This is a genomic window from Paenibacillus whitsoniae, from assembly GCF_003955665.1.
Taxonomy (GTDB): domain Bacteria; phylum Bacillota; class Bacilli; order Paenibacillales; family NBRC-103111; genus Paenibacillus_E; species Paenibacillus_E whitsoniae.
Window position 1 is genome coordinate 1 of sequence record NZ_RXHU01000054.1, and the last position, 57,671, is coordinate 57,671.

Here is a 57,671-nt window from a genome sequence, read left to right on the forward strand (position 1 = left end):
CAGTGGGATCGAGGGCTCGGAAGATTTGCCCCTCTATGCCAGCAGCCTCATTCGGATCGTGACGCCATGGGGGGATGAGACGCGGGTCATGGATCCGCAGAAATTCGGCTTTCGCAGCGAGCCGCTGCCAGCGCTGAGCCGGGATGAGCAGATTGAACTGATCCGTCGCATCATCGCGGGTGATGAGAGCAGCGAGGTGAAGCGCGAACGGGATCATGTCATTTTCAATGCCGGACTCCGGTTTATGTGGTTTGAGAAAGTCGGCAGCTATGAAGAAGGATTTCAGCTGGCGGAGGCGCTGTTGAAGCGGAAGGAAGCGAATAAAGTGATGCAGCGCTGGGTGGATCGAAGCCAGCATTATGCACGGCAGCAGCAGCCTCCGGATGGCGGAGATGCGTCGGCCAAAATCGGATAAAGATCTTCCTGAACGTCTGCCGAAAGCGGGCTGGGGAAGATCTTTTTTGTTGCTGGATTACTGTTCTAACGCCATTCTGGGCGCTTGTTCAAATCTTGCATATGCCGGAAAGAAACGGCACATAGACACGCTACGCCGCCCTCCCCTACACTTTGAGGTGAGTTTACGATCATGATGCCTCATGGAACGGGGGAGGCGGTCATCGCGACGCATCATTTTGAAAGCGCTTGTCTAAAGCAAGAATCTTGAACACAGAATGGAGGATCCTGATGAAAGCTTCGTGGAAAGTATGGATAGCCTGTTGGATGAGTGTGGTGCTGGCTGTTACCGGTTTATTTCCTGGCTTGGGCAGGCTGCCGGCGGTCAAAGCGGCTTCGAACGTGTATGTCCAAATTAATTACGATGAAAGCGCCATTGCGAAGAATAGCAAGCTGTACAACGGTACGACCTACACAGGGACGATTGGCGGGGCATGGGGCATTTATTCATCGGCTGCAAATACGGATTATGTCATGATGGAAAATGCGCCGGGCCGCAGCGATTACAGCCTCAAAATCGTCTCGAATACAACGAATATCAATACGGGCCGCAACAACCTCGGGGGAAACACGGCGGGCAATACCGGGGTTGGCGGCAAGCTGGTTTTCGAAACGACGGTGTATATGAACAGTACGCAGCATAGGAGGGATATTCAGTTTCGGAGCCTGAATGCGCCTGTTCCCGCTACGGCGACGACCAACGTGTCGGTCATTTCTTTTGACAACGCGGGGAAGATCAAAGATGCAGGCAACCAAACGATCGGGACGTATGAAGCGAATGCTTGGTACCGGTTAAAATTGTTTGTCGATAACGATGCTAGAACCGTCACGTATTTCATCAATGGCGTTTATGCGGGAGAGGCTGCGCTGCCTGCCGCCTGGCTGAATGTACGCCATATTTATTTGTACGAGTACTACAAATCAGGCGTTCAAGGGGAGTGGTATGTCGACGATCTGAAGCTGACGGATTATGTCCCCGTCACAGGTCTTGCGGTTTCGCCGGCAACGCTTTCGCTCGCGGAAACCGAGCAGACGACGATTGCCGCTTCCCCGCTGCCGGACAATGCTTCGGAGGCCCGCTTGACTTGGAGCATTGACGATCCAACGGTCGCGAGTGTCGTCTATGGCGTCGTTCATGCCCTGAAAGCCGGCACAGCGACCGTCACGGTTTCTACATACGGTGGCGGGTATACGCAGAGCGTGCCGCTTACTGTTGTGGCGCCAATCCCGCTGAGCGCCATCACGCTGCCGGGCGAAGTTTCACTGCCGGCGACGACGACGCGTACGCTTCAACCTGCGTTCGTGCCGGTGAATGCGACAAATCGGAAGGTGAACTGGCAATCTTCCAATCCGGCGATTGCGACAGTGGATGCAAACGGTGTAATTACCGGAGTTGCCGCAGGCAGTGCCGACATCACGGCCATCTCCGAAGCGAATCCGGCAATCACCGGCGTGACGAAAGTTACCGTTACGCCTTACATTGATGTCGAGCGAGTCACGATTGAGAATGCCCCGGCACAGCTCATGAAATACGAGACTTTCACGCTTGCGGCAGTGTTGTCGCCTTCTGGGGCTACCGCGCCTGAGCTAACGTGGCAATCCGATCATCCGGGCGTGCTGGCGGTTGACGGCAACGGACGATTGACGGCCGTAGGCGTCGGAACGGCGGCCGTGACAGCCCGCGCGTCAAATGGCCAATCGGACACCGTTACGATTCAGGTGACGACGCCGCAGCCGCAGGATCCACAGGAGTACGACAAGCTGAGAATCCGGTGGGAGCAGACTTTTACGGGAATGGACGCTTTGGATGTCGGCAATGCGGAAGTGAAAGCGATCGTGGATGCTAGCGCCGCACAGGCGCAGTCCTATTGGGATACGCTGCAGCTAAGCGGCAGCGGGGGCACGCTATGGCCCGATTTGCCGGCTTCGACGACGGATTCCACTTTCATTACCGACCACTACACGCGGTTGAAAGCGATGGCCAAATCGTATGCGCTGAGAGGAACTGCGCTCTATCGCAACGCTGCGCTCAAAGCCGACATTATCCAAGCGATGGATTGGATGCTGGCGCATCTGTATACCCCGACCGGCGCAGAATTCGGCAATTGGTGGAACTGGGACATCGGCGCGCCGACGCGTCTCGCGGACATCCTAGTTTTCATGTATGACGATTTGACGCCGCAGCAAATTGCCGCTAACGCGCTCAGCATCGATCATTATATCGGGGATGTGGCTGCGCCTTCTTTTACCCAAGCGGGGGCGAACCGCTCTGACATTATGATGATTGAGACGAGACTGGGCATTGTCGAAAAAAATTACGATCGCCTCATCAAAGCGCGCGACGGTTTGACGCCGCTGTTCGATTACGTCACCTCCGGGGACGGCTTCTATGAAGACGGCTCCTACATTCAACATAACAATATCGCCTATTCCGGAAGTTACGGCGAAGTGTTGATGCAAGGGATGGGCAACCTGCTCCTACTGCTCAATGGCAGCACGTGGCAGCCGGTTGTGCCTGGCGTTGACAATGTATATCGCTGGATCAAGGAAGGCTTTGCGCCGATCTTGTACAAAGGGCAGGCGCTGGATATGACGCGCGGTCGAGCGATTGTACGCGGCAATGCATCGGACGGTTACGCTTCGGCCAAAAGCATTCTGATCGGCATGGCGCGTGTTGCGCAAACGGCACCTCCGGATAAGGCGGAAGCGCTGAAGCGTTTTATCAAGTTTCATATCCCTTATTTGCTCGAACGCGGTATGACCTACTATCAGTTCCCGCTGGACTTGGCCGATATGATCAAAGGCTGGATGGCAGACCCCTCGATTGTGCCGTCGGAACAGCTGCCACAGCATGTTGAGATGAACGCGATGGCACGCAGCATCCATGTTGGCGACGACTATTTGTTCGGTATCAGCAAAAGCTCCAAGCGAATCGCCACCTATGAACTGACGAATGGTGAAAATCCAAAGGGCTGGTATACCGGAGATGGCATGACTTACTTGTATAACAACGATTTGCGTCAGTATACGGATAACTATTGGCAAACGGTGGATTGGTATAAACTGCCGGGAACGACGGTTGTCGACCGTCCGCGCAGCTCGGATCAATACCAATACGGCGATGGCGAAATGGCGCCTTCGAACGCCTGGGCCGGCGGCGCGTCGCTGGGCAGCTACGGTGTTTCCGGCATGAATCTGAAACAAATCGGGACGCAGATGAGCGCGAATAAATCGTGGTTCATGTTCGACGACGAGATCGTAGCTCTGGGATCGGGCATTACAAGCACGGATCATCTTCCGGTGGAAAGCATCGTGGAACAGCGGAAGCTGAAAGCGGACAATTCGAACGCTTTCATCGTGGATGGCGAGGCGAAGAGCGGGGAAATTGCCGAACAAGCGGTAGCGCATCCAAGCTGGATGTATTTGGAAGGCAACGTCCAGGGAGCGGGGATCGGTTATACGTTCCCGGATCATCAAGCGGTTACGATTGCCCGCAAACGGCAGGAAGGCCGGCTCTCCGATGTGGAGCTGAGCGATCCGCCGTCCTCGACACCGCAAACCGATTTACTGAGCAATTATTTTGTGACGATGTGGATCAATCATGGCGCGGATCCGGTGAATCAAAGCTATGCTTATGCGATTTTGCCGAATGCGACTCAGACCAAGACGGCGGCTTACTCCGCTTCGCCGGACTATGACATTGTCTTGAATTCGTCGGATGCGCAGGCGGTGAGGGAGCGCAAATTAGGGGTTACAGGCTACAACTTCTGGAGAGATCAATTGACAACAGCAGGGGACGTTACCTCGAATCGTCAAGCTTCCGTGATGGTAAAGGAAGATCCGTCTGCCGGCCGCTACGAGCTGGCGGTCGCCGATCCGACGCTGGAGAACAGCGGAACGATTGAGCTAGAACTGAACAGATCCGCTGTGGGTGTCATTGCGAAGGATGATGCGATTCAGGTGACACAGCTTGCGCCGACCGTGCGTATTCGAGCGAATGTTAAGGGGACACTGGGCAAATCGCTGCGGCTCACGTTGCAAACGACGCCGGTGCTACCAGAGCAGCCAGAGCAGCCTCAGCTGCCTCAGGGTGTCGAAGAGGACACAAGCGGGGGCGGAAGCACCCCTGTGAGTTCGTCGAGCGTTCCTTATCTGGTGGAAGACGGGAAAGCGTCCATTCGCCTTGGACAGGGTGAAAACACTGCGTCTGTCGCGCTTTCGGAGCTCCCTTCCGTGCCGCTTGAAGTGAGTGTGGACGGCATCTCGGTGACGCTGCCTGCGGCTTCGGTTCAGGCAATCAAGCAAGCGGCAGCAGAGAGCACCAAGCTGAAGCTGGATATCGACGTACGTCAGGCAGCAGATGCTGCTCTATTGTCAGCGCCCGCAGCAGATTCGTCTGCAGTGCTTACGCCCAGTGGGCCGGGTGTAACCGTGGGGCTTCAACTGCGTGCGGAGAATGGCACAGCTTTAGAAGGGGCGGCATGGCCTAACGCTGCGAACGTGACGATTCCCGTAACCGAAGCCAGCTTGGATGCTGAACTGCTGGGCGTGTATCGTTACGATGAGGCAGCGGGGCAGTGGGTGTTTGCCGGCGATGAGGTGGAAATAGCGAATGGCCGAGCGGCCTTTGCGATAGATCGGCCAGGCACTTATGCCGTCATGGCCTATGACAAGTCGTTTGTTGATGTGCCGAGCGGCCATTGGGCGCATCGCGCCTTGCAAGTGCTGGCCGCCAAGCACATCGTAGATGGTGTATCGCAGATGGCGTTCGATCCATCGGGCACATCGACGCGGGCGCAATTTACGGCGATGCTCGTTCGCGCCCTTCATTTGCCAGAGCCGCAGGCGGGAGCGGGCTTTGTCGATGTATCTGCAGAGGCTTGGTATGCTTCTGCTGTTGCGGCCGCTTCCCTCGCCGGGCTTATTTCCGGTGTGACCGAGCAGGCTTTTGCGCCTGATGCGCTGATCACGCGAGAACAGATGGCCGTGCTGCTCGTCAGAGCGTACGCTTATCATGGCGGAAGCGTTCCGGCGGGGCTGGCGGAGAGAAGCGGATACACGGACCGTGCGGACATGTCCGACTGGGCGCAGGAAGCGATTGACGGGGCTTCAGCGCTAGGCCTGCTTTCCGGAACGGCAGCCGATACCTTCTCCCCAAAAGAGGCGCTCGACCGCATTCAAAGCGTTCAGGCCATTTATAACTTGCTGCAGGTGAGCGGAAAGTAGAAGCAAAATTTTAATAGAAAGATTGGCCCTGTTTCGCGGTTAGTCCCCGTGCTGAAGCCGAATTGGCAGAACTTACAGCTAAAACTTAACCACTGGATATGATACCATTTACTAGAATCATGGTTAAGGACATAGACGAAAAAATGGATTGGAGGCCAACATGATGAAGAAACAACTACTTACTTTTGCGCTCATCCCTTCGCTTCTTTTCGGAGCTGTTACCCTACCCCTGCCTCAGTCGGCTTCAGCGGCCACGACAGGTAAAATTGTAAGCAGTGTCAGTTTTCGGACGGCGCCAAGCACCGACGCCTCACGTATTCGCTATTTGAGCAAGGGCGAGCCGTTCGTTCTTTTGGAAAAAGTGAACAGCTACTGGTACCGAGTTCAGGTGACCAATGGACAAATCGGATATATCTCAACGAGTGACCAATACACCAAGCTGGACGCACAGGCTGCCCCTACACCATCGTCAGGGACGGGAACGATCGTCGCCAGCGTCTCCTTCAGAACGGGAACAAATACGGACGCTAGCCGCATTCGATATTTAAAAGCCGGCGAAACGGTAAGAATTCTCGAGAAGGTGAACAGCTATTGGTATAAAGTGCAGGCGTCTGACGGGAAAATCGGCTATGTCAGCACAAGCGAAAAATACATAAAAGTCTCGGGAGGCTCCTCCTCCGGCGGTTCGGGCAGCTCGGGCGGTTCCGGAGGCAGCAATACAGGCGGTAATCCCTCCGCTTCCGAACAAATTCAGAAAGTCATCGCCGCAGGTAAAAAATATTTGGGCACGCCGTACGAATACGGCTCTTCCCGTGATAATACGAGCACGTTCGATTGCTCCGATTTTGTAAGACAAGCGTTCCTTGACGGTATCGGGCTCAAGCTGCCCAGCGATTCGAGAGGGCAGGGCGCGTATGTGAAGTCGCTCGGCCACAACGTGACGACAGACTGGCACAACCTGAAAGTTGGCGACCTTATGTTCTTCATGGACTATAAAGGAACGGCCAAATCGAACTACGCAGGCATCAACAAATCCACAGCGACGATCACGCATGTCGCCATTTATCTCGGAAACGGTCAAATCCTATCGACCTATTCCAAAGAAAGCGGCGGCGTCCGCATCGATTCTATCGAAGGCCGCCATTGGGAGTACCGCTTCTTATACGGCGGCAGCGCGATTTAAGCGCGGACAAGCGAAAGAGCAGAACCCGATCATGGGATTCTGCTCTTTTTTTGCACCGATCCAACACTTAGATTGGCTAGTGCTAAGTGGGGCCGCCTTGTTCGATTGGACTACCGGATAACATTGGGGAGGCAGGTCGGGGCTGGGCGACAGTTGCTTATATAGTTGTTTCCTCTTATACCCGCAGCGGATCCAGCAAAGGATGCCAATGAATCGTCGGTTCACCCGTATCCTCGTCGAAGCCCGCCGAGCCGACCCAAGGATGCGGTGTATCGCCGACGTCGAAATAATGCTGCAGCAAGCTGCGAAAAATAAAAGGAATCTCACGCTCCAGCACCTGCTCGCGCGGTATCCAATAAAGGTCGCCCTCTGAGGTGACGACCCGCGGGTTGACACGGGTGCGCCCGATATAGAAAAATTGCTGGCGAATTTCTTGCCCGTTGAGACGCAGCAGCACATACTGCATGCGCAGCCCCTCGATTTCATCGGCTTCAATGCCCGTTTCCTCATAAATTTCCCTCAGGCAAGCTGTGCGAGGCTGACGGATCTCATTCGGCTCCAAATGCCCGCCGACAGCGGCCCAGAGGCCGGGAGACAAGGTGCGGTGCAAGGACCGCTTCATCATCAGAAGCTCGTCCCGCTCATTCATCAACAAAGCCGTGGACATCATGCGCAGGGTGATCATAGTCGGTTCCTTTCGGGATGTATTCGTTTTCATAGGAATTGTTCATCTCTCAGCTTATCACAACCCTCGAAAGACAGGCAAAGGCGGACAACCTTAAAGCAATTTGCCTATTGCTTCGCAAGGCATGTTTCGATATAATGTCCACTATAGTGAAACAACAGTCTTTTTGGAGAGGACGGTCGTGGAGTGCCGGATAGCAAAGAACTTTACCATTCGATGAAGCACTTCGGTCCTGAACGTTACTACTTAGTCCGTGAGGATATTTTGCCGGAAGGGGTACTCAAAACGGTGCAGGCGAAAGAGCTGCTTGCCCGCGGCGAGGTGAAGACGATTCATGAAGCCGTTGAGCAAGTCGGGCTGAGTCGGAGCGCCTTCTACAAATACAAGGATGGCATCCATCCGCTAAGCAGATTGGAACGAGAACGAATTATTACGATTTCGATGGATTTGGAGCATCGGGCGGGCATTCTGTCCCGGGTGCTGGCGCTGATCGCCAATCTCGAGGGCAATGTGCTGACGATTCACCAGACGATTCCTCTTCAAGGCATGGCGAACGTCGTCATATCCGTTGAAATTTCATCCATGGGCGAAGAGATTCGCCAGTTTTTAGAGCAGCTGCAGTCGCAAGACGGAGTTAAGCGAGCCATGGTCATCGGCCAAGGCAGTTAACGAATACGATCATTCGGGAGGATAAGAACAATGAAGCCAATTAAAGTAGGATTACTCGGACTTGGTACTGTAGGAACAGGCGTCGTCCGCATCGTGGAAGGACATCAGGAGGACTTGCAGCGTCAAACCGGGTCTGCCATTGAAATTGCGAAAATTGTGGTTCAGGATAAAAACAAGTCGCGCAACATCTCTGTTGATCCGGAAAAGCTGACAGAGAACGTCTGGGACGTGATCGGCGATAAAGAGATCGACGTTGTCGTAGAAGTCATGGGTGGCGTGGACGCGACCAAAGGACATATTTTGACAGCGCTGGAGAACGGCAAGCACGTTGTCACCGCGAATAAAGATTTGATGGCGATGCACGGTGCCGAGATTTTGGCCAAGGCCGCTGAAAATAACTGCGACGTTTTCTACGAAGCGAGCGTGGCGGGCGGCATTCCGATCATTCGCACCTTAGTCGAAGGATTTTCTTCGGATCGCATCACGAAGATCATGGGAATCGTTAACGGAACGACTAACTACATTTTGACGAAAATGAGCCAGGAAGGCGCCGCTTATGCGGACGTCCTCAAAGAAGCGCAAGCGCTCGGCTATGCCGAAGCGGACCCGACGTCCGACGTCGAAGGGCTTGATGCAGCGCGTAAAATGACGATTTTGTCCACCCTCGGCTTCCACGCTAACGTTGCGCTGAGCGATGTCGAGGTGAAGGGGATCTCCAAAGTCTCCAAAGAAGATATTCAATATGGGAAAAAACTGGGTTATGAAGTGAAGCTGCTCGGGATCGCCGAAAATCACGACGGCCATATCTCCGTCAGCGTACAACCGACGATGGTGAAAAACTCGCACCCGCTCGCTTCCGTCAACGGCGTGTTCAATGCCGTGTACGTGACCGGTGAAGCGGTCGGTGAGACGATGTTCTACGGCGCAGGCGCAGGCGAGCTGCCGACAGCCACGTCGGTCGTTGCGGATCTTGTTGCCGTTGTCCGCAACTCCAAGCTGGGCGTCAACGGACGCACAGTGCAAGCGCCTTATAAAGAGAAGAAACTCAAATCCGACGAGCAGATTGCGTCGAAAAACTTCATTCTCCTGCACGTAGAGGACAAAGCGGGCGTGCTGGCGCAAATCACACAAATATTTGCGGAGCACGAAGTGAGCTTGGAATCCGTCTTCCAACATCCGAACGCGCACAATCCGAAGGCGGAAATCATTATTATCACGCATGATGCCAACCAAGCGAGCATGAAAAAGGTACTCAAACAATTTGAGTCGATGGACGTTATTCATGCGATTAAAAGCGTATACCGAGTAGAAGGCTAATGCCTTCTCGCGGCCCCGCTTACTTCCAGTGAAATGAGGGCAGTTTCGAAATGAGCGACAGGACAGTACAAAAAGTAAGAGTAAAGGTACCGGCCAGCACGGCGAACTTGGGTCCTGGATTTGACTCGCTGGGGATGGCCTTGAACTTATATGCATGGATCGATATGGCGGTTGCCGACCGCACAACAGTTGAACTCATCGGCGATCAGATGAACGGCATTCCGACGGACAAATCCAACTTGATTTATAAAGTCGCGCAAATGGTATTTGCGGAAGCGGGCGTCTCCATTCCCGAACTTTCCATCTCCATGTACAGTGAAATTCCGCTGACGCGCGGGCTCGGCAGCAGCGCTTCCGCCATCGTGGGCGCGCTGGCTGCGGCCAATGCGCTGATCGGCAGCCGTTTTTCGACGTACGAGCTGTTTCAGATGGCATCGCGTCTGGAAAAGCATCCCGACAACGTCGGAGCGAGCCTGTACGGCGGCATCGTCGTCGCATTCTGGGACGATGAGCGGGCGGAGTCAATCCGGCTTGAACCTGACGGCCGTCTTGACGTGTTGGTCGCCATTCCGGAATTCCAGCTTTCGACGGAGAAAGCGCGCGCTGTGATGCCAACGCAGGTGGCAATGAAGGATGCGGTGTACAATCTCAGCCATTCCTCGCTGCTCGTAGCGGCGCTGGCCACGGGCAAACTGGGTATGATTCGCCATGCGATGAAGGACCGCCTGCATCAACCGTATCGGGCGTCGCTCATCCCCGGTATGCAGACACTGCTGGATGAGAGCGGGAACTACGGCGCACTCGGTGTTGCACTGAGCGGAGCAGGACCGACGATGCTCGCGTTAGTGGATGCGGAAAGCGACCGTAAAACAGAGCTGGAATCGTTCCTGCGAGGTACGTTGGCGAAGGAAGGCATTTCCGCGAAACTGCTTTGGCTGAAGCCGTGTGACGGCGTGACAGCGACCCTCCTTGCTGAGGGGGACGAAGGACTCCGCAGGTTGGTGGAGAAAGAGGTGCTCGCATGAAGCGGATTGCCATTCTCGGGCCCAGCACGTTCTCGGAAGAAGCGACGCGCCACTTTCTTGGCGATGACAAGTTCACGTACGTTTCGTACAAATTGATTTCCGAAGTGTTCAACGCAACGGCTTCGGGAGAAACCGATCTCGGTGTCATCCCGATCGAAAATACGCTGGAAGGCTCCGTGCACCTGCACGTGGATTGGCTTGTGCATGAAGTGGATCTGCCGATTCGCGCGGAATGGGTTTTTCCGATTGATATGAATCTGATCGGATTTCCGCATCCAGAAGGGCAGATTGACGCGGACAATCCGTACAAGCACATCCGAAAGGTGCTTTCCCACCACGTTGTGCCTGCGCAATGCAACCGGTTTATGAAGCGGTATTTGCGGGATGCGGAGTTTGAGCAGGTGAGTTCGACGGCGGAGGGCGTGCGCATCGTATCCCAGATGAAGGATCCTTCGGTTGCGGCCATAGGGACGGCCATTGCGTCCGCCAATTATGGCGTCCCCATGTTGCAGCGGGAAATTCAGGACCATAAAGATAACATGACGCGTTTTCTTTTGGTTGGGAAAGAGGCTTCCGAGCTGGCTTCGTCGGAGCAGATGAAAACGACGATTCTCGTGACCCTGCCGGAAGACTACCCGGGCGCTCTGCACCAAGTGCTGTCGGCTTTCGCCTGGCGGCGGATCAATTTGTCCAAAATTGAGTCGAAACCGACCAAGAAGAAGCTAGGCAATTATTATTTTTACATGGATATTGTCGGAACCCTCGATTCCGTGCTGCTGCCGGCCGCCATTCAAGAAATTGAAGCGATCGGCTGCCAGGTGCGCATATTGGGCTGCTATCCGAGCTATAGCTATCACAGTGAGTAACCACGAATCCCTTCGCTTAGGCGCGAGGGATTTTTTTTATGCGAGAGGGGCAAAAGCCCAGACTTCCGCATAGACTGTACTATCATTGTGTTTAAGCGAATGCTTATGCGGCCACTTCGCTTTCAGATGTTAAAGAGAAGCGATAAAGGAGGTAGGGTTTTGAAAATTCATATTGTCAAAAAAGGCGATACCCTGTATGAGCTCGCAAACAAATACGGAACGACGCTGGAACAGATCATTGCGCTGAATCCGCAAATTGCCGACCCGAATGTGATTGATGTCGGGATGAAAGTGAAGATTCCTTCGGGCCATAAGAAGCCGGAGCCCCCAGCATCGGACTATGTCTACAAGCATGTCGTCCAGCAGGGAGATACCCTGTGGAAGCTCGGAAAAGCTTGGGATGTGCCGCTTGCCGCGATGATCCAAGCCAACAGTCACCTCAAAAACCCGAATGTTCTGATGACGGGGGACGTCGTGTATGTGCCGAAGGCGCACCATGGGCACGGGCATGGACACGGGCAAGGGTCTCACAGCCAAGTACCCGGTCCCGGCTATCACAAGCCGTCGACGGAGCCGTTTCCGCAGGCGCCGGTTCAGCAACAGCCCGAACAAGTGCAGCCTGTCGAGCCGATGCCTGCGGTGCAGGAACCTGCAGTACAGGAACCTGCAGTACAGGAACCTGCAGTGCCTGCGCCTTCGCTAGGCGAATTGAGCGTGCAGCCGGCGATTCCGATGCCGCTGCCAACGATGCCTGCGCAGCCGACGATGCCGCTGCCACCGATGCCGGCCATGCCAGCACCCAACATGGGGATGGCGCCATCCGGCGATGCCACGCTGCAGGAGCCGTATCCGCAAGCCCAGCATCCGTTTGCGCAGTTCCATATTCAAGCGACGGAGGTATTCGCTTATCCAAGTGAAGAGCAGCCGGAGCCGGTTGCCTATCCGGCGTATTCGCCTTATCAGGAATCGCCGTGCGAGCCGATGCCGGTGATGCCAGCAATGCCGGCGATGACGGCCCCAACGGCCATTAAGAATGACTGCGGCTGCGGTGGCCCATCCACGTACGACATGCCTTGGATGAACGTGCCAAGCGGCTATCCGAGCGGCCAACTGAACCAGCCATGGCAAGGCGCGGCGCCGATGATGGCGGACGGACAGGGCATGGCGTCGATGCCGGGGCTGCCGGGCTTTTATCCGCCGGTGATGCCGTACGATCGGCCGCAGTCACCATTCCCTTTTGCCTATCAGAATGATCCTTACGGTATTCCATATGCCGGCGCTAATTATCAGGCGCCTTATGAGTCCGCAATTCTCCCGCAAGTGCATACACACGAACTGACGGAGTCGACGGATACGGATGAAGAACTGGAAATCGACATTCGCAAAGGGAAAAAGGCGTCCGCTAACGCTCGCTCCGCGAAGAAAGCAAGATCGGCCAGCGAATCGCCGCTTGAAGCTTTTCTGCGGCGCCAGCAGCGCATCCCCGAAAAACCGGCGCAAACAAAGCAGGCGATGCCCTGGATCAATGTATAAATAAAAGAGGCTTACCTTGAGGTCATTTGCGATGACTCAGGGTAAGCCTTTTGGTTATATAGCCGATTAGGCAATCATGCCGAGCGTGAAGAACGTCATGAGGCCGATCAGGAAATGCATGCCCCATTTTTTACGGAGAAGTTCGCGGCCCCGGTGCAGCCTTGTCTTGACTGTCGTGATCGGAAGGTTCAGCTTCTCGCTGATTTCTTGTAAGGACAGCTCTTCCATGTAGTAAAGCGTGATGATCGATTTATATTTATCGCCTAATTTATTAATGGCAGTTTGCATATGCTCTTGAACCTCGGTTTGCAGCACCGCGTTCTCCGGCGACTGGTCGGGACTGGCCAGCTTGCTGTAGTAGCTGTAGTCATCGTCCATGTCGTTAAGCTCAGCGTCGAGGGATTGGACAGGCTTCTTCTTGCGAAGCAGGTCGATCGCGACGTTTTTGCCGATGCGGTAAATCCACGTCGAGAAATTTTGCGTCTCGTCAAAATGATTCAGATTCAAATACACGCGAATGAACGTTTCCTGGACAATATCTTCGGAATCAGGCCGATTGTGGAGCATGCGGAAAGCAAGCTTTTGAATTTTACTGCGGTATAACTCGACCAGCTCCACGAAAGCGTTCCGGTCACCTCGTCTGGATAATTGAATTAATTGAAGCTCTGCTACATTCATGCTGTTTCCCTCCTTATAGTCGTCGTTTATCACTCGTAAACAAATGCTTGTAGAGGTTGTTTAAAAAGTCGGTCTTTTGATCACGAAGCGAACATCTTCGTCGGCAAGATTTGGTTTGTCTATCTTTGACTATATCATTTCTGCGGCTACAGTCAAATTCAAATGTAAAGGAGTGTTTATTTTTAACCAATTGTTACCGAAAAGATGGATATTTCGTGACGCTGTCTAGGTAGAAGACGGATTAGTACGGAAAGAAGTTTGGCCAATTGAATGATTTATTTGCAGTTTATGAACTTCATTCCAAATGGCGACACTGCTCCATAATAAAATCACACCGATAATCAGAAGCGTGGTGCGTTTGATCCGTTTCTTTCTGTTCATGCTGTTCCACCGCCGATTCAGGTAGGTTGTCTAACTATCTCATCTCTATGGTAAATCATGTATAGGGTTTTGCGCAATTGGAAACAATATCGAAAAAACCAAGTGAGAAGGGATTACCGTGATTGTACAAAGGTTCTTGAAGCATCTAAAGAAAAGACTGCGTTGGAAACGCAGCTGGTTAGCCCTAGGCATGTTCGTTCTGCTCGGTACGGCATTCTGGATCGGGTATGAGTCACGAGGTGCAGCCCCATTCAATCCGCTGGATCATGCGAAAAAAGCAGTAGCAACCCTTGCTCATATCTCTTCCGCCGAGGATGTACGGCTGGAGAAGGCGATTGAAACGCTTCGGGCCATTCAAGACCAAAGAGAAAGCTATTTGCTCAAATCCTACGTTTGCGGTGAGGAACGCAGTCCGCTCGGCCTTCTGGCCTCACAACCGCTGATCGAGCTTCAAAAGAAACATCCGGATTGGGAGCTCGCGATCGGTCCGAATGGTGACGTAACGTTTATGGAACACATCGAGGACTTGTCACCCGCCTGCAAAGAAAAAGCGGTGTTTGGCATTGACGGTTCCTCCAATTTGTCGCTGTTTAATGGAACGCCGGGACCTGACAATGTCATTCGCACCTTTTTCCAGCTCAATATTCAGCAGCTCGAAACCAGTCTCCCGCCTGAGACGGTCGAACATCTTCGCAAAGGGATTCGAGTCACTGATTTGGAGGAGTATAATAGCGTATTATCGACATTCAGTGATTATGCCATAGAAATAACGGAACGTGCAATGACAATGCCATAAGTCAGGCCAGCTGGAAGAGATAGGTTCGGTTCATCCCGAGTCTATCTCTTTTTTTGCGTTTCTGCTATAATGGGAAATGACTACATATGTTCGCTTTTTTGTGAGAAGATGGGAGAGTTTATAGGTGCGTATTCTAGGGATTGATCCGGGGATCGCGATTGTGGGCTTCGGTTTTATTGATAAAATCGGCTCCAAGCTGGTTCCTGTGCAATACGGCTCGATTCAGACGGAGGCGCATACGGACCCAGGCATACGCCTTAAGGATGTCTATGACGCGACGACGCAATTAATAGAGAAGTATAAGCCGGATGCGCTGGCGATCGAGAAGCTGTTCTTTAACCGCAACGTGACGACAGCGTTCACGGTCGGGCAGGCGCGAGGCGTGATGGTGCTTGCCGGTGTGCAGGCCGGGCTGCCGATTGCGGAATATACCCCGCTGCAGGTGAAGCAATCCGTAGTGGGTTATGGCAAAGCGGAGAAAGCGCAAGTGCAGGAAATGGTCAAAATATTGCTCAAGCTTTCGCAGGTGCCGAAGCCTGACGACGTGGCGGATGCGCTGGCGATTGCGATTTGCCATGCGCATTCCTCGTCCTTGCAAGACAGATTGAACGGGGGATGGAAACGATGATCGATTTTGTAAGAGGTTCGGTTGCGCTGCGCGAGAGCGAATATGTGGTGCTGGATGTAAATGGCGTGGGGTACCGCGTCTTTTGCCCGAACCCGTATGCGCTGGGGCTGAGAGACAACGAGCCGGTTACGCTCTTTACGCATTATCATGTGCGCGAGGATGCGCATTTGTTGTTCGGATTTACGTCCCGGGATGAGCAGGCGTTATTTCGCCTGCTGCTCGATGTGAGCGGTATCGGGCCGAAGGTGGCGCTTGGCATTTTGGCTGCGGGCGGGCGTCCTGACGCTGTTATTCTAGCCATCTCGCAGGAGAATCTATCGTTTTTGACGAAGCTGCCCGGGATCGGCAAGAAAACGGCGCAGCGTATTATTCTGGATCTCAAGGACAAGCTCGGCTCCGTCACCTTCTCGAGTCCGGAAGCCGCTGTCGCGCTAAGCGTCGTTGGCTCCGCACAGCTCACCGAGGGCGGCGAGGGCTGGAGCGAGGCGAAGGAAGCGCTCATGACGCTCGGTTACACCGAGGCGGAGGTCGACCGCGCTTGGCTGCAGGTGAAGGAGAAGGCGAATACATACGATTCCGTGGATGTGCTGATGAAGCACGCGTTGAAGGTTTTATATACGATGTAGGGTGAGGGGGAACACCATGATGGATAATGACCGGATTATCTCGGCTAATCTCATGATGGAGGACAGCGCGGTCGAGTACAGCCTTCGCCCTCGCTATTTAGCTGAATATATCGGGCAGAAGCAGGCGAAGGAGAACCTCAAGATTTATATTGAAGCCGCCAAGCAGCGGAAGGAAGCGCTGGATCACGTGCTGCTGTACGGCCCTCCGGGGCTCGGCAAAACGACCTTATCCAACATTATCGCCAATGAGCTTGGCGTTAATATTCGCACGACGTCCGGCCCTGCGATTGAGCGGCCCGGTGATCTTGCAGCGATTTTGACGAATCTGCAGGAAGGCGATGTGCTGTTCATCGATGAGATTCACCGGCTCCACCGCACGGTGGAAGAAGTGCTGTATCCGGCGATGGAAGATTACGCGCTCGATATTATTATCGGCAAAGGGCCGAGCGCACGCTCGGTGCGGCTTGATTTGCCGGCGTTTACGCTGATTGGCGCCACGACGCGCGTAGGGCTGCTCTCAGCGCCGCTGCGCGATCGGTTCGGCGTCGTCAGCCGGCTTGAGTTTTACACCGTCGATGAGCTTTCCTATATCGTCAGCCGCACGGCGGATATTTTGCAGGTCGGCATCGTCGGCGAAGCGGCCCGCGAGATCGGGATGCGCTCGCGGGGAACCCCGCGTATCGCGAATCGGCTGCTCAAGCGGGTGCGCGATTTTGCCCAGGTGAAAGGCGACGGCATCATCACGATGGAACTCGCGCGGGAATCCCTGCGCCTGCTGCAGGTGGACGATTTGGGTCTCGACGAGATCGATCATAAAATGCTTCGCGCAATTATTTTGAGCTTCCAGGGCGGCCCGGTCGGCCTGGAGACGATTGCGGCGACGATCGGTGAGGAAAGCCAGACGATCGAGGACGTGTACGAGCCGTATTTGCTGCAGATCGGTTTCATGCAGCGTACGCCGAGAGGCCGTATGGTGACACCTCAGGCGTATCACCACCTGGGGCTGCCGCTGCCGGAGCCGAAGTAGGGACGACGTGCAGAAAGAATAACATGTCCAAATTGAAGTAGATATTCGCGCCCCTTCCCTGTTGAGGAGAGGGCGTATTTTGCGTTGACGCATAATTTTATATAAAAGGACACTAAATCTGTTCCTTATTTGACTCCCGGTACGATGGTATGATAAGTGAAATGTAAGGGGAATAAGTTAATCATCTGACATTGTTACATTTGTATCATTTATTATGAAATATGTTCCTTATCTATTCAAAGGCATAGATGGTACTATGAAGCTAGATTATGCTAGTAATTGCCTTAGCCAAGGAGGGTGCGAAATGAAGGGATGGGTATCGGCTTGGTATCCGCAGAAAATCAAATACCGTTTCTTCGTTTCATTTTTATTCTTTATTTTGTTGCCTGCCGCAACCTTCGTCATGTATTACTTCAGGGAGCTTGAAACGACTCTGAAAGATAAGATAAACGCCCAAAGCGCAGCACAGTTGGGCTATGTAAAAGAAAGTATGGAAAATGTCCGAGTCTCGCTTTTTAGAGAGTCTTTGGTATTAAGCAATGATAAAGCACTTCTAGCGGTACTCCGGGATGATTCAAAGGACCCGGATTCACGTCGGTTATTTGTAATGGATAAGTTGCAGGAAGATCGGTTACTTGAGGGGAGGCCCCCTTTACCCACCAATTTGTATTATTCACTGATCGATTATCGTCATCAGGAAGTCAATTCTACGTTTGGAAGCAATATCAGTTATTACGATCTTACAAGCGAAGATTGGTGGAAAAATTCAGAAGGATTAGGAAAGCAGTATGATCAAGTATCAAGAAAAAATCTAAGGGATATGTATACGCTGTCGGTTAATATGATTGGACCGGATGGCAGCATGGATGGTCAAATATTGATTAGTTTTGACTATATAGAGTGGCTAAAAGCCATGTACCGTTTTTTTACAATCAGACAGGATTATTTCATCATGGATCAAACGGGCAACATGATTACCAAGACTAGTCCTGATGAAACTATTTCTATCCCGTCTGTTGAAGTTGTTCGGAGGCAAACGGCAACGGGCAGTTTTTGGACGAATGGTCAGGAACAGATGAGCGCAGTCTATTTGCCTTCCTATCAGTGGTATGTGATTAACAGTTTTCCACTTCATACGTTTTTCGGGGACATCAATCAAGTCAAACAGAGATTGGTGATCATTCTCACGATCTTTATCTTTTTATTCATTGTCATCACTTTTATTATCTCCCATCGAATTACACGTCCGTTGCAGCTTCTTCAGCATCATATGTCAATCGTTGTGAGAAATGAGTTCAGGTCGTCTTTGCCCGAAAAGCTGGGTACAGGCGAGGTTCGTGAATTGGGGACAACGTTCAATCGAATGATTAGCGATATCCGCAGTTTGATACAAAAGTTAAAGGTGGAGGAAAGGGAGAAGGAAGCATCACGGTTCCAAATGTTGCTTGCACAGATGAATCCTCATTTTCTTTTAAACACGTTAAATGCCATTAAATGGACGGCATTGGGACGTAAGGATGCCGAGATTGCGGAGATTTGTGTTTGTCTGGGGGAGCTATTGGAATCCAGCTTGAATGAACAGAAAGATTTGATCCATCTAGACGAGGAATTAACACTAGTGAAAGCGTATGTTCGCATTCAGAATTTCAGATTTGACGGTTATGTCCACGTTCGATACGAATTTGACGAATCGCTCCGTTACGCGCTTGTCCCAAAACTGAGTCTGCAGCCGCTGGTCGAGAATTCTTTCTTTCACGGGTTCAATCAGATGCAGAAAGATGGAAGCATAACGATTAGGGTGGTAAAAGAGCATAATTCTCTGATTATGGAAGTGAAGGACAATGGAATTGGCATGGAGGCTTCCGCCAATCATCAACCACTAAGGAAAAGCAAAGGGATCGGAATCAACAATTTGCGGGAACGGTTGCAGCTGCTTTTTAAATCCGATGGACAACTCGAGGCGGTTTCGAGCGGTCAGGGAACGCTAATCCGTTTGAAATTCCCGCTGCTTCTATCGGAACCATACGGGAAGGGCGGATGATGAATTCGTGTGGAAGGTGCTATTAGTTGAAGATGAAACGCGAGTCAGACGATTAATTAAAGAAATTATAGATTGGGAGAAGTTAGGGTTCGTTATCATTGGCGAGGCTGCTAACGGGATCGAAGCACTGAAGGTGATTCAAGAGGAGTCTCCGCATTTCATATTGTGCGATATTTTGATGCCACTCATGGATGGAATTGAACTTCTCCGGAAGTCACGTGAGCAAGGGTTTGAAGGCCCATTTGTCATGCTGACCTGTATGAACGAATTCGAATTGGCCAGACAAGCAATTGAGTATGGTGCGACGAGCTATATGTTAAAGCTCTCCTTGAATGTGGATACGATACGGGAAATGCTGGATAAAGTAAGCCGGGAATTAAGTAAGGCAGCTATCCCTGCGCGTCAACTGTCTTATCGTGATTTCGAATTATTGTATCGGTTTACATGGCGGCAGATCCACGGTATGGATGACGAAGAGTCGGAGAGAAAAGATCTGCTGGATCGTATCCTCGCAAGCGGTTTCACACATGTAGATCTCTGTGTAGTATTGCATGGCACAAGTGGGATCGATGAAGAGGAGCTGGTTCGCTCTGGGCTGATTCATTCCAAGGAAGCAGCAGTCATTCATAAATTCAGAATGCATGGCTGCACAACTTTTTTTTCATGGGTTCCACGTAACGTGCATTCGGTTGCACATGGTTTAGCCGAAGACAACGCAATAGGATATCCAGCCGTATGTGCCTATTCTGTAGCTTTGTCCGAACTGGAATATACATGGAAAAATATGATTAGAAAAATTGAGGAATCTTGGTATGCATGTAGCAGAAGCAGGATAGCCTATCCAGCAACAGACTTCACCATCCAACAACCTGCGCTATCCTCACAAACGCTTTGGAACATGGAAAGAGAAATATTACAAACGTTTGAGCGTCGGGATAAAATAAGCTGCATTCGCCAGTTGAGTATGATGTTTGAGGAAATGAAAAAGAATCATACAAGCATGACTGTTGTTATGGAAATGGCGGAACGATTGGATAATCGGTTTGGGGCAATTTCCGGCCATGGAAAAGCCCAAATCGATCATTGGTTGTCCGCGGCAAACCATGAGGAGCTTCGACTTGTTCTGGAGAAGAGGATCGATGATTGGTTAACGAAATGGATAAAGTCAACCATCTTGCCATCGGGCCATCCTGAGATCAACAGGATTGTGGATTATATCCAAAACCATTACGATAAGGAAATCACGTTGAAATTGATGGCAGAATACGTTGCCTTGGATGAGCACTATTTGAGCGGTCTATTTAGTAAAAAGATGGGGTGTACATTAATTCATTACTTGCACAAAGTAAGGATTGATCAAGCTCGGTTTTTTTTGCTGCAGTCTACATTAACGGTCGGGGAAATTGCAGAAAGAGTAGGATTTGGAAATGTTGCATATTTCGTAAAAATTTTCAAGCGCTGGACAGAGCAGACGCCCAGTGAATTTAGAAAGTATCACATGTCGAATGGTTAAATTATCGGCCCTTTCCTGTTTGGAGGAAGGGGCTTGTTTATTCTAGCAGCTTAATTTTGTGTAAGAGGTCACTAAATCTGTTTCTTATACGCTTTCAGGTACAATGGTATGATGAAGGTGTGTTACAGAAAGGGAGAGGCATCTACTGCAGGGATTCATCTTCCTTTCTATATTTCCAAGCCTAAATTCGTTTAAGAAGAGAAGGGGATATCGATGCAAAAATATAAAAAGATTGCAGCATCTGCAACCTCGATTGCACTTATAGGTAGTCTGCTTGCAGCCTGTGGAAACGCAACGAATAACACTGGTTCATCCGCCGCTCCAGGAGCATCCGCAGAATCATCGAAGATGGTCAAGCTGAACATTATAGAAAGTGGGTCGGGTCTGCCAGCACCGGAAAAAGATTTCGTCCGGGAGAATTTGAACAAGGCATTAAATGCCGATATCAACTTGACGGCTTATGCTACTGATTATGGCAGTCAGTTGAATGTACGAATGGCAGCAGGTGATTATCCGGATTTGTTTGGCGTTGACAAGGCTTCGTTGAAGCAGTTGTCGGATCAGGGACTTTTACTCGATCTGACGCCCTATTTCGATAAAGAGCTTAAGCCAGTAAAAACCTTCATTGGAGATTCCAGCCTGAAGAAAGGTACGGTTAACGGCAAAATATTTGCAGTTGCCCAAGCGCCGCAAGCTCCTAAGGCTACTTACTGGATCCGTAAGGATTGGCTCGACAAATTGCAATTAAAGACACCTGAAACACTCGATGATTTGTTGACCGTGTCTAAAGCTTTCACGGAGAAAGATCCGGACGGTAACGGAAAGAATGATACTTATGGTTTAACAGGTTTGATGGGGGCGACAGGCCTTAGCTTGTTTTCTGCCTTCTCCCCAGTGTTCGGAGGATATGGTGTCCCCAATCCAGGTGAATTTTTCGTTAAGGACGGAAAGGTCGTCCAATCGTTATATGACCCGGGCATGAAGGATGCACTGACCTTTATTTCCAAATTTGTTGCCAGCGGCTCGGTTGATCCAGATTATATCTTGAATACAGGGACTCAGCCCAGGGACAAAGCCATCAAAGGTCAAGTGGGCATCATTTGGACAGAATGGACGAATTTAACCAATGCTCAGTACGTTGAACAAATAAAGAAAGTAAATCCGAATGCCGAATGGGTACAGCTGCCCGCGCCAAAAGGTCCGGCAGGACAGTTCTCCGGGTCAACGGATATTGGTAAAACAGCCGGATTGATGGCGATCCCGAAGTCACTCGAGAAGGACAAGACAAAGCTGCATAGAGTTTTCGACCTTTTGAATTATATCTCCACAGGTGAAGGATCGAGGCTTGTTCAATATGGTGTAGCAGGTAAACATTATAATCTGGAAAACGGCAAGGTTATCCCGACTCCACTAATGGCCTCGGAAGCCGGATATACGTACCTGTATCAATTTACCGGTCGACCTGACCTTGAATATTTGTCAACCAAGTTTGCAACTCAATTTCCATATATCGATTTTGCGAATAAACAATCCCGTATTCAATCGCTTAACGGATTCCTAAACTATCCGGACGGTTACAGTGATTCCGATGCAGGCCGTTATATTTCGGAAGAGCTCACGAAATTCATTTATGGAAAACGGCCATTGAGCCAGTACGATGATTTCCTGAAAAGTCTTGAAACGACAATGAACTACAAGACATTTCTAAATTCGGCGAATAAGCAGTTAAATGATTTAGGATATGGCAAATAAAGCAATCTGTTTTCTGCGAAGAACCGATTACTCTCTTCTCGGTTCTTCGCTTTTTTGGTAAGGAGGGAAGCTGAAGATGGATGAAGGAATTTTGAAGACAAATAGAAACCAAACGATACAAAGAATCCAAGTGAAACGATTAAGAAAAGTGGTATGGAGCTATCGAGCTTTATATTTCATGCTGCTTCCAGGAATTATTTACTACATTATTTTCAAATATATTCCTATGTATGGTGTAATTATTGCGTTCAAAGATTTTAATTTCTCGGATGGTATCCTGTTCAGTGGATGGGCGGACCCATGGTACAAATATTTCAAAATGTTTTATGATTCGCCTTACTTCACACAGGTTATGTCAAACACGTTTATTATAAGTTTCTATAAAATGGTTTTTGGAATCGTACCTCCGATCCTTTTTGCGGTCCTGCTTAACGAATGCCGGGTCCGTTGGTTTAAGTCTTTCATACAAACGTTAACCTATATGCCTCACTTTTTTTCGTGGGTGATTATTTACGGGATACTCCTTGCGTTTTTGTCCGAAAGTTCGGGCCTGGTAAACCATTGGATTAAAGATTCGGGAGGTACCCCAATCAATTTCCTTACCTCAACCGAAATGTTTCGAAGTGTGCTTGTTAGCTCTGAAATTTGGAAAGACTTGGGCTGGGGCGCAATCATTTATCTGGCTGCAATGACCGGCATTGATCCTACGCTTTACGAAGCCGCTAAGGTCGATGGGGCAGGAAGGTTTCGAATGATATGGCATATTACGTTGCCCGGGATCCGATCCGTTATCGTCATGCTTCTGATTCTGAAGCTTGGGCACATTCTGGATGCGGGATTTGATCAAATTTACATTCTATACAATATTCAGGTATACCCGGTTGCGGATATTTTGGACACATGGGTATTCCGAACGGGGTTGCAGAAATTGAACTTCAGTCTGGCTGCTGCTGCTGGTTTACTCAAATCATTTGTAGGTTTGGTACTCATCCTGCTTTCTAACAAGCTTGCAAAGCGTTGGGGGGAGAGCATATGGTAAAACACTGGAATGATAAGTTATTTGATGGAGCCGTGCTGGTTATATTGGGCTTGGCTGGCTTGGCCGCGATCATTCCGGTCATGTATGTGGTTTCTGTATCGATGACCCCAATCTCCGAAGTACTGAAAAACGGAGGATTCGTACTCATTCCGGGGAAAATTGATCTAACTGCGTACAAAGAACTGTTTACGACAACGGGAATCCCGCGATCGATGTGGGTGACTGCCTTGTTGACCGTTATAGGTACTGCTGTAAATCTGGTTCTAACGCTTCTAATGGCGTATCCGCTTAGCCGCAAGAAGTTGCCTGGCCGCAGTTTCTTTCTTTTTATGGTCGTCTTTACGATGTTGTTCAACGGAGGATTGATTCCCACTTATATTGTCGTGAAGAATATAGGATTACTCAACTCGATCTGGTCTATGATATTACCTAGTGCAATATGGACGTTCAACATTCTCATTATGAAAAGTTTCTTTGAAAACTTGCCGGAGGAATTATTCGAATCCGCTCGGATGGATGGAGCCAAGGAGATGCGTATCTTGACGCAGATTGTCGTACCTTTGTCGGTCCCATCCTTAATGACAATCGGCTTGTTTTATACCGTTGGTCATTGGAATGAATTTTTTCAAGCCATCATGTATATGACGGATAGAAACTGGTTCCCATTGCAAGTGATTGTTAGGGAAATTCTGGTTCAAACGCAGCAACCTTTAGAAAATGCTGAAAACTTGATGCCTACAGAAACTTTGCAGATGGCGTCTGTGATCATGGCATCTTTGCCAATTATTGTCCTGTACCCATTTTTACAGAAGCATTTTACTAAGGGGATGCTATTAGGAGCGATAAAAGGTTGATAAGGGGGAGTTCACATGCAATTGCATACAGACATACTTGTTGCAGGTGGAGGGATTTCTGGCGTAGTAGCTGCATTGGCAGCTGCTCGTAATGGTGCAAAGGTCATCATATGTCAGGATCGGCCTGTATTGGGGGGTAATGCTTCTTCCGAGATTCGCATGCATATCGTTGGGGCGGCAAATTCCAAGCGGAAGCAGGATTTGGAGACGGAAGCGAGAGAAGGCGGCATACTTGAAGAAATTCTGCTTGAATGTGCCATTCGCAATCCACAGCGAAGTGCATCGATGTTCGATCTCATTTTATATGAAAAGTGCAGGGCGGAACCGAACCTGACATTAATGCTCAATACAGCAGTCACTGGAGTGCGGATGGAGGGTAGCCGGATTCTGTCCGTACTGGCTGCAAGGGAAAGCACGGAGCATTATTTCGAAATCTTCGCCAGTATCTTCATGGATTGTACGGGAGATGGACGTCTCGGCAAAGAAGCGGGTGCGTTGTTCAAGACAGGCCGGGAATCCTCTAAACAATATGGGGAGTCCCATGCAGGAGAAGAAGCTGATCCGTACCGACTCGGTTCTTCACTGCTGTTTACAACCCGGAATATGGGCAAACCGATGAAGTTTATCCCACCCGCATGGGCTAAAAAGTACACAGAAGCGGATTTAAAGTTCCGCGACCACGCCACATGGGAATACGGATATTGGTGGGTGGAGTTTGGCGGTTTGCTGGATACGATTGCCGATAACGAAACAATCCGAGATGAACTGCTAGCCATTATGATGGGCGTCTGGGATCATATCAAGAACAGCGGAAACCATCCGGAGTCGGAGAATTGGGCTTTGGATTGGTTCGGCTTTGTCCCCGGTAAACGTGAGTCTCGCCGATTTATGGGCAAACATCTCCTTACGCAATCGGATCTGGAAGAAGCTGTCCATTTTGAGGATGTGATAGCGTATGGCGGGTGGCCGATGGATACGCATCCTCCGCAGGGGATCGAAGCAAAAGACCAGGATCCTTGCAGTCAGCCGGTTACCAATTATATATACGGTATCCCGCTGAGAGCCTTGATTAGCGCCAATGTGGACAATCTGATGTTTGTAGGACGGAATATATCCGCTACACATATTGCTTTTTCAAGTACCCGTGTTATGGCAACATGCGGTGTAATGGGGCAGGGGGCTGGAACGTTCGCAGCGCTTGCAATTTGCAATGGGATCGCACTGGATCAAGCATGGCGTGATCCGGAGTTGGTTCGAAATACACAGCAGTTGCTGATCAAACAGGATGCCTATTTGCCTGGCATTCAGGCGGATCCCAATCTCGCCAGCCAGACTACTGTCCGGGCATCATCTGAACAGCCGGAGGGCGTGGCTTCAAATGTCATTGACGGACATACCCGTTCCCTACATGGAGCCAGAGGAGTAAAACCGAGTCTTGCTGTCCGTGGCACTCACCGCTGGATGGCACAGCCGGAAGATCGGGAGCCTTGGATTGAGCTGGAGTGGAAAGAACCAGTATCTATCCGCGATATCACTATCGTACTTGATACGGGCATGCATCGAAGGCTGACACTGACACATGATGACAACCTTCACCAACAAAACGTATGGGGGCCGCAGCCGGAAACCATTAAGGAGTTTCGGATAAAGGCATATTTTGAGGATTCCTGCGAACAAGGCTTCCTAGTGATGCACGTCCAGGATAATTATCAGCGGCAAGTATCTTGTCAAGTTCAGTTGGACCAGGTGCGTAAGCTTCGGCTGGAGGTTCTGGCTACCAATGGATTGGATCATGCTCGAATCTTTGAAATTCGATGTCATTGAAGGAGAGATATGCAATGAGTCAACGCAAGCCACTTTTTCCGCAATTGAATCGGATGCTGCACGGTGCGGATTATAACCCCGAGCAGTGGATCCATATGCCAGAAGTCTGGGATGAAGATATGCGCCTGATGCGTCTAGCCAAGTGCAACGTCATGACCATGGGCATGTTCTCTTGGTCCAGTCTGGAACCGAAGGAAGGACAGTTCGAATTCGGATGGCTTGACGAAATCATTGATAAGCTGACTCGCAACGGCATTTCTTTCATTCTGGGTACGCCAAGCGGGGCGCGGCCGGCTTGGCTGGCCTCTAAATACCCAGAGGTGCTTCGGGTCAGACCGGAACGAGTGCGCAATTTGTATGGAACCCGGCATAACCATTGTTATACGTCGCCTGTGTATAGGGAGAAAGTCAGGATTATCAATACATTGATGGCGGAACGTTATGGCGGACATCCCGATTTGCTGCTTTGGCACATCTCCAACGAATACAATGGGGAATGCCACTGCGATTTATGCCAGGCGGCATTTCGTGAATGGTTAAAGAAGAAATACAACGATGATTTAGACCGTTTGAACCAGATGTGGTATACGACCTTTTGGAGCCACACCTATACAGACTGGAAAGAAATTGAGTCACCTTCGCCTATTGGGGAACATATGCTGCACGGCTTACAGCTGGATTGGAAACGGTTTGTCACTGATCAGAGCATTGATTTTATGCTTCAAGAGATTGCGCCTCTAAAGCGGCTTACCCCTGATATTCCCGTCACGACGAATTTCTTGGGCGGGTGCAACATCAATTATGAAAAAATGGCCGAGCAAGTGGATATTGTTTCTTGGGATAGCTATCCATATTGGCACAGCAAGGATCCCGACTGGAAGACGGCTTGCCATGCAGCGTTTACCCACGACCGGTATCGTTCGTTCAAGCCCGATAAACCTTTTCTGCTGATGGAATGCACACCGAGCTTGGCAAATTGGCAGGAGGTTGCCAAGCTTAAGCGACCCGGCATGCATGCGCTGTCCTCCATACAAGCTGTGGCTCACGGTTCTGATTCCGTGCAATACTTCCAGTGGCGTAAGAGTAGAGGAAGCTCGGAGAAGTTCCACGGCGCTGTTGTGGACCATAGCGCACACGAGCATACAAGAGTGTTTAGAGAGGTTGCGGAATTAGGTGCTGATCTGGAACGACTACAGCCTGTTAACGGTACGATTATTCGGGCGGAAACCGCACTCATTTACGATACTGAAAATAAATGGGTGGTTGAAGGAGCAGCAGGGCCGCGAAAACCGAATCTTAGCTATGATCAGGAAGTATTCCGCCATTATGAGCCATTCTGGAAGCAAGGCATTCCTGTAGACATTATATCCATGGATCGTTCACTTGAGGGCTACAAGCTCGTGATTGCTCCGATGCTGTACATGTTGAAGCAGGGGACGGCAGAACGATTTGAGACATTTGTCCGCTCAGGGGGTACGCTTGTCCTAACGTACTGGAGCGGCATTGTCGATGAGAATGATCTCTGTTTCCTGGGCGGCTTCCCAGGACCGCTTCGTAAACTAGCTGGGGTATGGTCAGAAGAACTTGATGCGCTGTATCCAGAGGATCACAATGCACTCATTATGAAGGAGAATGCATTGGAAGGCTTATCGGGATCCTATTCAGTATCTTTGATGTGCGATCTGATTCATGTCGAGACGGCGAAAGTTCTTGCAGAATACCAAGAAGATTTCTATCAAGGGTATCCCGCATTGACCCTAAACCGATTTATAGATGGAGAAGTTTACTATATAGCGGCGCGAACCGAGCCATCTTTTCTGGAAGATTTTTATCTCGTATTGGCAGATCGTTACCGGTTAGGCCGTGCACTGCATGCAGATTGGGCGGAAGGCGTCAATGCGCAGGTTCGTACAGATGGCGACCGAGCCTACATCTTTCTTCATAATTTCACGAATAAAGAACAGAACATCCTACTCAAGGAGAGTGTCACCGATCTGGATGGAACTCCCGTCGATCAACATTTGATTCTTCCGGCTTACGGATACCGTGTGTTTATAAGAGACGGAAATGATGGTAGCAATGCCAATGCATAAATTTACTAAAATTTACCAATCAAACTAAGTCCTAATTTTGGGCTTAGTTTTTTTGTTGAAACCAAAACTTCTGACTGTTGCTAGAGTCTAAGTTATTACAGACCTTAACGACAGAAAGGAACGTTACTTGCATGAAATGGAATGGAATCAAGCTTGCTGGGGGAGCCAAGAGCGTCCCTCTGCTTACCGCCGCTGCGTTGGCGCTTGGGATCAGCGGCGTGTTCAGTCCGTCCGCAGGGGCAGCCACGGCGGACGATGTTCGTGTTGCCCTGGTGATCAACTCTAGCAAATATAAAAAGATAGAGCCGGTCGTGACCCTCACCTCGTCGGGAGGGTTTCAGATCAGTGTCGGCAGCGGCGACAAAGCGCCGCTGCCTTGGAAAAGCGAAGCCGCCGGCACGATCCGTGTCTCCCTCGACGGCTACAGCGCGTTGATGCTGGAGACCGCCGATTTCGCGGCGGCGAAGGCCTTGTACACGAAGCTGGCGGCGTTGCCGGAAGATAGCTTCGTGCTGGCCAGAACGAAGCTCGGGAAGCCGAGCTTCCAAGTGTACTACGGCAGCGTAGCGACGCAAGCTGCCGCTGAAGCCGCGGCTGCTGCGGCGATGAAGGACGCTGGCGTCGCCGCGCTCCTTAAATCGGCGCAGCCGCAATTCACCGGGCCGCTGCATCTTGCAGCCGGCACGTATGCATCGGAGGCCGCTGCGCAGGCGCAAGCGGCCGTCTACACGGGGGCCGGCGTCGATGCGGACGCCGTGCTCGTGCAGGACGCGGCGGGCAAAGCCGCGTTCCAGGTGTGGGTCGGCGGCGAGGCGACAGCCGCCGCCTTGGAAACCGTGAAGCAGGCCGCCTTGAAGGCCGTGCCGAACATCCCGCTGCAGGCGGTAGGCGCCGCTGCAGCTCCATACCTGATCCAGCGCGCGGACGTCTCAGGCGCGAGCAGCGCCGCTGCGGCAGTACCGCACTATGTCGCGTCGGCAGGCGCGCAGAAGACGCTGGTGACCGCCGGTACGCAGACCATCACCGTCAAAGAACGGGAGAACCGCAGCTATCGCGGCGGTATGGAAATTTCCTCGTACCAAGGGCGGTTAGCCCTCGTGAACGAGCTGCCGATGGATCAGTATTTGTACAGCGTGGTCGGTTCCGAGTTGAACTCGGAGTGGCCGCTTGAAGCGTTGAAGGCGCAGGCGGTCGCCGCCCGTACGTTTGCTCTGAAGCAGGCCAATAAATATGAGATTGCGCAGGTCACGGATACGACGCTGGACCAGGCGTATTACGGCACGGCCAAAGAATTTGCCGCTGGCCGCCAGGCGGTCGATGCAACGACACATGAGGTATTGAAGGACAGGAGCGGGCTCATTTCACCCGTGTTCTCGTCGAATGCCGGGGGCAAGACGGCGGACCCTTCCGAAGTGTGGGGCAATCCTGCCGCCTATTTGCAAAGCGTTGCAAGCCCTGATGAAGGTGCCGAGAAAGGCAAGGCGGTCTGGTACCGGATACGGCTTACAAGCGGCGTCGAAGGTTACGTCCATAGCATGTATTTGAAGGACAGCGGAACGAAAGACAGCAAAGGCGCACCGATCTATACGTCGACAGAGCAGGATGTGAATGTGAGATCGGCGCCGTACGTGGACAATTCCGGCAACCCGGCGATTGCACAGCTTGCGTTGAAAGAGAAAGTCGTCGTCATCGGACAGGCGAAGGAGTCCAATGCTTTCTCCTGGATTCGCGGACCGTTTACGCCGGAGGATATCAAGCGCATGCTTGCCGCAGGCGGCGTAACCGTAAACGGCACGGTGACCTCGCTGCAAGTGACGAAGCGCGGCCCGTCCGGGCGCGCGACCGAGCTGGCAGTGAACGGGACTCCCGTGAAAGTGGCGTACCCGGATGCGTTTCGCTCGCTGCTCGGCGGTTTGCCGAGCACGCTGTTTGAAATTGAGCAACCGGGCAGTTATACTGGTGGTACCGGTACTACCACTTCGAGTGCGGTCACGCTTGCAACGTCAGCCGGTCAAGTGACAAGCGCATCCGCATCAGCGGACCTCTACGTGCTGTCCGCCGGGCAGCAAGCACCAACAGCACAGAAGGCGACGAGTCTTACGGCTTTAACCGCAGCAGGCGCTTCACAACTATCCTCAACGGGCAGTACGATCGCGCCGCCTCCAGCTTCCACAGGGGCAGCAGGACTCACCTTTACGTTTCGAGGAAACGGCTTCGGCCACGGTCTCGGGATGTCGCAGTGGGGGGCGAAGGGCTTTGCCGAGCAAGGCTACGATTACAAAAAAATACTTCAGACGTATTACACCGGCGTCAACATAACGAAGGAATGAACTTATCGATGGATGTACAAGCATTTGATTTTGAACTGCCAGAAGCGTTGATCGCGCAGACGCCGCTCCAGAACCGGACGGCGTCCCGCCTGCTGACGCTAAATAAAGCCACAGGTGAAACGGCCCACCGCTCCTTTGAAAATCTGATCGATTACCTCGAAGCCGGGGACTTACTCGTGATGAACGATACACGGGTCATTCCAGCACGGCTTTTTGGTACGAAAAAAGAGACCGGCGCCAAGGTCGAACTGCTGCTGCTCAAGCAGCTCGGCGAAGACCGCTGGGAGGCGCTTGTGAAGCCCGGCAAACGCATGCAGCTCGGCGCCGTCGCCGAGTTCGGCAAGGATGACGCCGGACAGCCGCTGCTCACTGCCGAAGTCGTTGAAGTCGGCGACATGGGCGCCCGGGTGCTGCAATTCAGCTACACGGGCATTTTCAACGAAATCCTGGACCGGCTCGGCGAAATGCCCTTGCCTCCTTATATTAAGGAGCAATTGCCGGAAAAAGAGCGATACCAGACCGTCTACGCCAAGCATGAAGGCTCGGCGGCGGCTCCGACCGCGGGGCTGCATTTTACGCAGGAATATTTGGATCGCATTCAAGCCAAAGGCGTCCGCCTCGCTTTTGTCACCTTGCATGTGGGCTTAGGAACGTTTCGCCCTGTCTCCGTCGACAAGATCGAGGATCATCAGATGCATGCGGAATACTACATTTTGTCGCAAGAAACGGCCGACCTGATTAATGAAACGAAACGGAGCGGCAAACGTATTATTGCCGTGGGGACGACGTCGTGCCGGACGTTGGAAACGGCGGCAGGAATTAGCCGCGAGCAGGGCGGGGGCAAGAACGGAGAACCGCTTGCGATTCAACCTTCGCAGGGCTGGACGTCGATTTTTATTTATCCGGGGTACGATTTCGGGATTGTGGATGCGCTTTTGACCAATTTTCACCTGCCGAAGTCCACGCTGTTAATGTTGATCAGCGCCCTGGCTGGGCAAGATTACATTATGCGTGCTTATGAAGAAGCCGTGCGCGAGCAGTACCGCTTTTTCAGCTTTGGCGACGCTATGTTGATTTATTAAGAACAGAAAGTGAAGTGTACGTAATGACAGCAGCAGTAACCTACGAACCTATCAAAACCTGCAAGCAATCCGGCGCGCGCCTAGGCCGTGTGCATACGCCGCATGGCGTGATTGAGACGCCGGCCTTCATGCCCGTCGGGACGCAAGCAACCGTGAAAACGATGAGCCCGGAAGAATTGAAAACGATGGATGCGCAGATTATTCTCAGCAACACGTACCATCTGTTTATCCGTCCGGGGCATGACATCGTGAAGCAGGCAGGGGGCCTCCACAAGTTCATGAACTGGGACCGCCCGATTCTGACCGACAGCGGCGGTTTTCAGGTGTTCAGCTTAAGCAACATGCGCAAGATTACGGAAGAAGGCGTTACGTTCAAATCCCACCTGAACGGTGATAAACTGTTCATCTCCCCGGAAGTCGCGATGGAAATCCAGAATGCGTTGGGTTCTGACATCATGATGGCTTTCGACGAATGTCCGCCGTATCCAGCCGATTACGAGTATGTGAAAAAATCGCTGGAGCGCACGACGCGCTGGGCCGAGCGCTGCCTCCAAAGCCACAGCCGGCCGCAGGATCAAGCTTTGTTCGCCATCATCCAAGGGGGCATGTATGCCGACCTTCGCAAGCTGAGTGCGGAGCAGTTGACTTCCATGGATTTCCCGGGGTATGCTATTGGGGGACTGAGCGTAGGCGAGCCGAAGCACATGATGTACGAGATGCTGGAGCAGACTACGCCGCTTATGCCGGCGAACAAACCGCGCTATTTGATGGGCGTGGGCTCACCGGACGCTTTGATCGAGGGCTCGATCCGTGGCATCGACATGTTTGACTGCGTGCTCCCGACGCGTATCGCGAGAAACGGGACATGCATGACGAGCGAAGGCCGGTTGGTGATTCGCAATGCGAAGTATATGACGGATTTCGGTCCGCTTGACCCCAAATGCTCCTGCTACACCTGCCAGAACTACAGCAGAGCTTACATCCGGCATCTGATCAAAGCCGACGAGACGTTCGGCATCAGATTGACGACGGTTCATAACCTGCACTTTCTCTTACAGCTCATGCGCGATGTGCGGGAAGCGATTATGGAAGATCGCCTGCTCGATTTCCGGGACAGCTTCTTTGCATCTTACGGGCTGAATGATAATGAAAGAGGATTCTAAGAGAGGAGGATACCTATGTTTCTATTAGCGGAAGGAACTGCGGATGCGGGAGCAATCGGATACTTATATACATACGGGCCGCTCGTGCTCATGTTTGTCGTTTTATATTTCCTGCTCATCCGTCCACAGCAGAAGAGGCAAAAAACACGCAATCAAATGCTAGGGTCTTTGAAAAAAGGGGATAAGGTCGTCACGATTGGCGGACTGCATGGAACCATCATGGAAATTACGGATGACATTTGTGTGCTTCGCGTCAACGATGCCACGAAGATGACATTCGATCGTTCAGCGATCAACGCGGTTTCTCAATCGACAGCAGCGAAAGAATAAAATAAAAGCGAGAACCTCTCACAGGCTCTCGCTTTTTTGTTTCACAGCTCGTTATTGTTCATGCGCTTGAGCAGCGCCTTCTCGCCAAGGATGAGGCGGCCTTCGGCCAAGCGAAGACCCATGCGGGAGGCGACTACGCCTAGAATGACGCCGGCGCACATATCGGACAGCCAGTGGATCCCTAGATAGAAGATGGTGAAAATAATAAACGCCGCGGTAGCCGGCACGAAGATTTTCCAAAAGGTGTTCTTGCTCCGCACGGCAATGACCGCCATCGAAATGGAGATAGACGTATGCAGACTCGGGAAGCAGTTGTCCAGGCCTGATAAAGGTCTGTAATCCTGCTCGAAAGTCGGGAACGCATCCAGAATAAGCAGTTTGACGTTCGGATGAAACGACCAGACTTCATTGACCGGAAAAAACAGGTAGAACGGAATCGCAATCATGTAATTGAACATAAGTGCATAAACGACGGCATAGAAGAGCTTGTAATTTTTTTTGTACGTATAAATGGCAATGGAACCGATCATAACAGCCGGAAATACGACGACGTAAAAATAACTGCAAATATACGTGAGAATATCGTTATGAAAAAAATGCTGGATGTTCGCGACGAAGTTACCTTCGATGCTATAGATGGATTTGGTGAAATCGGCACGGTAGTGCATTTTTTTCTCAAAGGTCATTTCGAGCTTGTTAAAAAAGAGAATGGTTAATAGTGCAACAAAGTGAAACAAATATTTGCGCGAAGTGAAAATCTCCTGAACGAAGCTCCCTGCAATCGATAACGGATTTTTTCTCGTTCCAATGATTGCAAAAAGCGCGACCGTTAGTACAATATAAATTGTCGCATGCGACATGGAAGCAAAAGGGCTCATGAAGACGGTTCCCCCTAATTTTTGGAAGTTTGTGCGATATAACTTTGATATTATACCACAACTCAGGGGGAGGTAGTGCATTCTTCACGGAAACGACTTATTTTATCGCTGGGTGTTTACGCCAAGTATACCGCCAAGCGCGCCCGAAGCGAACAAAATGCCAAGCAACTGCAGCGATTGCAGGTTCAGTCCAGCGTCAAAAGCAAGAAAGCCTACTAGAAAAATGAGTATAAAATAAACGATGCCTACCATTCCCCCGTGGTACCAGCCGCGGCTTGCGCCTCTTTTGCCAGAGACCCATCCGCCGATAAACAAAGAAACCGCATGAATAATCGTAGTTAACGTGTGCAAGGAACTTTCTGGGGTGGACGTGAGAAGCAAGAACAGCGAAGTCAGCAGCGTGCCAATCGTCATCATGCAAAAAGCGTACATGAGTCCGGAGAACAGCGGTGAAGTAATTCGTACCTGGCTGACGGACTTCATAGGGTTCATAGGCATCATTCCCTTCTGAAATATCTCATTAACATCATTGTATGGCCAAGCACATAGAATTAGTACAGACTCTACCAGAGAGGTGTGAAGAAACTTGTTGACGGAATTTTCGCAAGGTCCGGTGCTGTGGCAGACTGTCGCCGCGCTTGTTATTTTCGCCGCTGCTTATTTGGCCATTCTCATAGAAAAATGGGACCGGACCTACACCGCGCTTGTCGGTGCCGTTCTGATGATCGCGCTCGGTATCGTGCCGATCCAAAAGGCGCTTTCCGGCTATGCCAATTGGCCGCTCGTGCTTTATATCGCCAGCTTGTTCATCCTGTCGGCTCTGATCGGGCAGACGGGCGTACTCGCTTACGCGGCAAGCGGCATGCTTCGCAAATTCAGACTAAGACCGATTGCGGTGCTGATCAGTGTATCTCTGCTCGCCGCGCTCGTAGCCGCTTGTTTTGACAGCCTCATCGCCGTTGCCCTTTTCGTTCCTTTCCTGCTGAAAACGTCGAAAATGATGAAAATAACACCGGTCCCTTTTATAATTTCGGTACTGATTTCCGTCCATATCGGCGGGGCCGCAACGATCATGGGCAACTTGCCGAACCGGCTGATCGCCGGTGGCGGGCGCATGACGCCAGGTCAGCTTGTCTTGCAGCTGGCGCCGCTCGTACTTCTTTTACTTGCTGTGCTGTACCTCATCATGTGGGGACTGTACCGCAACAAGCTGATCGTTGCGGAAACGTACAAGCGGGAGCTGCTGCGCCTCACACCCAGCTCCTACCTGAACGCCGACCGCAACTTCGTCGTGATCGGCACAACCGTGATCGCGCTGACGCTCATTGCGCTGATGCTGCACCGCCTGCTCGGCATGCAGCCGGCTTATGTCGCAGCGATTGGCGCTGTGCTCGCGCTCGCAGCCAACTATAAAGCCGTCGTTCAGACGGCTGTGAAGAAAGATTATCGCGCACTGTGGCACACATTTCGGGACATGCAAGTGCTCTACTTCCTGGGCTTGTTCATCATGGCAGGGGGGCTGACCTACTCCGGTATTGCAGGATTCTTCGCTTACCGCGGCCTCGAAATGAGCCAAGGCAGCGTTTCCTTCCTGTCGACGCTGCTGCTGTGGCTGACCGGCTTTGGCTCAGCGATGATGGATGAAGTGCCGTATATCACGGCGATGATGCCGATTGTCGACAGTATCCGCGAGGCCCTGGAAGCGTCCGTTCAGCCGATCTGGCTGGCGTTGATCATCGGCAGCGCGATCGGAGGCAGCGCAACGCTGATCAGCTCGGTGACGAACATGGTTGCGGCGTCGCTTTCGGAGCAGGAGGGGGGAGGGCTTACCCAGCGCGGCTATGTGGCCGTAGCGCTGCCGGTCTGCCTGATTTTAATCGGGGTTGCAACGCTTTATTTCCGATTATTCCTCGTGTAAGCTGCCAACAATTGAATACGTAAAAACTGCATGATGAGTAACGTGAGCGGTCAGAATACCAGTGAACTCCGAGAACGAGCAAGAGCTTGAGAACCAGGGAGGCTAACAATGGATATTCTGACCATTTTTTTGCGCACGGTGCTCATCTATTTTGTCGTGTTTCTCATGCTGAGAATCATGGGGAAGCGGGAAATCGGCAAGTTGTCGCTGTTTGATCTCGTGATTTCCATCATGGTTGCCGAGATCGCGGTTTTTGTTCTGGAAGACGCGCACAAGCCGCTTCTCAGCGGACTTGTCCCGATGGCGACTTTGGTGCTCATTCAAGTCCTCATCGCCTACATTACATTGAAAAGCCGTACACTTCGCGTACTGTTTGACGGCAAACCTAGTGTGCTTATTCATAAAGGCAATCTCAACCGCGAGGAAATGAGAAAGCACCGCTACAATTTGGACGATCTCATGCTGCAGCTGCGGCAAAATAAAATTATGAACGTGGCGGACGTGGAGTTTGCCATTTTGGAGCCTTCAGGGAAGCTTAGTGTGGTGGAAAAAGAAATGAAAGAAAGAGCGGCGGATGATGACAAAATGAAAGCAGCCATCCGTTACGAAGGGCTGCCGCTGCCTCTCATTATGGATGGCAAGGTGCAGGACGAGAATTTGGAGAAAATCGGCCAAAATCGCTTCTGGCTTAAAAATCAGCTGCAATCCAAGGGAGCCCGTGATTTCAAGGAAGTGTTCTACTGCTCGATCGATCATCGCGGGCGGATGTTTTTGGACCGAAAACGCTGAGCTTTACAATGGTCGGGGTCAACGGATTATTTTTTTTCCCATATGCATAAGCCGCTGAAGATCTTGCAGACGAATAAGCTTGAAAAGCGTAATAATGAACAGATAAGCGATCATGCCGCTGATCATCGAAGAGACAAAACGCAGCCAAGTGATGTCGATCCAGTTGGTATACATGAAGAGATAGCTGACGCCCCCGGAGACAAGCATCGCGACGCCGATTTTGCCGAACGAACTGCCGTCCATTTTGAATTTCAGCAGCCGGACCACGCTGTTCCAGTGCAGCAGCGTAACCAGAACGATGTTGATGTTGATGGCGAATACAGCGCCTTGAATGCCGAGCTCTGGCCTACTGGCCAGGAAGTAAATGAGCAGCAGTTTGACGACCGACCCGATGAGGGTGTTGACGAGCGCGGCGCCGGGCTTGTTGAGCGCTTGCAGCGCGGCCTGCAACGGCGACTGAAAATAAATAAATATCGCGACAGGCGCCATCATTTTAAGCATTGTGCTGACATCCGGCTGATTATACATATAGGTGCAAATGGGTTCGGCGAGGACGAACATCAGCACGGCAAAAGGTGCTCCGGTCACCAACGCCAGTTTAAGGGACTGATGCAGGCGCATGTGGATCGTTTTCATATCTTTGCGCGCCGCGGCTTCACTTAAAGATGGGATCAAAGAAACCGATAAAGACATGGTGAGGGCACTCGGGAGCAAAATAATCGGGATAATCATCCCTTGAAGCGCGCCGTATTGGGCGGTTGCGAGCTTGGTCGTGATGCCGGCGATGGCCAGACTTTGGGCGATCAGGATCGATTCGAGCAGATAGGAGCTTGCACCGATCAATTTGCTGCCGGTAATCGGGATGGAAATGCGCATGATTTTGCGGAAATTCGTAAATCTTCCGGTCGATTTCTTCGTGCCGATGCTGGCAATGGGCGCCTGGGGTGTTTTTTTCTTGTCCCATTTAAAATGAATATAAAGGACGACGAAGCCGGCAATTTCGCCCGCGAGCACGCCGATCATCGCGCCTGCCGCCGCGTACTCGACCCCGTACGGAACCATCATGTAGGCGCACACCAGCACCATGACGATGCGGATTAACGTCTCCGTCGTTTGGCTCGTGGCGGTCGGAATCATATTCTGCCTGCCCTGGAAGTATCCGCGATAGACGGCCGAAACGCCGATAATCGGGATGAGCGGACTCATGCACAGAAACGTATAGTAAACGCGGTCATCGGTTAACAGGTGCGAGGTGATCCAGGAGGCCCCGAACAGACAGACAAGTGTGAAAAAAGCGCTGAGCGTCGCGGTAATGGCGAGAGAGATCCGCAGAATGGAGCGGATGCGGCTCTCATTGTGCTCGGCCTCGGCTTCCGCAATCAGCTTGGCGATCGCCACCGGGATCCCGCCGGTAATGATCGTTAAGATGACGGACAGAAACGGCCATCCCATATGATAGATACCGATGCCTTCTGCACCGATAACACGCGGCAGCGTCATTCTCGGAATAAAGCCGAGGATGCGGTTCACAATTCCGGCGGCAAGCAGAATGAGCGTGCCTCTAATAAACGATTGCTTGGTCACTCCCAACCCTCTTTTCGGTTCAGTCATACCTAAGAATATGCGGGGGCTGGCCAAGCTCATGCTAACATTTTACGGACAAGGGAGGCGCGGAGGAGGAGAATAACGTTACGATCTCGAATAATTCAAAGATTCAGGTAAATCATACCTTAGGAGGACCTCCCCATGAGCGAAGAAGAACGGATCGTCAGCGAGGAAGAGGACGGCGCCGGCATGACGGATCACGAGTTGAACGAGATTATTGAGGGGCTCTGCGCCAGCAAGGCGGAGGAGTTTGTCCTGCTGGGCTATGATCAGGTGACCGGCAAAGATATATGGGATTGTGTCAACGAGAAATATCGGAAGTCAGGGATGCCTTCACTTCATCAAATTGTCAATGACATCTTGTCGCTGAAGACTACACAGTTCATGAACTGGATGACAATTAGCATGTATAGAGGGACCCAATTCTAACGATTGGGGCTTTTTTTTGCAGCCTCACAAGAGAAATCGACTTAAATTGACTCGTTTTTCAGACCTGAGTATAATAGGCATATTGAGTATCGAAGGGAGACAAGCATGAGATGCTGGATTGGAAAAGAATTTCGTTCTTCTTTCTAACGGTTGTCATTGTTCTCGGCGCAATCGGAGCAACGAGCCCTAGACTAGTTGATCGAATCAAGCTTGGTTTGGATTTGAAGGGCGGTTTTGAAATATTGTACACCGCCGAGCCGCTGACGGCCGGTCAGCCGCTCACGAAGGAAACGCTTACGGAAGCAGCGGAAAGCCTTGCCAAACGTGCCGATTCCCTCGGCGTGGCAGAGCCGGAAGTGTATCCGGAAGGTTCGGACCGAATCCGTGTCCGTCTGGCGGGCGTGGAGAACGAAGAAGAAGTGCGGACGATGATGTCCAAACCGGCTGTCCTGACATTCAGAGGACCGGACGGCACCGTGTACATGAACGGAACGGATTTCGTTGAGAATGCGGCGAAGCTCAGCTACGATCCGAACACGAAACAGCCGATCGTTGAGATTAAAATGAAAAGCCGCGAGAAGTTCAAAGAGGTGACGACGAAGCTGGTGGGCAGCTCCCTTTCCATTTATTTGGACGATCAGCTGCAATCGACGGCGTCGGTCAACTATCCGATTGACAGCGATTCCGCGATTATTACGCAAACGAACGTAACAGAAGCGACGAAAGTAGCCAAAATGATCAACCTTGGCGCGATGCCGCTCAAACTGACGGAAAAATACATACAGCGCGTTGACGCAACGCTGGGGAAAGCTTCCCTGCATGAGACTGCGCGAGCAGGCTTGATCGCTTCGATCTTGATCTTCCTGTTCATGGTGCTATACTACCGTGTGCCAGGTTTGGTGGCGGCGTTCACCCTGATTACTTACATTTGGGTGCTGCTGGCGATTTTTGACTTTATGAATGCGACGCTCACGCTTCCGGGGATTGCCGCGCTTGTGCTCGGTGCCGGGATGGCTGTCGATGCGAACATCATTACCTATGAGCGTATTCGCGAAGAGATTCGCGCAGGCAAGAGCATTCTGTCTTCCTTGAAAGCAGGCACGAAGCATTCCTTCCGTACGATCATGGATGCCAACGTGACCAACTTGATTGCAGGCATCGTGCTGTACTATGTCGGCAATGGGGCGATCCGCGGATTTGCCGTTATTACGATGCTGAGCATCATCATTTCCATCATCACCAACGTTGTGTTCTCGAGATGGCTGCTGCACCTGATTATCCGAGGTAATTTGCTCAAAAAGCCAAGTTATTTCGGTGTGAAGGAGGCAGACATCCGTGGACTCTAAGAAGCGTTTTGATTTTGTAAGAAGCCGCAACAAATTTTTCTTGATTTCTGCGGTGATTCTGCTGGTTGGCTTAATTATGATTTTCGTATCCAGCATGAATTTCGGCGTTGACTTCAAGGCTGGCACCAATATTGACCTCGTGGTTGGCAAGCAATTGGAAAAAGCAAAGGTTGATGAGGTGCTGAAAGGCTTGACGTCCGGCGGCGATTTAAAATCCAGATACGCCGATCCGACGATCGGCGGTACGAACAGCGACCGCGTATCCATTCGTTTTGACGATGTGCTGGACGATGCAACGGTCACGAAGATTCAGAAGGCGTTTGAGACGGCTTACAGCACGACGGTGAGCAAAGAGATCAATACGGTCGACCCGCAGTTGGCCAAAGAGTTGTTGCTCAAAGCGGTGTACGCCGTGGCGATTGCCAGCGTGCTGATCTGCGTCTACGTAAGCATCCGCTTCGAATGGCGCTTCGCCATTGCGGCCATTATCGCGATTTTGCACGATGCGTTTATGGTTATCGCGGTATTCGCGATTTTCCGTCTGGAAGTGAATCTACCGTTCCTGGCAGCGGTGCTGACGACGATCGGTTACTCGATTAACGATAAAATCGTTATCTTCGACCGGATCCGTGAGAATCTGCGCTTTGCAAAGCTGAAAACCGATGAAGATCTGGTTGCGCTGGTGAACGACAGTATTTGGCAAACAATGGCGCGGAACATCAATACGGTTCTCGTCGTTCTCATTGCCGCAGGCTGCTTATACGTCTTCGGCAGCGAATCGATCAAGCTGTTTGCGCTTGCGAAGCTGGTCGGTTTGACGAGCGGGGCGTACTCCTCGATCTTTATCGCATGTTCGCTTTGGTATTTGCTCAAACGTAAATCGTTACGCAGTTCTAAAAAGAAAGTTGCAGCGTAATAACCATAGTAAACGGCCGCGTGAATATTGCGCGGCCTTTGTATCCTTTTAGGGGGAATGACCTGGTGAGTGACGAGCGTTTTCACAAGAATCGCCTTAGGGGAGGCATTATTATCGTTCTCGGTCTTGCGGCGGGTTTTCAGGCCGTCAGCATCGTTCTCGAGAAACAGACGGACAGCGCTTGGTTGTCCAAGACTGGCGCCATTGCGGGATTGCTCGTGGCCTTGCTGGCGATCCGTGCGGGGTTCAGGTATATATGGAGATCGCCGCAGGCGGGGCCTCGCAGTGAGCGCCAGCATGACGAGGCTGCTGATATGCTTGAAGCTGTGCAGCGCATGCACGGCGTGATTACGGTCGACGAGCTGAAAGCGCGTGAGCAGGGGCATTATGTGGTCGTGGATATGCGCGTCAGCGTCAACCCGAGACTTTCGGTATGGGAAGGTCATGAGATTTCAAAACGAATCAAACATCAGCTCATGAAACAGTATCACCATGTGACCGATGTTACCATTCATGTGATTCCTTACGATGCGGGCTATCCATACAAGCCAGGCAATGAGACGGATGTCGGCGAACTGCCGACGGTTATACACTAAATTGAGTGTTCAAAAAGTCGGGTTTTCAGCACCGAGAAGACGACTTTTTGAACTACCTTATTAGAACGCAGGAGGATACACAGTTGTTAGCACCCAAGGCAAGATGGAGCATAGGCCACGCAGATGAAGAACTTGTTCGCATCTTCGTTCAGGAGCTGCAGATTGATCCGCTCGTCGCGAGAATCCTGGTGCTTCGAGATATTCGCACCGTGCCTGCTGCTAAACAATTTCTAAATGGAAGCGCGGACGATTACCACGATCCGTTCGGGCTGGACGGCATGCGCGAGGCGGTTGAGCGCATTCGGAAGGCGCTGGATAACGGAGAATTCATCCGCATATACGGGGATTACGATGCGGACGGCGTCAGCAGCACATCGCTCATGGCCCACCTCCTGGATGGATTGGGAGCCAAGTTCGATACGTATATTCCGCATCGTATTCGCGAAGGGTATGGGCTCAACCGCGGAGCGGTCACGCTTGCCAAGGAGCAGGGCGTACAGCTCCTGATCACGGTTGACACCGGCATCTCCGCAGCCGAAGAGATCGCCTACTGCCGCGAGCTTGGGCTTGATGTGATCGTCACAGACCACCACGAGCCCCCGGAGAGGCTTCCCGAGGCGCTCGCGGTCATTAATCCCAAGAAGCCGGGTTGTCCTTACCCGTACAAGTATTTAGCCGGCGTGGGCGTCGCCTTCAAGCTGGCGCATGCGCTGCTCGGCCGTTTTCCGGACGAGCTGCTGGAATTCGCAGCGCTCGGCACGGTTGCGGATCTGATGCCGTTGACCGGCGAGAACAGGCTCATCGTAAAGCACGGGCTCGAGCGGATGCAGGATTCCGCCTACGCCGGTTTCCGCGCGTTAATTGCCGTGTCGGGAATCGAGCGCAAGGAAGTGACCGCAGGGCATATCGGCTTTTCTTTAGCGCCCAAAATCAATGCCAGCGGGCGGCTTGAAGCGGCCGACATTGCGGTCAAGCTGCTGACCACGCGAAATCTGCAGGAAGCTGAGCAAATTGCCGCCGAATTGGATATGCTGAATAAAGAGCGTCAGCAAATTGTGGAAGACATGGTGAGCGAGGCCTTCGTCATGGCGGAGGCGCAGCGTGAGAAAGGGATGGACAAGGTCATCGTCGTCGCCGCCGAAGGGTGGAATGTCGGCGTTGTCGGCATCGTAGCGTCCAAGATTGTGGAACGCTACTACCGCCCGACCCTGGTCTTAAGCATTGACCCGGCAACCGGGAAAGCGAAAGGCTCGGCGCGCTCCATCGCAGGCTTTGATTTGTATCAGGCGCTCACGGCATGCAAGGAACTGTTCGACCATTACGGCGGGCACCAGGCGGCCGCAGGCATGACCCTGAAACGGAGTCATTTGGATGAATTGACACATAGACTGAATGAAATCGCCGCCTCCCTGTTAACGGAACAGGACTATATCCCGCTGATTAAAGCGGATAGTCAGTGTCATTTGGCGGATGTGCCGATCGCTTGCATCGAGCAGCTTGAGCTGCTGGCGCCGTTCGGCATGGGCAATCCGTCCCCGAGATTTCTGTTTTCCGGCGCTTCACTCAGCGACATTCGCACGATGGGCAAGGAGAAGCAGCATCTGAAGCTGGGAATATCCCAAGCGAAGGATGAGGTCGCCTGTACGGTCGAAGCTGTCGCGTTCGGCAAAGGGCATATTGCCGGGTTGATTACGCCGTCGGCGAGCATAGATGTGGTCGGCGAGCTGTCGATTAACGAATGGAATGGTGTGCGTAAGCCGCAGATTGTGCTGCAGGACATTCGCATCGAACATAAGCAGGTGTTTGATTGGCGGGGTGCCGGCCAGCTGCGCACAAGGCTGAATGGACTGTCAGGGGCCCTCGCAGGCAGTCCTTATCAGATTACGCCGGGGCTCGTGTTGTTTCAAACGTCGGATGAGGCGCTTTATCGGGCCCCCGGCGCCTATCTAGGCGAGGAAGTCCCGTACTGGGTTCTCGAGGACGATCAGACGCTGAGACCTGGCAATCCGCTCGCGGAATCGCTGCGTTTCGATGAAGCGCAGGACGTTGTTTTTTATACGATGCCGGGATCGATAGCAGACTTGACGAATGTGATTCAGCAAGCGGCAGGCATGTTGCGCTGCTACGCCGTTTTTGCCGAGCTTGGCGGGGGAAGCGGAAGTACGATGCCGTCGCGTGAGATGTTTAAAATGCTATATGCTTTTCTGCAAAGAGAAGCTTCCTTGCAGGTTGAAGATACGAGAGTGATGACATCCCTAAGCAAACGCTCGGGCATGTCGCCGGAAATGATCCATTTTATTTTATCCGTATTTGAAGAGTTGTCGTTTGTCCAGAAGAAAGATAAGATAGTAACGATCAACCCTGCGCCGGCCAAAAAAGACCTGGCTTCGTCCCGCCTGTATCAGCAGCGCGCCGGGAGGCAGGAAGTAGAATCCATCGTTATGTATTCCTCAGCGAAAGAATTGGAACAATGGATGGCCCGATATATGAACTGATCACATTATGAATGTTGGAGGCAATTGAACATGAATTTTAAAGATTACATCCGCGTTATCCCCGATTTCCCGCAGCCTGGTATTCGCTTCAAGGACATTACAACGCTTTTGCAAAACGGCGATGTGTACAAAGAAGCGATCGAACAGCTGAAAGCGCTGGTAAAGGATAAAGAAATCGACGTTATCGCAGGCCCGGAGGCGCGCGGTTTTGTGATCGGCGCTCCGCTGGCTATCGCGCTTGGCGTCGGCTTCGTGCCGATTCGCAAGAGCGGCAAGCTGCCGGGTGAAACGATTAAAGCTGACTACGCATTGGAATACGGCAAGGATAAGCTGGCGATGCACAGCGATGCGATCAAGCCAGGCCAGAAGGTGCTGATCGCCGACGACCTGCTCGCAACCGGCGGAACGATTAAGACTTCGGTGGATCTTGTGAAGCAGCTCGGCGGCGAAGTCATCGGTGCAGCTTTCTTGATCGAGCTTACGTACCTGGACGGCCGCAACAAATTTGAAGGCATCGACGTGGTATCGTTGGTCCAATACTAATCCTGATTGAGGATCGAATACGCTTGTATTCGATTCTCTTTTTAATAGAGAAATGATGCATTTTGTCGAACGCTTGTCAGCCAATCCTTGACGAGGAGCCTGACTTGCAGGCATAATGAATAAAAATCACTAAAAGGAATGGGTAGATGCATGGGTATAGAGCAGCTGCTGGAGAAGGCCGCCACCTATCTGAAGGAGAATGATTTGCAGAGGATTCGGGAGGCCTATGAATTCGCGGATGAAGCCCATCATGGCCAAGTGCGCAAATCGGGTGAGCCCTATATTCTGCATCCGCTCGCCGTTGCAGAGATATTGGTGAACATGCAGATGGACGTCACCTCGGTGATTGCGGCACTTTTGCATGATGTCGTGGAAGATACGACCGTTTCGCTGGAAACGGTTCTTGATAAATTCGGCAAGACGTGTGCGATGCTCGTCGACGGTTTGACGAAGCTAGAGCGAATTAAGTTCAAATCGAAGGAAGAACAGCAGAACGAGAATTATCGCAAAATGTTCGTCGCGATGGCGCAAGATATTCGCGTCATTCTAATCAAGCTGGCGGACCGTCTGCACAATATGCGCACGCTGAAATATCAGTCGGAGGAGAGCCAACGCCGGATCGCGGAGGAGACGCTGGAAATCTTTTGTCCGATTGCGCACAGGCTCGGGATCTCGACGATTAAATGGGAAATGGAGGACATCGCCCTCCGTTATTTGAATCCGCAGCAGTACTACCGGATCGTCAATCTGATGCAGAAGAAGCGAACCGAGCGCGAGCAGTACATCGAGGACGTGATTCACAGCATCAAAGAGAAGCTGGATGAAATGGGGATTCAAGGCGATATCTCCGGAAGACCGAAGCATTTGTACAGCATCTATAAAAAAATGAGTTCCCGCGGCAAGCAGTTCAACGAAATCTACGATTTGATGGCTTTGCGCGTCATTGTGGACAATATCAAAGACTGCTACGCTTCTTTGGGTATTATTCATACGCTGTGGAAGCCGATGCCGGGCAGGTTCAAGGATTATATCGCCATGCCGAAGCCGAACATGTACCAGTCGCTGCATACGACAGTCATCGGCCCGAAAGGCGAGCCGCTGGAAGTGCAGATCCGTACGTGGGAGATGCACCGCACCTCGGAATTCGGGATCGCCGCACACTGGGCGTACAAAGAAGGCGGCTCGATCGTGCCCTCAGGCACTTTTGAGGATAAAATGAGCTGGTTCCGCGAAATTCTGGAGCTGCAGCAGGAGACGCAGGACGCTTCGGAATTTATGGAATCGATGAAGATGGATTTCTTCTCGGATCTTGTCTTTGTCTTTACCCCGAAAGGCGAAGTCATTGAGCTGCCGGCGGGGTCGGTGCCGCTCGATTTTGCGTACCGGATTCATACGGAAGTCGGGAATCGGACGATCGGTGCGAAGGTCAATTCGCGGATCGTTCCGCTTGACCATAAGCTCAAGACCGGCGATATTATTGAAATTTTGACGTCCAAGCACTCTTACGGGCCGAGCCAGGACTGGATAAAAATTGCGCAATCCTCACATGCGCGCAGCAAAATCAAGCAGTGGTTCAAGAAAGAGAAGCGCGAGGAGAACGTGGAGAAGGGCCGCGACTTGATCGAGCGTGAGTTGAAGCGCTTGGCGATCGAGCCGTCCACATTGATGAGCGACGAGAAGATGCTGGAAGCGGCAAAGAAGTTCAATTTTGCCGATATTGAAGATATGCTTTCGGCCGTTGGGTTTGGCGGCATCACGGCGGCGCAAATTTGCACGAAGCTGACGGAGAAGCTGCGCAAGGAGCAGGAAGAAGCGCAGATCATCAAGCTGAGCAGCGAGGTCAAGGAAGTCAAGGCGCCGGCGAGCGACAAGAAGTCGCGGCCGACAAACGGCGTGCGCGTCAAGGGCGTCGATAATTTGCTCGTGCGTTTTGCCCGCTGCTGCAATCCGGTGCCTGGCGACGAAATTATCGGCTATATTACGCGCGGACGCGGCGTATCCGTCCACCGCTCGGACTGCACAAACATTCCGACGGCGATGGGCGAAGAGGAACGCGTCATTGAGGTCGATTGGGCGGATATGGTCGAATCGAACTTCAACGTCGAGATTGAAATTACCGGACACGACCGCCGCGGCTTCCTGAACGAAGTGCTGCAGGCTGTTTCCGAAAGCAAGACGATGATTTCGGCCGTGTCAGGCCGTTCGGATAAAAATAAAATGGCGACGATTCATATGACCATTTTGATCAAAAATTTGGATCATTTACAGTCCGTTGTGGAGAAAATCAAACGCGTGAAAGATGTATATTCGGTTTCGCGGATCATGCAGACGTAAGGCAAGGAGATTGCGATGAGAGTAGTGGTACAGCGATGCAAGCAGGCAGCCGTGTCGGTCGATGGACAAACGGTTGGGGAGATCGGACGAGGGCTGATGCTGCTGGTCGGCATTACGCATGAAGATACAGAGAAGGACGCAAAGTATGTGGCGGAGAAAATCGCCGGGTTGCGCATTTTTGAAGATGAAACCGGGAAGATGAACTTGTCCGTGCAAGAGATTGAGGGGCGTATTTTATCGGTGTCGCAGTTCACCTTATATGGCGATTGCCGGAAAGGGAAGCGACCGAACTTTATGGCGGCGGCAAGACCGGAGCAGGCGGAGCCGCTCTATGATTATTTTAATCGGGAGCTTCGCGCACAGGGCCTGCAGGTGGAGACGGGCGTGTTCGGGGCGATGATGGACGTGTCGTTGACAAACTGGGGGCCGGTTACGCTCATGATTGAGAGCAAGTAGCGCGGGATGGGGTAGAGAAGGCTTGGGTATACTAGCAAGTAGATACCAGCCGGAAGGAGCCGTCTCGTGCGCCAATCAATCAAAGAGAAAATGATGACTTCAGCGGAGCAGCAATGGCAGCATGCGAGCTTTGCGGAACGGATGAGCCAAGCCGCAGCGTTTGCCGATGTAGAGATCAGCCGTGAGTTTACGTCCGCTCAGGAACAGATGAAGAGCATTCCGAAAAAATCATATCGGTAAAAGCCGAAGCCGCGCGTACTGGTTTATCGACAGTGCTCGCGGTTTTTTGTTGATGTTGGTAGTGCCGTGCTCGTCGGGACTTTCTGCCACCACTCCTCCAATGAACTGGAATTTATCCAGTACATTTTCGCATTTTCGCCCAAATCGAGGGGCTGAACTGGAATTCTTCCAGTACATTTGTACGTTTAGCAGCCGCTCCCTGAAAAATATTGAAATGAACTGGAGTTTTTCCAGTTCAGCAGGTGCCGAGGCCGTTTCCAGGCAAAATGAGCTGGAGGTTTTCCAGTTCATGGACGCACAAAGCCCTTACTTGGTGGATGTCGTCTGACTCCCCTGTTGTAGATAAAGATTGAGGTTCGCAACAATGGCAGAACAAGCTCCGAACATGGATTCATGCTAAAGTCGGAAAGGGCTATGTACGAGGTGAAAGTTTCGCATGTACGCCAAGCTTCCTTCATCCCGCATTGCGACAAATTTCTCAACCGACAGCAAATTGTGGTAAACTAACAATTGGCATAATAGTTCCAAATGCGAGAGATAAGGTGGGTGCTTTTATCGTAATGGCTAACAGGAATGGAAACCGATCGACTTCCCGGGCGTGGGTCTGGTGGATGACGATATTGATTGTTTTGACGGTGCTGGCTGCGGCCGCATCGCTGGTGTATCAATATAACCTGCATGTGGACAGCTCGAATAAGCATGCGAAACAGGCGTTGGAAGAAGTGAAGTCTGTAAAGAAAGCAAAAGACAGCTATGACGTCATCGTCGTCGGTACGGACCCTGAGGGCGTGGCTGCGGCCGTTTCTGCGGCGAGGAATGGTCTGAGTACGCTGCTCGTTGATGGGCGTAATCGCGAGATTTTGGGCGGTCTGATGACGCTTGGCTGGATCAATTCCATTGATATGAACTATTCGACAGGGAAGACGCTGCTCGGCAAGGACGATGTGTGGAACAAAGGCTTTTTCTCCGAGTGGTACGCCAAAATTGAAGGCGATTCCTTCGACGTGAATACAGCGGCCAATGTGTTCTATGATTTGGTCAAAAATGAAAAGAACATCGACGTACTTATGGGCACGTCCAAAATCGCGCCGTTGATGGCGGAGGGGAAATCGCTTGTGCAAGGCGCGACCATTACCCTCGCGAACGGCACGACGCAAACCGTGAAAGCGCAGTCGGTCATCGACGCGACGCAGGACGGTGATTTTGCCGCCGCGGCCGGTGTCGGCTTTACGATCGGTCATGAGGATATCGGCGATCCCAATTCGAAAATGGCGGTTACATTGGCGTTCCGTCTTCGCGGCGTAACACCGGAAGTCTGGGACCTGATGGCGAAGCGCCTCAATGGCGACGATGACGTCAACTCCGGCGTTAACGAAGTGAGCGTATACGGCTACAAGGAAATGAGCAATTATCCGGCGATTAATAAAACAAGAGCCAAAATGCGCGGACTGAACATGGGCCGCCAGAACGACAACACGGTGCTGATCAACTCGCTGCAAATTTTCGGCGTCGACACGTTCAATCCGCAATCCGTCAAAGAGGCTTTCGATATCGGCAAGCAGGAGCTGCCGAACGTCGTCGACTACATGAAGAAGACGTTCCCTGAATTTGCAACGCTGGAGCTGGACGGCACGGCGCCTGAGCTGTACGTGAGAGAAACCCGTCACATGCAAGGGGAATACCGCCTCAGCATTGTCGACGTCTGCACGAATGCGGATCAATGGGACCGCATCGGCTTCGGGTCCTACCCGGTAGACATTCAGCGCATCTCGCCGACAGATTCCGGCACCGTCGTATGCAAACCGAAGCAGTACGCGATTCCGTTCCGCAGCCTCGTGCCGCTGAAGGTGGACGGACTGCTCGTCGTCGGTCGCGCGGCGAGCTACGATACGCTGCCGCATGGCAGCGCGCGCGTCATTCCGACCGGCATGGCGGAAGGCGAAGCCGCGGGTGCAGCGGCGGCGCAGGCGAAGCAGGAGAACAAGTCGTTCCGAGAATTATCCGCATCCAAGGAGAGCATTGCCAAGCTGCAAGCGCAGCTGAACAAGCAAGGTATGGTTGTGCAGCCGATCGCAATCAAGCCGCAGCCGTTCATGGAGCATAAGCAATTCGACGCACTTAAGACAGCGCTGACCTTGGGTCTTGCGGCAGGCGCTTACGACAATAACTTCCATCTGGACGATGCCGCCAATCCGAAAAGAATGGTGAACCTCATGCTCGGCGCGCGTAAAATGAAACCGGACGCCTGGAAGGGGGACGCCAGTGCAGCGATCGCGAAGCTGGACTATGCGGATAAAATCCCGCTGACGCTCGAACAAGCGACCTATACCATGACGCAAGCCCTGGGTATAGCGGGCACGCCGGCGGAAGCCCAAGCCAAGCTGGTTGCGAACAAACTGCTGAACGAAGCTTCCTTGTCGCTGATTGCCGACAAACAAAAGCTGACGAACGGCGACACTTATGTGTTGATCAAAGATCTGAAGGTCGGCCTGACGGGCAAACCGTAAAACAAAAAGAGCCTTATTGCCGCAGCGGATGTGGCAGTAAGGCTCTTATGCTTCTAGAAAGTGTTTTGGATGATGGTAATGATGGCGGTTACAAAACCTAGTCCTCTTCAGAGGCTTCTTCGGATTCATCCTCAGCTTCCGCTTCTTCGTCTTCTTCCGCCTCATCATCCTCGCCAGACTCCGCTTCGGCTTCTACTTCCGCGTCGCCAGCCTCTTCTTCTTCGGCTTCCGCTTCTTCGTCTTCCTCAGCCTCATCGGATTCTTCCGATTCGCTGGAGGAGTCTTCGCTTTCCTCGTCGGCTGCTTCTTCAGCTATTTCTTCTTCAACTTCGGCTTCCGATTCGGATTCCTCAGAGAAAAGCACCACGAGATCTTGACGATCTTCTTGAAACTCGTTTTGTAGTGTCATATTTACAGCCTCCAGATGGATTATTCAAGGCCTCTTGCCTTGTTGGTACATGTATATGACAAATTAGCATGAATATACGTAGGGAAAAAATGAAATTGCTGTGAAAATGCGAAGGAGCCTGTGATATAGACGACTCAGGCTTTTTTTCAATAAAAAACCGCCGGGCCGCAAGGCCTGGCGGGTACATTGTATTATAGCAGGGCGTCGATGGCATAATCTCCTCCGCCGATCAAGGCGACGCCAAGGGCTACTGCAATGAGGATCAGCGGATATTCAATACCGCCGGAAGTGACCCAGAAGCCGCTTTTCAAGTGCACGGTGAATATTGCGCCAAGCATAACGAGAATGATAAGTGCTGCGCCGACAGTGGTCCAAAGTCCCGCGGCGAAGAGCAGGCCGCCGCCAAGCTCGGCGAGTCCGACAAGAACCGCCATTAGAACGCCTGGTTTAATGCCGATAGATTCAAAGAATCCGCCTGTACCTTTGGGGCCGTAGCCGCCAAACCAACCAAACACCTTTTGTGTGCCGTGCGCCGCCATCGATAAACCGATGATCAAACGAATAATTAATAGTCCAGTTGCCATTACTAACAACTCCTCTTTAAATAAATTTTGTTTAACAACTTACTTTATGTTAGTATATTATTACGAAGCACTTACTTTTGTCAAGTGACTATGTTAAAATTGTTTTATAGGAACCGTTGCACCGTTTTGTAAAACTCGAAGGAGATGATTTGTATGGAAGACTATCAACTGTGCCCGAAATTCGAGAACGCATTTGAGCTTCTGGGAAAACGTTGGACAGGGTTAATCATCCATGTGCTTTTAACTGGACCCAAGCGGTTTAAAGATATATCCGTGTTGATTCCCAGCATGAGCGACCGTATGCTTTCCGAACGATTCAAGGAATTGGAAGCCGCGGATATTATCGTGCGTCATGTGTATCCCGAAACACCGGTTCGAATCGAGTACGAACTGACGGAGAAGGGCAAAGGCCTTAAGCCGGTGATGGACGAATTGCAGAAATGGGCCGACCATCATTAAATATATAGTAGCCTGTGGCTTGTTTAGCACAAAAATGCAAACAAAAAAGCACATAGACCTCCAACTTCGTTGAGGCTTTATGTGCTTTTTCGCTTTTAGGCATTTCATGGCCGGTCAAAATAGATCGGATTCGTCACGGCCGCCAGCAGGGTGTTCTGCACCTGCTCGAATCGGCGCCACACTTCGACCCTGACAAAATGCCGCCCATCTCGCTCCACGCTAATATCCAGCGTATCTTCGCTGGCAATCCAGCTCCGCTCTTGACCGTTCTCGCTAATGACCCGCAGCTCGTCGCCGGGGAGTAAATGCTCCGCATGCACCGTCACAAGCTCGGGAGCGGCTGCTCCAACAGGCACCGTATCGCCCATTATGGCATCGCCGCAGCGCAGCTCGACGAACGGCCCGTCGGGGGCGAAAGTCGTAAACGTATGGCCGCGGCCGATACCGTCCAGCACACCCGCGGCCGTTCGCGTGTCAGAGAGCACCCACGTGCACGGGTAAGCGTGTTTCACAAACGGGTGAGGCCGATGCGTGTCACTGCCGCCAACGGCGACGAGCCTTCGACCCGCGGCTAATTGCTCTTGCCACCAGCTCAATGCCCTGGCGTTGCGCTCCGTCCAGGGTCCGTTCCATATTTCCACCCAATCATAGTCGGCAGCGAAATCCCAGAGCCATGGGCAATACTCGCAGTGGGGGTGGTTCAACACGATCTTTGAGCCGCGTGTTCTCGCCTCCGCAATGCGGTGGTCGACATCGGCTTGAGAGACGACACGGAAATCGTCCAGCGGGTCGTCTACGCCGAGAAAATTGCTGTGTCCGAAGTTGGTTGTGAATTCCATGCCGGGAATCATAATGACGCCGCTATTCCGTGGATAGGCGCTGTTTTGGCTAATCGCATTGTGATCGGTCATCGCAATAAAATCGCAGCCGAGCGCCTTGATCGCGGCGGCATTCTCCTCCAGCGTGAAAGTGCCGTCGCTGTGGACACTGTGCGTGTGCAGGTCGCCGCGCAGCCAACCCGGCGTGCACAGCTCTATGCGCACGACTGCATGTACCGTGCAGCCCCCCTCCGGCACGCGGTAGGCGCCAAGTACAACGGCCCAGCCGCCGGGCGTCAGTTCACCGGCGATGTAGCCGGGAGTCGCCTGCTCCGGCTCGATGCGAAATTCGCTGCGCGCGCCTCCGCTCCAGCCGCGCAGGCGCCGCTCGTCGCGCACGCCAAGGTCAATGATCGCATTCGCATTGGCGTCATGCGATTCAACCCTATACGAAACAAGCAGCGCGCCGGCACGTTCAGGCATTTCGAAAGGCAGCTCTACGTAGCGGCCTTCCTCGTCTTTGTCGATGCTGCGCGCAAACTCTAGCTTCACTTCGGCTTGATTTGTTTGGTTTGGCATTCGCTTGTCACTCCCTTTCACGAGGCTCGATACGCATCCGCGCCAGCACCGGATAATGGTCCGACGGGTAGCGACCGTCTACGTTGTCGTGAATCACTTGCGCTTCCAGTACGCGCACGCCTGCCGAGGCGAAAATATAATCGATCGGCTGTCCGTCCGAACCGCCCTGGAAGCTGTGTGCGGTTAGGCCGACGGCACCGTCATGCAGCCGAAAAGCGTCGAACAGCTCGCTGCACAGCTGCACGATCGCCGGGTTGCTCGGCCAAGCGTTGAAATCGCCGGTGAGCACGGCCGGAAGCGGTGAATCCACTGCACTCGCATCCGCACCCGCAGCCAGTCCGACATAGCGCTCCATCTGGCTGCGAATCAAAGCAGCTCCCTTCACGCGGGCTTCCTGTCCGATATGGTCCAGATGCGTGTTGTACAGCATCCATTCGAGACCAGGCTCCGCAATCGATTGCAGCCGGGCCCACGTGCAGATGCGCGGCAGGCTACTGTTCCAGCTGACGCTGTTCGGCCGCTCCGGCGTCTCCGACAGCCAGAACTGACCCCATTCCTGCACAGACAGCAAGCTTGTATCGTAAAAAATCGCATTATGTTCGTCCTCATGGCCGCCGCCGCGCCCTTCGCCGACCCAAGCGTAGCCGGGAAGCCGCACCTGCAAATCGTCCAGCATGGACCGAAGTCCTTCCTGCGTCCCGATCGCGGAGGGGCGATAGCGGCGAATGAGATCGGCCGCCTGATCGACCCGGTGCGGCCAGGCGTTGTTTCCGTCTTTCTTTTCGTTGTAGCGCAAATTAAACGTCATGACGGTGAATTCCACAGACGTGCCACTCCCATCGCACAGTTTCTATTCTTTGACGGACCCGAGCATAATGCCGTGAATGAAGTATTTTTGCAGAAACGGATAAATAATGAGAATCGGTGTCATCGACACGACGATTTTGGCGGCATTGAGCGTCTTGTCGGATACTTTCTCGAGCAGCGCCGCCTGCGTCGAATCAAGGTCGATCGTATTCAACTGAACGACGAGCTGTTGAATGTACGTTTGCAGGGGATAGTACTCTACACTCCGCATGAAAATCATACCGTCGAAAAACGAGTTCCAATGGCCGACGATGCTGAACAACGTGACAGTGGCAAGCGATGGAAGGGACAGGGGCAAAAATACTTTCAGCAGCATGAACCACGGCCCGGCCCCGTCCATATAACCCGCCTCGCTAAGCTCCTTCGGCATGTTGCGGAAAAAGTTCATAAGCAGCACGACGTTGAACACCGGCACTGCGCCCGGCAGCACTAAGGCCCACAGCGTGTTGAACATGCCGAGCGTCTTGACGGTCAAATAAAGCGGAATGATGCCGCCGCTGAACAGCATCGTGAACAGCAAAAACCACGTGTACACGCCGCGATACGGAAACTCTTTTTCGCTTTTCGATAGCGGATACGCCATCAAGACAGTCAACACGAAGTTGATCGACCCGCCGAGCAGCACACGCTTGACCGAGACGAAGAACGAGTTAATGAAATGGGGCTCGACGATAATTTTCTGATAAGAAGCGAAATTAAAGCCGACTGGCCACAATTTCACCAGGCCTCCGGCCGCTTTGGCGTTGTCGCTGAACGAAACGGCAATCGTATGCAGCACCGGAGCGAGGGAGAGGAACGAAATCGCGAGCATGGACAGCAGAATGGCCGCATCCGCCAGCCTTGCCGAGAATGTTTTGTTGCGAACCATAGGGCTCACCAGCTTTCACTAGAAGATGCGGTAATTGGCATACCGATAGGCGATGCGGTAGGAGATCACGATCAGGAGGAAGCCGATGACCGATTTCATTAGCCCGACGGCGGTAGCAAAGCCGTACTGGGCTTGCACGAGACCTACCCGATAGACGTACGTGTCGATAATGTCGCCGGAATCGTAGACAAGCGGGTTGTACAGGTTGAAAATCTGATCGAAGCCAGCGTTCAAAATGTTGCCGATACTGAGCGTAGCGAGCAGGATGACAGTAGGAAGCAGGCTCGGCAGCGTAATGTACAGCAATTGCTGGAACCGATTAGCGCCGTCCATCTCCGCGGCTTCGAACAAATTCGGGTTAATGCCGGCCAAGGCGGCCAAATAAATAATCGCGGCAAAGCCGAATTCCTTCCAGATGTCGCTGCCGATAATGATCGCCGGAAACCAGCTGTTGCTGGCAAGGAACATAATCGGCTCGAAGCCGAACGATGCCAGCGCATGGTTCACAACCCCCTGCAGCGACAGCAGGTCGATCACGACGCCCGCCAGGATGACCCAGGATAAAAAGTGGGGCAAATAGACGATCGTCTGCACCCACCGTTTCACGGCCATAATCCTTACTTCGTTCAGCAGGATGGCGAAGAAGAGCGGGATAATGAGATGGGCGATGATTTTGCACAGCGAAATAAACACCGTGTTATAGAAAATAACGCTGCTATCGTGCAGCTGCAGCAAATAAGTAAAATTGTCAAAGCCGATCCAGGGCGATTTCCAGATGCCGAGTCCCAGCTTGAAGTCCTGAAAGGCAATGGCGATGCCGAACATAGGGATGATATGGAAGATGAGCAGCAGGATGACGCCCGGCCACAGCATAAGATGATAGTGCTTGTAATACGATTTGAAGTTCATCGCCGCGTCGCACCTCCGTTTCGATTAACGAAGAGGCACCGCCCGCTTTGAGAAAGGAGGTGCCTCGCCGCCGATTATTTTTTGCTGATTTCGTCTCTGACTTCTTTCGTGATGTCATCACCGCCCTGCGACTTCCAGTCGGTGACGAATTTATCGAACGAATCTAGCGGTTGCTGACCCATGACGATTTTGAAGAACGTTTCGCTTTCCAGCTTTTGCAGATTGGCCCATTTGCGATCCATGGTCTTGGTCGTCGCCGTGAACTCGCTGTAGATGTTGCTGCGCGGCTGCTTGAGCACTTCGGCCGGCTCGGTGTAGCCGTAATACGATTTCCAGACTTTCAGGTCACCGCGCGGGTTGGCTTGATCCTGCTTCGCGTAATCATACAGCACTTTCACTTCCGGCGTCAGCGACTCGGGCTTCGTTTCTCCGGTCAACGCCTTTTTCAGCATGTCGGCTTTGCGCTCGACGGCATCGGCGTAATCGAACGTTGCGTTGCCGATCGGCCAATACGTCGCATCGATCGTGAAGTCCAGCTTCAACGCGTCGGGATCGGTTTTGCGCTGTGCGGCGATGAACGTGTTGGCATAGACCACGGCAGCTTCCGGTGTTTTTACGCCTTTTTTCATGACGAGGAACGTATTGCTGACAGGCACCATCAGGTTGTTCACTTTCCCCTTCGCGTCAGGGAGGAGGAGCGGGATGAAGTTGGCCTTCGGATTGTTGGTGTACGTATCCATCAGCATGCCGCCCGCCCACCAAGGGCCGAGGAAGATACCGGCCTGACCGCTGACGACTGGCGCGTTCAGATCCTTGCGAAGCGCGAATTCCTTATCGATCAGCCCCGCTGCGTACATGTCGCGAAGCTTGGCGAGCGCTTCTTTCGTCTCCGGCTGAATCGAGCCATAAACGACACTGCCGGATTTGTCCTTGATCCAGTTGCTCGGGAAAGCGTTATAGGCTTCAAAGATCGGCTTAAAGTTGTGGAAGCTGGCCTTGCCCGGCATTGACAACGCCGTATCCGAGCCGGTCATGCCGATCGTATCCGCTTTGCCGTTGCCGTCGGGATCTTTCTCGACAAACGCTTTGGCCACGTTCACGAGATCGTCCATCGTTTTCGGCGGCTGCAGGCCGAGCTTGTCGAGCCAATCCTTGCGCACCCACACCATGCTGACGGAGTCGGCTTGCACGCTGATGTTCGGGATCGCCAGCAGCTTGCCGCCATACTTCGCCTTGTCGAGCGCCTTGTTCTGCGTGGAGGCGTACAGTTCTTTCGTGAGGGGAGCGGCGTAGGCGTCGTACACTTTCGTCAAGTCTTCGAGTTGTCCGGCTTCCGCCAGCGACAGGAACGTCTGCTCATCGACCAGCATCATGTCCGGCAAATCGTTGCTGGCCACCGCGAGCTTCAGCTTCTGTGTATAATCCTGTCCGCTCGCATACCATAACAACTTGAAGCTGATGTTCGTTTTGTCCTTGATGTACCGGGTGTACTGGTTATCCTCAACCGTGTCTCCGCTTGGCAGCTTAGCCCCCGGCGTCACGCCTTTGAACGTCGTAATTTCGACCGGGTTCGGCAGCTTATACGGATCTGTCTTTGCGGCTGCAGGTGAAGCCGGCGATGCTGAAGCATTCTGCCCCGTGGACGTACTCTGGGCGGTTTCCTGCGCCCCTTGCTGTGCAGGCTTATCCGAACAAGCCGCTGCGAGCGCCGACACCACCGTCAACGCGATAAGCGCTTTCATTGTTTTCATGCTATCCCCTCCTTATATCGTCGCTACATCCCCATCATAAAGAACAACGCAGCCTCTGGCGTCAGCTTGCGTCCTCGAATCGGGAGCAAACCGTCTCGGGTTTTTCTCGTTTATAAGCGTTTGTAGACGAAAGTGCACTAATTGGAGGATGGTTTGTGACTTTTCTCCATTTTGCGGAACTCACTTGGCAGCACGCCGGTCAGCTCGCGAAACACTTTGCCGAAATATTTCTCGTTCGGATACCCGGATTGCGCAGCCACC

General features: G+C 52.2%; 48 protein-coding genes and 1 pseudogene (1 of these 49 running past the window's edge). 36 read left to right on the top strand and 13 right to left on the bottom strand.

Annotated elements, in window-relative coordinates; all coding sequences use genetic code 11:
• The 3 genes and pseudogenes from EJQ19_RS17570 to EJQ19_RS17580 all read left to right on the top strand — a co-directional run.
• Nucleotides 1-415: pseudogene (locus EJQ19_RS17570) on the top strand (hypothetical protein); the annotation flags it as partial.
• A gap of 269 nt (nucleotides 416-684) precedes the next feature.
• On the top strand, nucleotides 685-5,679 hold the full coding sequence (locus tag EJQ19_RS17575; protein ID WP_126142547.1) for a polysaccharide lyase family 8 super-sandwich domain-containing protein: 4,995 nt from the start codon (nucleotides 685-687) through the stop codon (nucleotides 5,677-5,679).
• Between the two features lie 163 nt (nucleotides 5,680-5,842).
• Nucleotides 5,843-6,862: a C40 family peptidase gene (locus EJQ19_RS17580; protein WP_126142688.1), complete on the top strand. Its 1,020-nt coding sequence runs from the start codon at nucleotides 5,843-5,845 to the stop codon at nucleotides 6,860-6,862.
• 175 nt (nucleotides 6,863-7,037) lie between these two features.
• Here the strand turns inward: EJQ19_RS17580 and EJQ19_RS17585 are convergent, their stop codons facing one another.
• Nucleotides 7,038-7,580, bottom strand: coding sequence for an NUDIX domain-containing protein (locus tag EJQ19_RS17585; RefSeq protein ID WP_241242961.1), 543 nt, complete (start codon nucleotides 7,578-7,580; stop codon nucleotides 7,038-7,040).
• 183 nt (nucleotides 7,581-7,763) lie between these two features.
• Here EJQ19_RS17585 and EJQ19_RS17590 point away from each other — a divergent pair, with 183 nt between their 5' ends.
• From EJQ19_RS17590 to EJQ19_RS17610, 5 genes are all read left to right on the top strand, one after another.
• Complete coding sequence (locus EJQ19_RS17590) at nucleotides 7,764-8,216, top strand: ACT domain-containing protein (RefSeq protein WP_126142690.1); 453 nt, start codon at nucleotides 7,764-7,766, stop codon at nucleotides 8,214-8,216.
• Nucleotides 8,217-8,246: 30 nt separating this feature from the next.
• Nucleotides 8,247-9,533 carry a homoserine dehydrogenase gene (locus EJQ19_RS17595; protein ID WP_126142548.1) on the top strand — a complete coding sequence of 429 codons (1,287 nt, stop codon included), beginning with the start codon at nucleotides 8,247-8,249 and terminating at the stop codon, nucleotides 9,531-9,533.
• 50 nt (nucleotides 9,534-9,583) lie between these two features.
• Nucleotides 9,584-10,558: a homoserine kinase gene (gene thrB / locus EJQ19_RS17600; RefSeq protein WP_126142549.1), complete on the top strand. Its 975-nt coding sequence runs from the start codon at nucleotides 9,584-9,586 to the stop codon at nucleotides 10,556-10,558.
• A complete protein-coding gene (gene pheA, locus EJQ19_RS17605; RefSeq protein ID WP_126142550.1) occupies nucleotides 10,555-11,424 on the top strand; it encodes a prephenate dehydratase in 870 nt (289 codons plus the stop codon). Before thrB ends, pheA begins: the two co-directional genes overlap by 4 nt.
• Nucleotides 11,425-11,583: 159 nt before the next feature.
• On the top strand, nucleotides 11,584-12,957 hold the full coding sequence (locus tag EJQ19_RS17610; RefSeq protein WP_164716597.1) for a LysM peptidoglycan-binding domain-containing protein: 1,374 nt from the start codon (nucleotides 11,584-11,586) through the stop codon (nucleotides 12,955-12,957).
• Between the two features lie 66 nt (nucleotides 12,958-13,023).
• Here the strand turns inward: EJQ19_RS17610 and sigW are convergent, their stop codons facing one another.
• Nucleotides 13,024-13,635, bottom strand: coding sequence for an RNA polymerase sigma factor SigW (gene sigW, locus EJQ19_RS17615; RefSeq protein WP_126142552.1), 612 nt, complete (start codon nucleotides 13,633-13,635; stop codon nucleotides 13,024-13,026).
• 499 nt (nucleotides 13,636-14,134) lie between these two features.
• Here sigW and EJQ19_RS17620 point away from each other — a divergent pair, with 499 nt between their 5' ends.
• The 15 genes from EJQ19_RS17620 (at nucleotide 14,135) to yajC (ending at nucleotide 33,114) form a co-directional block, all read left to right on the top strand.
• A complete protein-coding gene (locus EJQ19_RS17620) occupies nucleotides 14,135-14,812 on the top strand; it encodes a BofC C-terminal domain-containing protein (RefSeq protein ID WP_241242962.1) in 678 nt (225 codons plus the stop codon).
• Between the two features lie 124 nt (nucleotides 14,813-14,936).
• Entirely contained in the window at nucleotides 14,937-15,440 is a 504-nt protein-coding gene (gene ruvC, locus EJQ19_RS17625; RefSeq protein ID WP_126142553.1) for a crossover junction endodeoxyribonuclease RuvC, read from the top strand.
• Nucleotides 15,437-16,066 (top strand): Holliday junction branch migration protein RuvA, encoded by a 630-nt coding sequence (gene ruvA, locus EJQ19_RS17630; protein WP_126142554.1) that lies wholly within the window; start codon nucleotides 15,437-15,439, stop codon nucleotides 16,064-16,066. The genes ruvC and ruvA overlap by 4 nt, the downstream gene beginning before the upstream one ends.
• Nucleotides 16,067-16,082: 16 nt before the next feature.
• On the top strand, nucleotides 16,083-17,093 hold the full coding sequence (ruvB, locus tag EJQ19_RS17635) for a Holliday junction branch migration DNA helicase RuvB (RefSeq protein WP_420901687.1): 1,011 nt from the start codon (nucleotides 16,083-16,085) through the stop codon (nucleotides 17,091-17,093).
• 304 nt (nucleotides 17,094-17,397) lie between these two features.
• Nucleotides 17,398-19,134 (top strand): sensor histidine kinase, encoded by a 1,737-nt coding sequence (locus tag EJQ19_RS17640; RefSeq protein WP_164716598.1) that lies wholly within the window; start codon nucleotides 17,398-17,400, stop codon nucleotides 19,132-19,134.
• 7 nt (nucleotides 19,135-19,141) lie between these two features.
• Nucleotides 19,142-20,647, top strand: coding sequence for a response regulator transcription factor (locus EJQ19_RS31875; protein WP_164716599.1), 1,506 nt, complete (start codon nucleotides 19,142-19,144; stop codon nucleotides 20,645-20,647).
• A gap of 213 nt (nucleotides 20,648-20,860) precedes the next feature.
• Nucleotides 20,861-22,399, top strand: coding sequence for an extracellular solute-binding protein (locus EJQ19_RS17650; protein WP_126142556.1), 1,539 nt, complete (start codon nucleotides 20,861-20,863; stop codon nucleotides 22,397-22,399).
• A gap of 178 nt (nucleotides 22,400-22,577) precedes the next feature.
• Entirely contained in the window at nucleotides 22,578-23,438 is an 861-nt protein-coding gene (locus tag EJQ19_RS17655; protein ID WP_241242973.1) for an ABC transporter permease, read from the top strand.
• Nucleotides 23,432-24,292: a carbohydrate ABC transporter permease gene (locus EJQ19_RS17660; RefSeq protein WP_126142558.1), complete on the top strand. Its 861-nt coding sequence runs from the start codon at nucleotides 23,432-23,434 to the stop codon at nucleotides 24,290-24,292. The genes EJQ19_RS17655 and EJQ19_RS17660 overlap by 7 nt, the downstream gene beginning before the upstream one ends.
• A 15-nt stretch (nucleotides 24,293-24,307) precedes the next feature.
• Nucleotides 24,308-26,116 carry an FAD-dependent oxidoreductase gene (locus EJQ19_RS17665; protein WP_126142559.1) on the top strand — a complete coding sequence of 603 codons (1,809 nt, stop codon included), beginning with the start codon at nucleotides 24,308-24,310 and terminating at the stop codon, nucleotides 26,114-26,116.
• A 14-nt stretch (nucleotides 26,117-26,130) separates the two neighbouring features.
• Nucleotides 26,131-28,209, top strand: a complete 2,079-nt coding sequence (locus EJQ19_RS17670; protein ID WP_126142560.1) for a beta-galactosidase — start codon at nucleotides 26,131-26,133, stop codon at nucleotides 28,207-28,209.
• 131 nt (nucleotides 28,210-28,340) lie between these two features.
• Complete coding sequence (locus EJQ19_RS17675; RefSeq protein ID WP_126142561.1) at nucleotides 28,341-30,539, top strand: SpoIID/LytB domain-containing protein; 2,199 nt, start codon at nucleotides 28,341-28,343, stop codon at nucleotides 30,537-30,539.
• Between the two features lie 8 nt (nucleotides 30,540-30,547).
• Nucleotides 30,548-31,621 carry a tRNA preQ1(34) S-adenosylmethionine ribosyltransferase-isomerase QueA gene (gene queA / locus EJQ19_RS17680; protein WP_126142562.1) on the top strand — a complete coding sequence of 358 codons (1,074 nt, stop codon included), beginning with the start codon at nucleotides 30,548-30,550 and terminating at the stop codon, nucleotides 31,619-31,621.
• A 23-nt stretch (nucleotides 31,622-31,644) separates the two neighbouring features.
• The gene (gene tgt, locus EJQ19_RS17685; RefSeq protein WP_126142563.1) at nucleotides 31,645-32,784 is read left to right on the top strand and encodes a tRNA guanosine(34) transglycosylase Tgt; all 1,140 of its coding nucleotides are present in this window, start codon (nucleotides 31,645-31,647) and stop codon (nucleotides 32,782-32,784) included.
• A 15-nt stretch (nucleotides 32,785-32,799) separates the two neighbouring features.
• Nucleotides 32,800-33,114, top strand: a complete 315-nt coding sequence (yajC, locus tag EJQ19_RS17690) for a preprotein translocase subunit YajC (protein ID WP_126142564.1) — start codon at nucleotides 32,800-32,802, stop codon at nucleotides 33,112-33,114.
• Between the two features lie 41 nt (nucleotides 33,115-33,155).
• On the opposite strand, the gene EJQ19_RS17695 is transcribed toward yajC, so the two are convergent.
• Entirely contained in the window at nucleotides 33,156-33,992 is an 837-nt protein-coding gene (locus tag EJQ19_RS17695; protein WP_126142565.1) for a phosphatase PAP2 family protein, read from the bottom strand.
• Nucleotides 33,993-34,094: 102 nt separating this feature from the next.
• The gene (locus EJQ19_RS17700; RefSeq protein ID WP_126142566.1) at nucleotides 34,095-34,484 is read right to left on the bottom strand and encodes a TIGR04086 family membrane protein; all 390 of its coding nucleotides are present in this window, start codon (nucleotides 34,482-34,484) and stop codon (nucleotides 34,095-34,097) included.
• 94 nt (nucleotides 34,485-34,578) lie between these two features.
• Here EJQ19_RS17700 and EJQ19_RS17705 point away from each other — a divergent pair, with 94 nt between their 5' ends.
• Nucleotides 34,579-35,910 carry an ArsB/NhaD family transporter gene (locus EJQ19_RS17705; RefSeq protein ID WP_126142567.1) on the top strand — a complete coding sequence of 444 codons (1,332 nt, stop codon included), beginning with the start codon at nucleotides 34,579-34,581 and terminating at the stop codon, nucleotides 35,908-35,910.
• A 108-nt stretch (nucleotides 35,911-36,018) separates the two neighbouring features.
• Nucleotides 36,019-36,699, top strand: coding sequence for a DUF421 domain-containing protein (locus EJQ19_RS17710; RefSeq protein WP_126142568.1), 681 nt, complete (start codon nucleotides 36,019-36,021; stop codon nucleotides 36,697-36,699).
• 18 nt (nucleotides 36,700-36,717) lie between these two features.
• Here EJQ19_RS17710 and spoVB read toward each other — a convergent pair whose 3' ends face one another.
• Entirely contained in the window at nucleotides 36,718-38,283 is a 1,566-nt protein-coding gene (gene spoVB / locus EJQ19_RS17715) for a stage V sporulation protein B (protein ID WP_126142569.1), read from the bottom strand.
• 162 nt (nucleotides 38,284-38,445) lie between these two features.
• Here spoVB and EJQ19_RS17720 point away from each other — a divergent pair, with 162 nt between their 5' ends.
• The 10 genes from EJQ19_RS17720 to EJQ19_RS17760 all read left to right on the top strand — a co-directional run bounded on the left by EJQ19_RS17720 (nucleotide 38,446) and on the right by EJQ19_RS17760 (nucleotide 50,166).
• Nucleotides 38,446-38,733, top strand: coding sequence for a post-transcriptional regulator (locus tag EJQ19_RS17720; protein ID WP_241242963.1), 288 nt, complete (start codon nucleotides 38,446-38,448; stop codon nucleotides 38,731-38,733).
• A gap of 113 nt (nucleotides 38,734-38,846) precedes the next feature.
• On the top strand, nucleotides 38,847-40,079 hold the full coding sequence (gene secD, locus EJQ19_RS17725) for a protein translocase subunit SecD (RefSeq protein WP_126142694.1): 1,233 nt from the start codon (nucleotides 38,847-38,849) through the stop codon (nucleotides 40,077-40,079).
• A complete protein-coding gene (secF, locus tag EJQ19_RS17730; RefSeq protein ID WP_126142570.1) occupies nucleotides 40,069-40,995 on the top strand; it encodes a protein translocase subunit SecF in 927 nt (308 codons plus the stop codon). Before secD ends, secF begins: the two co-directional genes overlap by 11 nt.
• 65 nt (nucleotides 40,996-41,060) lie before the next feature.
• Nucleotides 41,061-41,591, top strand: a complete 531-nt coding sequence (locus tag EJQ19_RS32595; RefSeq protein WP_241242964.1) for a cation diffusion facilitator family transporter — start codon at nucleotides 41,061-41,063, stop codon at nucleotides 41,589-41,591.
• Nucleotides 41,592-41,674: 83 nt separating this feature from the next.
• Nucleotides 41,675-44,086 carry a single-stranded-DNA-specific exonuclease RecJ gene (recJ, locus tag EJQ19_RS17740; RefSeq protein ID WP_126142571.1) on the top strand — a complete coding sequence of 804 codons (2,412 nt, stop codon included), beginning with the start codon at nucleotides 41,675-41,677 and terminating at the stop codon, nucleotides 44,084-44,086.
• A 30-nt stretch (nucleotides 44,087-44,116) separates the two neighbouring features.
• A complete protein-coding gene (locus EJQ19_RS17745) occupies nucleotides 44,117-44,629 on the top strand; it encodes an adenine phosphoribosyltransferase (protein WP_126142572.1) in 513 nt (170 codons plus the stop codon).
• 150 nt (nucleotides 44,630-44,779) lie between these two features.
• Complete coding sequence (locus EJQ19_RS17750) at nucleotides 44,780-46,963, top strand: RelA/SpoT family protein (protein ID WP_126142573.1); 2,184 nt, start codon at nucleotides 44,780-44,782, stop codon at nucleotides 46,961-46,963.
• Nucleotides 46,964-46,978: 15 nt separating this feature from the next.
• Nucleotides 46,979-47,419, top strand: a complete 441-nt coding sequence (dtd, locus tag EJQ19_RS17755; protein WP_126142574.1) for a D-aminoacyl-tRNA deacylase — start codon at nucleotides 46,979-46,981, stop codon at nucleotides 47,417-47,419.
• 66 nt (nucleotides 47,420-47,485) lie between these two features.
• Complete coding sequence (locus tag EJQ19_RS31880; protein WP_164716600.1) at nucleotides 47,486-47,659, top strand: hypothetical protein; 174 nt, start codon at nucleotides 47,486-47,488, stop codon at nucleotides 47,657-47,659.
• 560 nt (nucleotides 47,660-48,219) lie between these two features.
• The gene (locus EJQ19_RS17760) at nucleotides 48,220-50,166 is read left to right on the top strand and encodes an FAD-dependent oxidoreductase (protein ID WP_126142575.1); all 1,947 of its coding nucleotides are present in this window, start codon (nucleotides 48,220-48,222) and stop codon (nucleotides 50,164-50,166) included.
• A 97-nt stretch (nucleotides 50,167-50,263) separates the two neighbouring features.
• On the opposite strand, the gene EJQ19_RS17765 is transcribed toward EJQ19_RS17760, so the two are convergent.
• Nucleotides 50,264-50,575: a hypothetical protein gene (locus EJQ19_RS17765; RefSeq protein WP_126142576.1), complete on the bottom strand. Its 312-nt coding sequence runs from the start codon at nucleotides 50,573-50,575 to the stop codon at nucleotides 50,264-50,266.
• A gap of 191 nt (nucleotides 50,576-50,766) precedes the next feature.
• Nucleotides 50,767-51,159 carry a DoxX family protein gene (locus EJQ19_RS17770; protein ID WP_126142577.1) on the bottom strand — a complete coding sequence of 131 codons (393 nt, stop codon included), beginning with the start codon at nucleotides 51,157-51,159 and terminating at the stop codon, nucleotides 50,767-50,769.
• A 153-nt stretch (nucleotides 51,160-51,312) separates the two neighbouring features.
• Here EJQ19_RS17770 and EJQ19_RS17775 point away from each other — a divergent pair, with 153 nt between their 5' ends.
• On the top strand, nucleotides 51,313-51,618 hold the full coding sequence (locus EJQ19_RS17775) for a winged helix-turn-helix transcriptional regulator (protein WP_126142578.1): 306 nt from the start codon (nucleotides 51,313-51,315) through the stop codon (nucleotides 51,616-51,618).
• A gap of 104 nt (nucleotides 51,619-51,722) precedes the next feature.
• Here the strand turns inward: EJQ19_RS17775 and EJQ19_RS17780 are convergent, their stop codons facing one another.
• The 6 genes from EJQ19_RS17780 to EJQ19_RS17805 form a co-directional block, all read right to left on the bottom strand.
• On the bottom strand, nucleotides 51,723-53,015 hold the full coding sequence (locus EJQ19_RS17780) for a CehA/McbA family metallohydrolase (RefSeq protein WP_126142579.1): 1,293 nt from the start codon (nucleotides 53,013-53,015) through the stop codon (nucleotides 51,723-51,725).
• A 7-nt stretch (nucleotides 53,016-53,022) separates the two neighbouring features.
• Complete coding sequence (locus EJQ19_RS17785) at nucleotides 53,023-53,838, bottom strand: endonuclease/exonuclease/phosphatase family protein (RefSeq protein WP_126142580.1); 816 nt, start codon at nucleotides 53,836-53,838, stop codon at nucleotides 53,023-53,025.
• 27 nt (nucleotides 53,839-53,865) lie between these two features.
• Entirely contained in the window at nucleotides 53,866-54,750 is an 885-nt protein-coding gene (locus EJQ19_RS17790; protein ID WP_126142581.1) for a carbohydrate ABC transporter permease, read from the bottom strand.
• Nucleotides 54,751-54,768: 18 nt separating this feature from the next.
• Nucleotides 54,769-55,659: an ABC transporter permease gene (locus EJQ19_RS17795; protein WP_126142582.1), complete on the bottom strand. Its 891-nt coding sequence runs from the start codon at nucleotides 55,657-55,659 to the stop codon at nucleotides 54,769-54,771.
• Between the two features lie 74 nt (nucleotides 55,660-55,733).
• Nucleotides 55,734-57,410, bottom strand: a complete 1,677-nt coding sequence (locus EJQ19_RS17800; RefSeq protein ID WP_126142583.1) for an extracellular solute-binding protein — start codon at nucleotides 57,408-57,410, stop codon at nucleotides 55,734-55,736.
• A 137-nt stretch (nucleotides 57,411-57,547) separates the two neighbouring features.
• Nucleotides 57,548-57,671, bottom strand: the 3' portion of a protein-coding gene (locus EJQ19_RS17805) for a response regulator transcription factor (RefSeq protein ID WP_126142584.1). The gene runs 683 nt beyond the window's last position; the window shows 124 of its 807 coding nt (coding positions 684-807); the start codon falls outside the window, past its right edge — the gene reads right to left on this strand; the stop codon is at nucleotides 57,548-57,550.

Excerpts from the sequence above, each read along its gene's own strand:
- EJQ19_RS17575 (WP_126142547.1), top strand. The coding sequence starts at position 685 with ATGAAAGCTTCGTGGAAAGTATGGATAGCCTGTTGGATGAGTGTGGTG.
- EJQ19_RS17580 (WP_126142688.1), top strand. The coding sequence starts at position 5,843 with ATGAAGAAACAACTACTTACTTTTGCGCTCATCCCTTCGCTTCTTTTC.
- EJQ19_RS17585 (WP_241242961.1), bottom strand. The coding sequence starts at position 7,580 with ATGAAAACGAATACATCCCGAAAGGAACCGACTATGATCACCCTGCGC.
- EJQ19_RS17590 (WP_126142690.1), top strand. The coding sequence starts at position 7,764 with ATGAAGCACTTCGGTCCTGAACGTTACTACTTAGTCCGTGAGGATATT.
- EJQ19_RS17595 (WP_126142548.1), top strand. The coding sequence starts at position 8,247 with ATGAAGCCAATTAAAGTAGGATTACTCGGACTTGGTACTGTAGGAACA.
- thrB (WP_126142549.1), top strand. The coding sequence starts at position 9,584 with ATGAGCGACAGGACAGTACAAAAAGTAAGAGTAAAGGTACCGGCCAGC.
- pheA (WP_126142550.1), top strand. The coding sequence starts at position 10,555 with ATGAAGCGGATTGCCATTCTCGGGCCCAGCACGTTCTCGGAAGAAGCG.
- sigW (WP_126142552.1), bottom strand. The coding sequence starts at position 13,635 with ATGAATGTAGCAGAGCTTCAATTAATTCAATTATCCAGACGAGGTGAC.
- ruvA (WP_126142554.1), top strand. The coding sequence starts at position 15,437 with ATGATCGATTTTGTAAGAGGTTCGGTTGCGCTGCGCGAGAGCGAATAT.
- ruvB (WP_420901687.1), top strand. The coding sequence starts at position 16,083 with ATGATGGATAATGACCGGATTATCTCGGCTAATCTCATGATGGAGGAC.
- EJQ19_RS17640 (WP_164716598.1), top strand. The coding sequence starts at position 17,398 with ATGAAGGGATGGGTATCGGCTTGGTATCCGCAGAAAATCAAATACCGT.
- EJQ19_RS17650 (WP_126142556.1), top strand. The coding sequence starts at position 20,861 with ATGCAAAAATATAAAAAGATTGCAGCATCTGCAACCTCGATTGCACTT.
- EJQ19_RS17655 (WP_241242973.1), top strand. The coding sequence starts at position 22,578 with ATGCTGCTTCCAGGAATTATTTACTACATTATTTTCAAATATATTCCT.
- EJQ19_RS17660 (WP_126142558.1), top strand. The coding sequence starts at position 23,432 with ATGGTAAAACACTGGAATGATAAGTTATTTGATGGAGCCGTGCTGGTT.
- EJQ19_RS17665 (WP_126142559.1), top strand. The coding sequence starts at position 24,308 with ATGCAATTGCATACAGACATACTTGTTGCAGGTGGAGGGATTTCTGGC.
- EJQ19_RS17670 (WP_126142560.1), top strand. The coding sequence starts at position 26,131 with ATGAGTCAACGCAAGCCACTTTTTCCGCAATTGAATCGGATGCTGCAC.
- EJQ19_RS17675 (WP_126142561.1), top strand. The coding sequence starts at position 28,341 with ATGAAATGGAATGGAATCAAGCTTGCTGGGGGAGCCAAGAGCGTCCCT.
- queA (WP_126142562.1), top strand. The coding sequence starts at position 30,548 with ATGGATGTACAAGCATTTGATTTTGAACTGCCAGAAGCGTTGATCGCG.
- tgt (WP_126142563.1), top strand. The coding sequence starts at position 31,645 with ATGACAGCAGCAGTAACCTACGAACCTATCAAAACCTGCAAGCAATCC.
- yajC (WP_126142564.1), top strand. The coding sequence starts at position 32,800 with ATGTTTCTATTAGCGGAAGGAACTGCGGATGCGGGAGCAATCGGATAC.
- EJQ19_RS17695 (WP_126142565.1), bottom strand. The coding sequence starts at position 33,992 with ATGAGCCCTTTTGCTTCCATGTCGCATGCGACAATTTATATTGTACTA.
- EJQ19_RS17700 (WP_126142566.1), bottom strand. The coding sequence starts at position 34,484 with ATGAACCCTATGAAGTCCGTCAGCCAGGTACGAATTACTTCACCGCTG.
- EJQ19_RS17710 (WP_126142568.1), top strand. The coding sequence starts at position 36,019 with ATGGATATTCTGACCATTTTTTTGCGCACGGTGCTCATCTATTTTGTC.
- EJQ19_RS17720 (WP_241242963.1), top strand. The coding sequence starts at position 38,446 with ATGAGCGAAGAAGAACGGATCGTCAGCGAGGAAGAGGACGGCGCCGGC.
- EJQ19_RS17745 (WP_126142572.1), top strand. The coding sequence starts at position 44,117 with ATGAATTTTAAAGATTACATCCGCGTTATCCCCGATTTCCCGCAGCCT.
- EJQ19_RS17750 (WP_126142573.1), top strand. The coding sequence starts at position 44,780 with ATGGGTATAGAGCAGCTGCTGGAGAAGGCCGCCACCTATCTGAAGGAG.
- dtd (WP_126142574.1), top strand. The coding sequence starts at position 46,979 with ATGAGAGTAGTGGTACAGCGATGCAAGCAGGCAGCCGTGTCGGTCGAT.
- EJQ19_RS17760 (WP_126142575.1), top strand. The coding sequence starts at position 48,220 with ATGGCTAACAGGAATGGAAACCGATCGACTTCCCGGGCGTGGGTCTGG.
- EJQ19_RS17765 (WP_126142576.1), bottom strand. The coding sequence starts at position 50,575 with ATGACACTACAAAACGAGTTTCAAGAAGATCGTCAAGATCTCGTGGTG.
- EJQ19_RS17770 (WP_126142577.1), bottom strand. The coding sequence starts at position 51,159 with ATGGCAACTGGACTATTAATTATTCGTTTGATCATCGGTTTATCGATG.
- EJQ19_RS17775 (WP_126142578.1), top strand. The coding sequence starts at position 51,313 with ATGGAAGACTATCAACTGTGCCCGAAATTCGAGAACGCATTTGAGCTT.
- EJQ19_RS17780 (WP_126142579.1), bottom strand. The coding sequence starts at position 53,015 with ATGCCAAACCAAACAAATCAAGCCGAAGTGAAGCTAGAGTTTGCGCGC.
- EJQ19_RS17790 (WP_126142581.1), bottom strand. The coding sequence starts at position 54,750 with ATGGTTCGCAACAAAACATTCTCGGCAAGGCTGGCGGATGCGGCCATT.
- EJQ19_RS17795 (WP_126142582.1), bottom strand. The coding sequence starts at position 55,659 with ATGAACTTCAAATCGTATTACAAGCACTATCATCTTATGCTGTGGCCG.
- EJQ19_RS17800 (WP_126142583.1), bottom strand. The coding sequence starts at position 57,410 with ATGAAAACAATGAAAGCGCTTATCGCGTTGACGGTGGTGTCGGCGCTC.